53 protein-coding genes and 1 other RNA gene (1 of these 54 running past the window's edge) are annotated in these 57002 nt (G+C 60.3%); 30 read left to right on the forward strand and 24 right to left on the reverse strand.

What is annotated here, in order from left to right; translation table 11 throughout:
* Window positions 1–133: 133 nt before the first annotated feature.
* Both AKL25_RS00005 and AKL25_RS00010 read right to left on the reverse strand, forming a co-directional pair.
* Window positions 134–916, reverse strand: a complete 783-nt coding sequence (locus AKL25_RS00005) for a 3-hydroxybutyrate dehydrogenase (RefSeq protein ID WP_050475609.1) — start codon at window positions 914–916, stop codon at window positions 134–136.
* A gap of 9 nt (window positions 917–925) precedes the next feature.
* Window positions 926–1666, reverse strand: a complete 741-nt coding sequence (locus AKL25_RS00010) for an acetoacetate decarboxylase (protein ID WP_050475611.1) — start codon at window positions 1664–1666, stop codon at window positions 926–928.
* Between the two features lie 225 nt (window positions 1667–1891).
* Between AKL25_RS00010 and AKL25_RS00015 the strand changes: the two genes are divergently transcribed.
* From AKL25_RS00015 to AKL25_RS00040, 6 genes are all read left to right on the forward strand, one after another.
* Window positions 1892–2659, forward strand: coding sequence for a GNAT family N-acetyltransferase (locus AKL25_RS00015; RefSeq protein ID WP_050475612.1), 768 nt, complete (start codon window positions 1892–1894; stop codon window positions 2657–2659).
* The gene (locus AKL25_RS00020; protein ID WP_050475613.1) at window positions 2656–3516 is read left to right on the forward strand and encodes a UDP-2,3-diacylglucosamine diphosphatase; all 861 of its coding nucleotides are present in this window, start codon (window positions 2656–2658) and stop codon (window positions 3514–3516) included. Before AKL25_RS00015 ends, AKL25_RS00020 begins: the two co-directional genes overlap by 4 nt.
* The gene (locus AKL25_RS00025) at window positions 3498–4538 is read left to right on the forward strand and encodes a glycosyltransferase family 4 protein (protein ID WP_050475615.1); all 1041 of its coding nucleotides are present in this window, start codon (window positions 3498–3500) and stop codon (window positions 4536–4538) included. Before AKL25_RS00020 ends, AKL25_RS00025 begins: the two co-directional genes overlap by 19 nt.
* 351 nt (window positions 4539–4889) lie before the next feature.
* Complete coding sequence (locus AKL25_RS24720; RefSeq protein WP_083444513.1) at window positions 4890–7019, forward strand: methyl-accepting chemotaxis protein; 2130 nt, start codon at window positions 4890–4892, stop codon at window positions 7017–7019.
* Between the two features lie 497 nt (window positions 7020–7516).
* Complete coding sequence (locus AKL25_RS00035; protein WP_050475616.1) at window positions 7517–9244, forward strand: methyl-accepting chemotaxis protein; 1728 nt, start codon at window positions 7517–7519, stop codon at window positions 9242–9244.
* A gap of 199 nt (window positions 9245–9443) precedes the next feature.
* Complete coding sequence (locus tag AKL25_RS00040; RefSeq protein ID WP_050475617.1) at window positions 9444–11246, forward strand: methyl-accepting chemotaxis protein; 1803 nt, start codon at window positions 9444–9446, stop codon at window positions 11244–11246.
* A 115-nt stretch (window positions 11247–11361) separates the two neighbouring features.
* On the opposite strand, the gene AKL25_RS00045 is transcribed toward AKL25_RS00040, so the two are convergent.
* Both AKL25_RS00045 and ppk1 read right to left on the reverse strand, forming a co-directional pair.
* Window positions 11362–11820 (reverse strand): SixA phosphatase family protein, encoded by a 459-nt coding sequence (locus AKL25_RS00045; protein ID WP_050475618.1) that lies wholly within the window; start codon window positions 11818–11820, stop codon window positions 11362–11364.
* A gap of 47 nt (window positions 11821–11867) precedes the next feature.
* Window positions 11868–13979, reverse strand: a complete 2112-nt coding sequence (gene ppk1 / locus AKL25_RS00050) for a polyphosphate kinase 1 (RefSeq protein ID WP_050475619.1) — start codon at window positions 13977–13979, stop codon at window positions 11868–11870.
* A gap of 372 nt (window positions 13980–14351) precedes the next feature.
* Between ppk1 and pstS the strand changes: the two genes are divergently transcribed.
* From pstS to phoR, 7 genes are all read left to right on the forward strand, one after another.
* A complete protein-coding gene (pstS, locus tag AKL25_RS00055) occupies window positions 14352–15401 on the forward strand; it encodes a phosphate ABC transporter substrate-binding protein PstS (RefSeq protein ID WP_050475620.1) in 1050 nt (349 codons plus the stop codon).
* A 121-nt stretch (window positions 15402–15522) separates the two neighbouring features.
* Window positions 15523–16557: a phosphate ABC transporter permease subunit PstC gene (pstC, locus tag AKL25_RS00060; protein ID WP_167541837.1), complete on the forward strand. Its 1035-nt coding sequence runs from the start codon at window positions 15523–15525 to the stop codon at window positions 16555–16557.
* Window positions 16558–16637: 80 nt separating this feature from the next.
* On the forward strand, window positions 16638–17483 hold the full coding sequence (gene pstA, locus AKL25_RS00065) for a phosphate ABC transporter permease PstA (protein ID WP_157050442.1): 846 nt from the start codon (window positions 16638–16640) through the stop codon (window positions 17481–17483).
* Window positions 17484–17534: 51 nt separating this feature from the next.
* Window positions 17535–18320, forward strand: coding sequence for a phosphate ABC transporter ATP-binding protein PstB (gene pstB / locus AKL25_RS00070; RefSeq protein WP_007881586.1), 786 nt, complete (start codon window positions 17535–17537; stop codon window positions 18318–18320).
* A gap of 194 nt (window positions 18321–18514) precedes the next feature.
* Window positions 18515–19225 (forward strand): phosphate signaling complex protein PhoU, encoded by a 711-nt coding sequence (phoU, locus tag AKL25_RS00075; protein WP_050475624.1) that lies wholly within the window; start codon window positions 18515–18517, stop codon window positions 19223–19225.
* Window positions 19226–19263: 38 nt separating this feature from the next.
* The gene (locus tag AKL25_RS00080) at window positions 19264–19941 is read left to right on the forward strand and encodes a response regulator (protein ID WP_050475625.1); all 678 of its coding nucleotides are present in this window, start codon (window positions 19264–19266) and stop codon (window positions 19939–19941) included.
* Window positions 19942–20069: 128 nt separating this feature from the next.
* Window positions 20070–21386, forward strand: a complete 1317-nt coding sequence (gene phoR, locus AKL25_RS00085) for a phosphate regulon sensor histidine kinase PhoR (protein ID WP_050476076.1) — start codon at window positions 20070–20072, stop codon at window positions 21384–21386.
* A gap of 210 nt (window positions 21387–21596) precedes the next feature.
* Here phoR and AKL25_RS00090 read toward each other — a convergent pair whose 3' ends face one another.
* Window positions 21597–22370 (reverse strand): type 1 glutamine amidotransferase, encoded by a 774-nt coding sequence (locus AKL25_RS00090; protein WP_050475626.1) that lies wholly within the window; start codon window positions 22368–22370, stop codon window positions 21597–21599.
* A gap of 388 nt (window positions 22371–22758) precedes the next feature.
* Between AKL25_RS00090 and AKL25_RS00095 the strand changes: the two genes are divergently transcribed.
* Window positions 22759–23724, forward strand: a complete 966-nt coding sequence (locus AKL25_RS00095) for a PEGA domain-containing protein (RefSeq protein ID WP_083444514.1) — start codon at window positions 22759–22761, stop codon at window positions 23722–23724.
* 138 nt (window positions 23725–23862) lie between these two features.
* Here the strand turns inward: AKL25_RS00095 and AKL25_RS24010 are convergent, their stop codons facing one another.
* Window positions 23863–24492 carry a hypothetical protein gene (locus AKL25_RS24010; RefSeq protein WP_157050392.1) on the reverse strand — a complete coding sequence of 210 codons (630 nt, stop codon included), beginning with the start codon at window positions 24490–24492 and terminating at the stop codon, window positions 23863–23865.
* A 48-nt stretch (window positions 24493–24540) separates the two neighbouring features.
* Here AKL25_RS24010 and AKL25_RS24015 point away from each other — a divergent pair, with 48 nt between their 5' ends.
* Window positions 24541–24924 carry a hypothetical protein gene (locus AKL25_RS24015; protein ID WP_157050393.1) on the forward strand — a complete coding sequence of 128 codons (384 nt, stop codon included), beginning with the start codon at window positions 24541–24543 and terminating at the stop codon, window positions 24922–24924.
* An 82-nt stretch (window positions 24925–25006) separates the two neighbouring features.
* On the forward strand, window positions 25007–26239 hold the full coding sequence (locus AKL25_RS00105; RefSeq protein ID WP_050475629.1) for a tetratricopeptide repeat protein: 1233 nt from the start codon (window positions 25007–25009) through the stop codon (window positions 26237–26239).
* A gap of 27 nt (window positions 26240–26266) precedes the next feature.
* On the opposite strand, the gene AKL25_RS00110 is transcribed toward AKL25_RS00105, so the two are convergent.
* The 9 genes from AKL25_RS00110 to AKL25_RS00145 all read right to left on the reverse strand — a co-directional run bounded on the left by AKL25_RS00110 (window position 26267) and on the right by AKL25_RS00145 (window position 36139).
* Window positions 26267–27157: an IclR family transcriptional regulator gene (locus tag AKL25_RS00110; protein ID WP_050475630.1), complete on the reverse strand. Its 891-nt coding sequence runs from the start codon at window positions 27155–27157 to the stop codon at window positions 26267–26269.
* 122 nt (window positions 27158–27279) lie between these two features.
* A complete protein-coding gene (locus tag AKL25_RS00115; protein WP_050475631.1) occupies window positions 27280–28854 on the reverse strand; it encodes an AMP-binding protein in 1575 nt (524 codons plus the stop codon).
* A 30-nt stretch (window positions 28855–28884) separates the two neighbouring features.
* On the reverse strand, window positions 28885–30654 hold the full coding sequence (locus tag AKL25_RS00120) for an ABC transporter permease subunit (RefSeq protein ID WP_050475632.1): 1770 nt from the start codon (window positions 30652–30654) through the stop codon (window positions 28885–28887).
* A gap of 17 nt (window positions 30655–30671) precedes the next feature.
* Window positions 30672–31763 (reverse strand): ABC transporter ATP-binding protein, encoded by a 1092-nt coding sequence (locus AKL25_RS00125; RefSeq protein ID WP_050475633.1) that lies wholly within the window; start codon window positions 31761–31763, stop codon window positions 30672–30674.
* 50 nt (window positions 31764–31813) lie between these two features.
* Window positions 31814–32881, reverse strand: coding sequence for an ABC transporter substrate-binding protein (locus AKL25_RS00130; protein WP_050475634.1), 1068 nt, complete (start codon window positions 32879–32881; stop codon window positions 31814–31816).
* A gap of 115 nt (window positions 32882–32996) precedes the next feature.
* A complete protein-coding gene (locus tag AKL25_RS00135; RefSeq protein ID WP_050475635.1) occupies window positions 32997–33770 on the reverse strand; it encodes an enoyl-CoA hydratase/isomerase family protein in 774 nt (257 codons plus the stop codon).
* A 454-nt stretch (window positions 33771–34224) separates the two neighbouring features.
* Window positions 34225–35112, reverse strand: a complete 888-nt coding sequence (locus tag AKL25_RS00140; RefSeq protein ID WP_050475636.1) for an NAD(P)-dependent oxidoreductase — start codon at window positions 35110–35112, stop codon at window positions 34225–34227.
* Between the two features lie 78 nt (window positions 35113–35190).
* Window positions 35191–35265: non-coding RNA, sX9 sRNA (locus AKL25_RS23615), on the reverse strand.
* Window positions 35266–35338: 73 nt separating this feature from the next.
* On the reverse strand, window positions 35339–36139 hold the full coding sequence (locus tag AKL25_RS00145; RefSeq protein WP_050475637.1) for a transporter substrate-binding domain-containing protein: 801 nt from the start codon (window positions 36137–36139) through the stop codon (window positions 35339–35341).
* Here AKL25_RS00145 and AKL25_RS24020 point away from each other — a divergent pair.
* The gene (locus tag AKL25_RS24020) at window positions 36123–36581 is read left to right on the forward strand and encodes a hypothetical protein (protein ID WP_205627188.1); all 459 of its coding nucleotides are present in this window, start codon (window positions 36123–36125) and stop codon (window positions 36579–36581) included. The two genes, AKL25_RS00145 and AKL25_RS24020, sit on opposite strands and share 17 nt — an antisense overlap.
* A gap of 6 nt (window positions 36582–36587) precedes the next feature.
* On the opposite strand, the gene AKL25_RS00150 is transcribed toward AKL25_RS24020, so the two are convergent.
* Entirely contained in the window at window positions 36588–37406 is an 819-nt protein-coding gene (locus AKL25_RS00150; protein ID WP_050475638.1) for an AraC family transcriptional regulator, read from the reverse strand.
* A gap of 120 nt (window positions 37407–37526) precedes the next feature.
* Between AKL25_RS00150 and AKL25_RS00155 the strand changes: the two genes are divergently transcribed.
* Complete coding sequence (locus tag AKL25_RS00155; protein WP_050475639.1) at window positions 37527–38771, forward strand: MFS transporter; 1245 nt, start codon at window positions 37527–37529, stop codon at window positions 38769–38771.
* A 60-nt stretch (window positions 38772–38831) separates the two neighbouring features.
* On the opposite strand, the gene AKL25_RS00160 is transcribed toward AKL25_RS00155, so the two are convergent.
* The 3 genes from AKL25_RS00160 to AKL25_RS00170 form a co-directional block, all read right to left on the reverse strand.
* Window positions 38832–39866: an alpha/beta hydrolase gene (locus AKL25_RS00160; protein ID WP_050475640.1), complete on the reverse strand. Its 1035-nt coding sequence runs from the start codon at window positions 39864–39866 to the stop codon at window positions 38832–38834.
* Window positions 39867–39928: 62 nt separating this feature from the next.
* Window positions 39929–40453, reverse strand: coding sequence for a thioredoxin family protein (locus AKL25_RS00165; protein WP_050475641.1), 525 nt, complete (start codon window positions 40451–40453; stop codon window positions 39929–39931).
* A gap of 19 nt (window positions 40454–40472) precedes the next feature.
* A complete protein-coding gene (locus AKL25_RS00170) occupies window positions 40473–41210 on the reverse strand; it encodes a cytochrome c biogenesis CcdA family protein (protein WP_050475642.1) in 738 nt (245 codons plus the stop codon).
* Window positions 41211–41413: 203 nt separating this feature from the next.
* Here AKL25_RS00170 and AKL25_RS00175 point away from each other — a divergent pair, with 203 nt between their 5' ends.
* From AKL25_RS00175 to AKL25_RS00185, 4 genes are read left to right on the forward strand one after another with little or no spacing between them, the layout of a single operon-like run.
* Complete coding sequence (locus AKL25_RS00175; protein ID WP_050475643.1) at window positions 41414–41785, forward strand: GFA family protein; 372 nt, start codon at window positions 41414–41416, stop codon at window positions 41783–41785.
* A complete protein-coding gene (locus AKL25_RS24025; protein WP_157050397.1) occupies window positions 41782–41925 on the forward strand; it encodes a hypothetical protein in 144 nt (47 codons plus the stop codon). Before AKL25_RS00175 ends, AKL25_RS24025 begins: the two co-directional genes overlap by 4 nt.
* 7 nt (window positions 41926–41932) lie before the next feature.
* Window positions 41933–42673 (forward strand): response regulator, encoded by a 741-nt coding sequence (locus tag AKL25_RS00180; RefSeq protein WP_050475644.1) that lies wholly within the window; start codon window positions 41933–41935, stop codon window positions 42671–42673.
* Window positions 42670–43989: an ATP-binding protein gene (locus tag AKL25_RS00185; RefSeq protein WP_050475645.1), complete on the forward strand. Its 1320-nt coding sequence runs from the start codon at window positions 42670–42672 to the stop codon at window positions 43987–43989. The genes AKL25_RS00180 and AKL25_RS00185 overlap by 4 nt, the downstream gene beginning before the upstream one ends.
* Before the next feature lie 95 nt (window positions 43990–44084).
* Here the strand turns inward: AKL25_RS00185 and AKL25_RS00190 are convergent, their stop codons facing one another.
* Window positions 44085–44504 (reverse strand): organic hydroperoxide resistance protein, encoded by a 420-nt coding sequence (locus tag AKL25_RS00190; RefSeq protein WP_050475646.1) that lies wholly within the window; start codon window positions 44502–44504, stop codon window positions 44085–44087.
* A gap of 206 nt (window positions 44505–44710) precedes the next feature.
* On the opposite strand from AKL25_RS00190, the gene AKL25_RS00195 reads away from it, so the two are divergent.
* Window positions 44711–45175: a MarR family winged helix-turn-helix transcriptional regulator gene (locus AKL25_RS00195; protein ID WP_050475647.1), complete on the forward strand. Its 465-nt coding sequence runs from the start codon at window positions 44711–44713 to the stop codon at window positions 45173–45175.
* A gap of 24 nt (window positions 45176–45199) precedes the next feature.
* Here the strand turns inward: AKL25_RS00195 and chrA are convergent, their stop codons facing one another.
* Window positions 45200–46567, reverse strand: coding sequence for a chromate efflux transporter (chrA, locus tag AKL25_RS00200; RefSeq protein ID WP_050475648.1), 1368 nt, complete (start codon window positions 46565–46567; stop codon window positions 45200–45202).
* A 73-nt stretch (window positions 46568–46640) separates the two neighbouring features.
* The gene (locus tag AKL25_RS00205) at window positions 46641–46913 is read right to left on the reverse strand and encodes a hypothetical protein (protein WP_240475614.1); all 273 of its coding nucleotides are present in this window, start codon (window positions 46911–46913) and stop codon (window positions 46641–46643) included.
* 324 nt (window positions 46914–47237) lie between these two features.
* Between AKL25_RS00205 and AKL25_RS00210 the strand changes: the two genes are divergently transcribed.
* On the forward strand, window positions 47238–48995 hold the full coding sequence (locus AKL25_RS00210) for a methyl-accepting chemotaxis protein (RefSeq protein WP_050475649.1): 1758 nt from the start codon (window positions 47238–47240) through the stop codon (window positions 48993–48995).
* A 12-nt stretch (window positions 48996–49007) separates the two neighbouring features.
* Here AKL25_RS00210 and AKL25_RS00215 read toward each other — a convergent pair whose 3' ends face one another.
* Window positions 49008–49877: a LysR family transcriptional regulator gene (locus tag AKL25_RS00215; RefSeq protein ID WP_050475650.1), complete on the reverse strand. Its 870-nt coding sequence runs from the start codon at window positions 49875–49877 to the stop codon at window positions 49008–49010.
* A gap of 61 nt (window positions 49878–49938) precedes the next feature.
* On the opposite strand from AKL25_RS00215, the gene AKL25_RS00220 reads away from it, so the two are divergent.
* The 3 genes from AKL25_RS00220 (at window position 49939) to AKL25_RS00230 (ending at window position 52669) form a co-directional block, all read left to right on the forward strand.
* The gene (locus AKL25_RS00220; protein WP_050475651.1) at window positions 49939–50421 is read left to right on the forward strand and encodes a multidrug/biocide efflux PACE transporter; all 483 of its coding nucleotides are present in this window, start codon (window positions 49939–49941) and stop codon (window positions 50419–50421) included.
* Between the two features lie 172 nt (window positions 50422–50593).
* Window positions 50594–51805: a DUF2252 domain-containing protein gene (locus AKL25_RS00225; RefSeq protein ID WP_050475652.1), complete on the forward strand. Its 1212-nt coding sequence runs from the start codon at window positions 50594–50596 to the stop codon at window positions 51803–51805.
* Between the two features lie 114 nt (window positions 51806–51919).
* The gene (locus tag AKL25_RS00230; RefSeq protein ID WP_050475653.1) at window positions 51920–52669 is read left to right on the forward strand and encodes an MgtC/SapB family protein; all 750 of its coding nucleotides are present in this window, start codon (window positions 51920–51922) and stop codon (window positions 52667–52669) included.
* 22 nt (window positions 52670–52691) lie between these two features.
* Here AKL25_RS00230 and AKL25_RS00235 read toward each other — a convergent pair whose 3' ends face one another.
* Window positions 52692–53567: a LysR family transcriptional regulator gene (locus AKL25_RS00235; protein WP_050475654.1), complete on the reverse strand. Its 876-nt coding sequence runs from the start codon at window positions 53565–53567 to the stop codon at window positions 52692–52694.
* Window positions 53568–53712: 145 nt separating this feature from the next.
* On the opposite strand from AKL25_RS00235, the gene AKL25_RS00240 reads away from it, so the two are divergent.
* The 3 genes from AKL25_RS00240 to AKL25_RS00250 all read left to right on the forward strand — a co-directional run.
* Window positions 53713–54222, forward strand: a complete 510-nt coding sequence (locus AKL25_RS00240) for a lipocalin-like domain-containing protein (protein ID WP_050475655.1) — start codon at window positions 53713–53715, stop codon at window positions 54220–54222.
* Between the two features lie 388 nt (window positions 54223–54610).
* Entirely contained in the window at window positions 54611–56965 is a 2355-nt protein-coding gene (bcsA, locus tag AKL25_RS00245; protein ID WP_050475656.1) for a UDP-forming cellulose synthase catalytic subunit, read from the forward strand.
* A protein-coding gene (locus AKL25_RS00250) for a cellulose biosynthesis cyclic di-GMP-binding regulatory protein BcsB (RefSeq protein ID WP_083444517.1) crosses the window boundary here: on the forward strand, window positions 56946–57002 show its start. It continues 2298 nt past the right edge of the window; the window shows 57 of its 2355 coding nt (coding positions 1–57); it begins with the start codon at window positions 56946–56948; its stop codon lies beyond the right edge, outside the window. The genes bcsA and AKL25_RS00250 overlap by 20 nt, the downstream gene beginning before the upstream one ends.

Consider the following 57002-nt stretch of genomic DNA (forward strand, 5'->3'; position numbering starts at 1 on the left):
CAGGGTCGTCCGAAGAAAGACCAGCATCGGTAACAACAAACGCCAAGTCGGAACAAAACAAACAAAGACCATAAAAAAAGCCGCCAAAACAGGCGGCTTTTTCATCATCCCAAGCAACAAGCGCTCGCAACGCTCACTGCATAAACCACCCATGGCTAACCACCACCGACTGCCCCGTAAGCGCATTCGTCGGAAACGCCGCCAAAAACACCGCCGTCTGCGCCACATCCGCAGTCGTGGTGAATTCGCCGTCAACCGTATCCTTCAGCATGACTTTCTTGATCACGTCGTCTTCGCTGATGTTCAGTTCCTTGGCCTGCTCAGGAATCTGCTTCTCCACCAGCGGCGTGCGAACAAAGCCCGGACAGATCACGTTCGAGCGGATCTTGTCCTTCGCGCCTTCCTTGGCGACCACCTTGGCCAGGCCGATCAGGCCGTGCTTGGCGGTGACGTAGGGCGCCTTCAGCGGCGAGGCTTCGTGCGAGTGCACCGAACCCATGTAGATGATGGAGCCGCCGTTGCCGGCCTTGATCATCGCACGCATTGCCGCGCGTGTGGTCAGGTAGGCGCCGTCGAGGTGGATCGCCAGCATCTTGCGCCAGTTGTCCAGCGTGCTGTCGACGATCGGGGCGATGATCTGGATGCCGGCGTTGCTGATCAGGACGTCGAGCTTGCCGTAGGCGGCGACGGCGTCGGCGATGCCCTTGTCGACTTGCGCTTCGTCGACCACGTTCATGGCGACGGCCATGGCGGTGCCGCCGCTCTTGGTGATCTCTTCTGCAGTTGCTTTGGCGGCGTCGAGAGCGAGGTCGGCGATGACGACCTTGGCGCCGGCCTTGGCGTATTCGATGGCGATTTCCTTGCCGATACCGCTGGCTGCACCTGTGATCAGGGCGACTTTATCTTTGAGTTGCATGACGTTCCTTTATTTAGCAAGATAATCATAAGCGACCGTGCCCAGGGGCAAGGTCAGGTCAGACAAAATGTGTACGGCAGATATCACTTCCAGCACGGGCAGGTCGGCGATGGGCGCCAGCGCGTGCGGATGCAGATCCAATGCCCCGGGGCCGGTCCAGGCGCCCTTGATGGTGATGTCGGACAGACTGTACTGTACCAGTTCGCAGATGCGCGGTGTACCGTCGACGTGGGGAATGATTTTCAGTAGGAAGCTGGGCGTCGACAGCGACTTCCTGACGGCTTCCGCGTCGAGCGCGCGATGCTTGAATCCCATGGTGCCGGTGGCAATGCGAAAGTCGCTGTAGTCGAGCGTGCCGACCAGAGTGTCGGTGTGCACGCGCAGTTCCGGATTGCCGAGTTTCTTGGGGAATCCCCACAGCTCGCGACCGCCCGCAATCGGGGGATGATCGTTGAGATACATGCTGTGCACATAGCCGCCGGCGACGCCGTTGAGCGTGACCGGGATCACCTGTCCCGATTCGCAGTAATGGCCGAAGCCGGTCGAGTCCGGCATGTTGATGAATTCGAACTTGACGATGGGCTCGACGAATTGCAGCGGGGCGGGAATGATTTTTCTGAGCGCTTCCGGATCGGTGCGATACGTAATGATCAGAAACTCGCGGTCGACGAAGCGGTACGGACCGGGTGGAAATGCCGGATTGTGAATCGGCATGGCGAAAGCATTGCGACGGATTTCATCTTCAGTCATATCTTCTTTCTTCCTTTTTGCAGGCCGGGGAAATCGGCCGTCCGGGTTCGACGGAGACGCGTGTTATAAAGTTCACATCGTTTTCTTGCAAAACCCTGACAACATCAGCGTTGATGCGGCTGCAGCGCCAGTGTTGCAGCTTAGCCATGCGATGGCCATGTGTCATTTCCCTGAAATAATCGACAGTTACGCTCTGCATCGTTGTCAACTGAAAAAGGACGATGCATGAGACTGCTCACCACTCCAGCAGATGCTAACCTGAGTTCTTCCAAACTGTCACTGAGCCTTGCCAGCACGCCTGAAGAAGTGCGTGAAGTCCAACGACTGCGCTACAAAGTCTTCATCGAATCGATGAACCTGTCTGCCCTGGCCAATGCCGAAGGCCTGGACAAGGATGAGTTCGACGACTACTGCGACCACCTGATCGTACGCGACAACAAGACCCTGAGCGTGGTCGGCACCTACCGCGTCATGAGCCCGCATGCTGCACGCCGCATGGGCAAATTCTACTCGGAACAGGAATTCGACCTGAGCCGCCTCGACAATATCCGCAACGCCATCTGCGAAGCCGGCCGCGCCTGCATCCATCCGGATTACCGCAGCGGCGCCGTCATCATGCTGCTGTGGGCCGGCATTGCCGACTTCATGCGCAAGGAACGTTGCGACTACCTGATGGGTTGCGCCAGCGTCAGCCTGGCCGACGGCGGCCACAACGCAGCGGCGCTGTACCATGCCTTCCGCGAAAACAACATGGCGCCGCAGGAATACAGCGTCACGCCGCATACGGCATTTCCGATCGAAGAACGCGAAGCCGGCCACCAGCCGCAAGTGCCGCCGCTGCTGCGCGGCTACCTGCGCAGCGGCGCATGGGTCTGCGGCGAACCGGCCTGGGATCCTGATTTCCACTCTGCCGATTTCTTCCTGCTGCTGCCGCTGGCCAAGCTCGACGGCCGGTATGCCAAACACTACCTGAAAGAAACGAGAGCCGCATGAAACCACGCGATCAGTTTCTGGATGACGACGGCGTCGAAGCCGCTCTGGGAATGAAACGCGATCCCCTCCGTTTCAGGACGATCTGGATCTCCGACGTGCATCTCGGCACGACGGGGTGCCAGGCGCAAAGACTGCTTGAGTTTCTGCGCGCGACCGAATCGGAGACGCTCTATCTGGTGGGCGACATCATCGACGGCTGGCAGTTGAAGCGTCGCTGGTATTGGGAACAAAGCCACAACAACGTCGTGCAGACGGTGCTCAAGAAAGCCAAGAAGGGCACCAACGTCATCTTCGTGCCGGGCAACCACGACGAAGTCATCCGTCAGTTCATCGACCTCGACTTCGGCGGCATCAAGATCCGCGACGAACTGATCCATACCACCGCCAACGGCAAGCGCATGCTGGTGATCCATGGCGACCGTTTCGACGGCGTCATCGCCTGCGCCAAGTGGCTGGCCTATGTCGGCGACAACCTGTACACCATGATCCTCAAGTTCAACCAGTGGTTCAACAGCTGGCGTGCGCGTGCAGGATTGCCTTACTGGTCCTTGTCGCAATACCTCAAGGGCAAGGTCAAGAACGCGGTCAATTACATCACCTCGTTCGAAGACGCACTGGCCGCCGAAGCCCACAAAAAGGGACTCGACGGCGTGATCTGCGGACATATCCACAAACCGGAAATCCGCGACATCAACGGTATCAAGTATTGCAACGACGGCGATTGGGTGGAAAGCCTTTCGGCCCTGGTCGAAGATCCTTCGGGCGAATTGCGCCTGGTGACCTGGGGCGAAATCATGCAGTTGAAGAAAAGCTCGAAATTAGCCGGAGTAGAAGATTTATGCGCATTGCCATCGTAAGCGACGCGGGCGAGCCCCAAGTCAATGGCGTAGTCAACACCCTGCGGGCGACGCGTAAGTGCCTGCAAAATAAAGGACACGAAGTACTGATGCTGGCGCCGCGCGATTTCCGCACGTTCGCCTGCCCGACTTACCCCGAAATACGGCTGGCCTACAAGCCGTATGCCAAGATTGCCGCCGCGCTGGATGCCTTCAAGCCCGATTGCATCCACATCTCGACTGAAGGCCCGATGGGCCTCGCGGCGCGCCGTTACTGCCTCAGGAACAAGCTGGATTTCACCACCGCTTATCACACGCGTTTTCCGGAATACCTGAGCGCGCGCAAGCTGCTGCCCAAGGCGCTGACCTATCGCCTGATGCGCTGGTTCCACGGACCGTCCAAGGCCATCATGGTGCCGACGCCGAAGATGAAGGAAGCGCTGGAAGAACACGGCTTCCGCAACGTGGCGCTGTGGGGCCGCGGTGTCGACACCGAACACTTCAAGCCGGCCGCGGAGGATCACGCCTGCATCGTGCGCCCGCTGTTCCTGTACGTCGGTCGTGTGGCGGTGGAAAAGAACATCGAAGCCTTCCTCAAGCTGGAATTGCCCGGTTCCAAATGGGTCATCGGCGACGGCCCGCAACGCGAAGAACTGGAACAGCGCTATCCGCATGTCCGCTTCCTCGGCGCCAAGGGCCATGACGAATTGCCAGCGTATTACAACTGCGCCGACGTGTTCGTCTTCCCGAGCCGCACCGATACCTTCGGCCTGGTGCTGGCCGAGGCCATGGCGTGCGGGGTGCCGGTTGCAGCCTATCCGGTCGAGGGGCCGATCGACGTGGTCTCCAACGGTTTTTCCGGCGCCTTGCACGACGATCTGGACGTGGCCTGCATGGATGCCTTGCATCTGTCGCGCGACGACGTGCGGGCCCATGCCATGACCTACTCGTGGGACGCCGCCACCCAGCAATTCCTGCAGCATCTGCATTACGCCCGCAGTGCCGCGCCGGCAGGTCTTGCGGATGTGGTGGATGCGGCCTGATATCGGGGTGCTCACGGTGTTGTAAGCCGGATCCTTATTTCTCCGGGGACAGTATTGCGAGTGCAATACTGTCCTTTTTTCTGTGTTGTTTTACCAACGGCGGGAAAACTTCCAATTCCCCCGTCAACACCGTTTTTCTCCTCCTGTTTCCCTCTTGCGTTTCCTTGTCAAACCGCACGCCCCTGTCCGTATGCATCGGTATGGTTCTTGCGTCTTTTTACCCTGAGCAAATTTATTTGCAATAACGCCGTTCCGGTATAAAACATGATGAGGGTTCGCCAATGCGCATGCGGTGCGCTGGCGCCTTGAGTTGCCGGCGCGGTGCCTTGGGGAAATGAAAAGGGGGAAGAAATGAGAAACCTGTTTGCCAGTCTCCAACTGTGGAAAAAATTCGCCCTGCTGGGCGTGATCGGCATCGTGTTGTTCGGGGTGCCGACGGCGCTCTACATCAGCAGCGCAGAAGGCATCATTGCGCACAAGCAATTGGAAATCAAAGGCGTCAATCCGGCGCGCGCATTGTTGCGCACCATGCAGCTCATGCAACAGCACCGCGGCATGTCCGCCGTGCTGATCGGCGGCAATGCCGGCGTCGCCCCTCAACGCCAGGCCAAGGCGCAGGAGGTGGATAAAGCCTGGCAGGTCTTGTTTGACGAACTCAGGAAAAACGGCGTGCGCGATCCGGCGATCGAAAAGGGATTGACGGCGGTGCAGACTGCCTGGAACGGATTGCGCGACGGCGTCGCCGGCGGGCAAGTGACGGGACCGCAGAGCTTCAATACGCACAGCGACCAGATCGCCAGGCTGTTCGAGATCAACGATCTGATACTGGACGATTTCAAACTCAGCCTGGATGCCGATCTGGACAGCTCCAAGCTGATCACGGGGGCGTTTGTCGCGTTCCCCTTGCTGACCGAAGAGCTTGGCAAGATGCGTGCGCGCGGCTCCGCAATGCTCGCCAAAAAGGCGGTTACGCCGGACGACAAGCTGGCGATCATCCGCCCCAGTCAACGCGGGCAGGAACGATTGAGGCAGGCCGACAAACTGTTCCAGCAAGCCTTCCTGATCAACGCCTCGCTCAGGGACAGCCTGGGCGGTACGGTGGACAATGCGCGCAAACTGGCGCTCGGCGCGATCGCGCTGGCGGATGAAAAAGTGCTGAAGCCGGAGGCATTGGAGTTTCCGCCGCAAGAGTATTTCGCCCGATTCACCGAAGCCATCGATGCGCAATTCAAAGTCGTCGATGTCGTGATCGGCAGCCTGGAAAGCACCCTCGGCCAGCAGACTGCGCAGATGCGCCGCAATGAAATCTGGGTGCTGGGCTGCATCAGTGCGCTGGCCTTGTTTGCCGCGTGGATCGGCACCATGCTGTCGCGCTCGATCACGGTGCCGATGTCGGAATCGGTGAGCATGGCGCAACGCGTCGCCTCCTGCGACCTGACGTCGCGCGCCGTCGTGGTCGGCAGCGACGAATCGGCGCAGCTGTTGCACGCGCTCAACGACATGACCGGCAGCCTGGTGCATATCGTCGGCGATGTGCGCACCAGCATCGACGTGATTCACGTGGCGTCGAAAGAAATCGCCATGGGCAATGCCGACTTGTCCAATCGCACCGAGTCGCAGGCGTCGAGCCTGGAACAAACCGCCAGCTCGATGGAAGAGCTGACTTCCACTGTACGGCAAAATGCCGACAACGCGCGCCAGGCCAACTCCCTGGTCACGACGGCATCGGAACTGGCGGTCAAGGGCGGCGAGGTCGTCGGCAATGTGGTGCACACCATGGGCTCCATTAAAGAGAGTTCCAGCAAGATCGTCGACATCATCAGCGTGATCGACGGTATCGCGTTCCAGACCAATATCCTCGCGCTCAATGCTGCAGTGGAAGCGGCGCGTGCGGGTGAGCAGGGCAGAGGTTTCGCAGTCGTCGCCAGCGAGGTGCGCAGCCTGGCGCAACGCTCGGCATCGGCCGCCAAGGAGATCAAGGAACTCATCAGCGATTCGGTCGGCAAGGTCGATGCCGGCGGCAAGCTGGTCGACGAAGCCGGCGCGACCATGGGCGAAATCGTGACCTCGGTCAAGCACGTGGCCGACATCATGAGCGAGATCACCGCCGCCAGTCAGGAGCAAAGCGTCGGCATCGAAGAAGTCAATCGCGCCATCACGCACATGGATGAAATCACGCAACAAAATGCGGCTTTGGTGGAGCAGGCCGCCGCCGCTGCCGAGAGCTTGCAGGAGCAGGCCGACATCCTTGCGCAGACGGTCAGCGTGTTCAAGATCACGCCGGCCGAGCGCCATGCAGCGACGCCGGGTATGCCTCTCCCACCGGTTCAAGCCGCCAGGCGCCTGAGCGTCGTCGGCAAACCGGCGACGCAGAAAAAGGCCGCTGCGCCGGCCTTGAAAGTCTTGTCCAAGCCTGCCGCGAAAACCACCGTCAAGCCGGCGGAAAGCGCGGGCAATGCGAATGACTGGGAAGAGTTCTGAGCGATCTCCGGTGTTGTTCGGCAACGGCATGCGCGAGGGAAGAATGATGTTGTTTCATCATCTTTCCTTGCGCTGTAATTGAGCGCCACACGGGCGTTTCGGAAGATTATGCGAAAACGGTATAGTTGCATGCGCACAAAGCATTAGCCTAGTGTTAGTCCCTTATCTAAGATTCGCCCACGGGTCATTATTGAATGAAATGGTCAGTGGGCATTTGCCGCGAGCGGAGGTACGATCGCGCAATGTATATCCTCTCCAGCCATCCCAAAGAAGAGACGTGAGCGCATCGGCTGCCGCGTCTTTTTTCATTTCTTCAATCGATTTTAATTGCCCTGCAACAAGAAAAATAAGTGCGGAACACGTACAATCAAACGTATTGCGCGCAGGCACGAATCCTGCTGAGAATCACGTAACAGGGCATCCGCCGACGATGTGGATGGTCTGACAAGTTGCACCTTCAGGGACGGCAGTTTTTTATCAGGGGAAGTTGAGTGGTTATGATCTCGAATATCAAAATTGGTGCGCGCCTTGCACTAGGATTCTGTCTCGTCTTGTTCTGTGCTGCGGCGATTTTGTTCAATGGTCTGTGGCGCATGAGCGAAATGGGCGCCAGCAGCGAGTACATCATCAACCAGAAGGTCGCCAGCATGACGGCGGCGATGAGCATGCGCGAATCGGGCAGTGCTCTGGCGCTCGCGTTGCGCAAGGTGGTCACGCCGACCGACGCTGCTGAAGGCCAGCAGGAAAATCAACGCCTGACCAAGATCCTGCAAGCCTATGCCGGTTTCGAAGGACAACTCACCAAGCTGACATCGACGGACAAGGGCAAGGCCTTGCTCGCATCTTCGACGGCCGAGCGCAAGGTGCTGTTTCCCATCGTCGAGAAGATTCGCGAGATGGTCGGCGGCGGCAACTACTTCGATGCGGCGCAATTGCTTAAGAGCGATTTCCTGCCGGCCTATGATAAATGGATGGCCAGCGTCGGCGCGCTGGCGAGCTATCAGCAGGACGACATGTCGACCGCTTACGTTGCCTTTCAGGCAAGTTACCACACCGGTCAGGTCAGCATGGTCATCATCGGTATCGTGACCCTGGCGCTGGGCGCTTTCTTCACCTGGTCGATTACCCGCGCCATCACTGCACCATTGCAACGCGCCGGCAGAATCACCGAGACCATCGCCAGCGGCGACCTCACCACAACAGTGGAAGAGAAGAGCCACGATGAAGCAGGCCAACTGGTGCATTCGCTCAATGCCATGCAGACCAAGCTGGCCTCGACTGTGAACGAGATCAAGCAAAGCGCTGCGATCATCGCGGTGGCGTCGCAAGAGATCGCCACCGGCAACGCCGACTTGTCCAACCGCACCGAATCGCAGGCCTCCAGCCTGGAAGAAACCGCCAGCTCGATGGAACAACTGACATCGACCGTGAAGCAGAATGCCGAGAACGCGCATCAGGCCAATCAACTGGTCATGTCGGCGTCCGACTATGCGGTCAAGGGCGGCAAGGTGGTCGGCGACGTGGTGGCAACCATGGGTTCGATCAAGGCCAGTTCCAGCAAGATCGTCGACATCATCGGCGTGATCGATGGTATCGCCTTCCAGACCAACATCCTGGCGCTGAACGCCGCTGTCGAAGCAGCACGCGCTGGTGAACAAGGCCGCGGCTTTGCCGTGGTGGCGTCCGAAGTGCGCAGCCTGGCGCAGCGTTCCGCTTCCGCCGCCAAGGAAATCAAGATCCTCATCGGCGACTCCGTCAGCAAGGTTGATGCCGGCGGCAAGCTGGTCGACGAAGCCGGCGTGACCATGAGCGAAATCGTGACCTCGGTCAAGCACGTGGCCGATATCATGGGCGAGATCACCGCCGCCAGCAAAGAGCAGAGCGCCGGCATCGCCGAAGTCAACAACGCCATTTCGCAGATTGACGAAATCACGCAGCAGAACGCCGCGCTGGTGGAGCAGGCTGCCGCTGCCGCCGAAAGCCTGCAGGAGCAAGCCGATCTGCTGGCGCGCGCGGTTGCAGTGTTCAAGGTCGATGGCGCGGTAATCGCTGCGCAGGGCGCCCCGGCAACGGTAGTGCCGTCGATGCTGAAGACGGTCAATCCTCCGCTGGAGTTGCAGGCCGAGCCTGCGGCCAGGCCGGTTGCGGCGCGCAAGAAGATTGCGCCTGTCGCGCCGAAGAAAATGACCGCATCGCAAGACGAAGGAAGCTGGGAAGAATTCTGATGCCCGTCCTCGCGTAACGGCGAGGTCACAATCCTCATTTAATCTGCGTTTGTCGTCACTGTCATGGCGACGCAGGCAAAGCCCGCAGGCCTCCCGGCCTGCGGGCTTTTTAACAAATTGCGCCGGTAATGTCCCATGGGCAATACCTCTGCACCGGATTCACCACATACAAGCCATAACTTTCTTCAAAGGTAGAAACATGTTCTTTTCCACTTTGCGTATGCGTCTGATCGCCCTGTGCGTATCGGTTGTCGTGCTGGCGATGCTTGCCATCATCGGCGCCAATTTCCTGACGAGCAAATCGCGCATGATGGACTCGCTCGACAGCCAGACGCGCCAGCTGTCGGACAGCCACGCCGCCACCATTGCAGAATGGGTGGCGTCGAAGAAATCGGTGGTGACGTCCATCAAGCTGGCGGTCGATGCGCCCGAGCCGCTGGCGTTCGTCAAGGCGGCGGAACAGGCCGGCGGCTTTGATCTGGCCTACATCGGTTATGCCGACAAGCACACTGTCTTCTCGCAGGAACGCACGCGTGCGCCGGATTATGATCCGACCAAGCGCTCCTGGTATACGCTGGCCTCGCAGGTGGCCGGTCCGGTGGTGACTTCGCCTTACACCAGCGCCAGCACCGGCCGGCTGCTGGTGACCTTTGCCGAAGCCATCGGCGCGACCGGGCAGACCACAGCCGTGGCGGCAGCGGACGTGTTGCTCGACACCGTGGTGCGCACCATCGTGGCGATCAAGCCGACGCCGGCGAGCTACGCCTTTCTGGTCGACAGCAAGGGCAAGATCATCGCCCATCCCGACACCAAGCTGACCCTCAAGCCGATCGCCGATCTGGACAAGGACCTGTCGGTGCAGACGCTGGCGGAAATCGAAAGCACGCGTCAGAGCAAGCAAATCCGCCTGAACGACCGCGACGGCATGCTCTATGTTTCCAAAGTTGCCGGCACCGACTGGCTGCTGGTGGTGGTGCTCGATCGCGCCGACGCCACCTCGCCGCTCAAGGCCATGCTGGGATCCTCGGCCGCGACCGCACTGGTGGTGACGGCGCTGGTCTGCCTGCTGCTGAGCGTGCTGATCGCCAAGGCCTTGCAGCGCCTGGCGCTGGTGCGCAATGCGCTGGGTGAAATCGCGGTCGGCGACGGCGACCTGACGCGGCGCCTGGATGCCAATGGCAAGGATGAACTGGCGCAGATCGGCCTGGCGTTCAATCAGTTCGTCGACAAGATCTCGGCGGTGCTGCTCGACATCCGCAAGGCCAGCGACACCATCAAGGACGCGTCGCGCGAGATCGCCGACGGCAACAGCGACTTGTCCGCGCGCACCGAAGCGCAAGCCGGCTCGCTGGAAGAAACCGCCTCCGCCATGGAAGAGCTGACTGCCGGCGTCAAGAACAATGCCGACAATGCGCACGAAGCCAATCTGCTGGTTGCCTCCGCCTCCGACATTGCGGTCCGCGGCGGCGACATGGTCGGCCAGGTGGTCGACACCATGGGTGCGATCAACGAGTCGTCGAAGAAGATTGTCGACATCATCAGCGTGATCGACGGCATCGCTTTCCAGACCAATATCCTCGCCCTGAATGCGGCTGTGGAAGCGGCGCGCGCCGGTGAGCAGGGCCGCGGCTTTGCCGTGGTGGCGTCGGAAGTGCGCAGCCTGGCGCAGCGTTCGGCCACGGCCGCCAAGGAGATCAAGGTGCTGATCGGCGACTCGGTGGTGCAAGTCGAGCAGGGCAGCCAACTGGTGGAGCAGGCCGGTGCGACGATTCGCGAAGTGGTCGACAGCGTCAAGCGCGTGAGCGAAGTCGTGGCGGAAATCAGCGCCGCCAGCCGCGAGCAAAGCCAGGGCATCAACCAGACTAACCAGGCAATCACGCAGATGGATGAAACCACGCAGCAGAACGCGGCGCTGGTGGAGCAAGCGGCAGCAGGTGCGCAATCCCTGCAGGAGCAGGCGATCCGCCTGGCCGGTGCGGTGAGTTCGTTCAGATTGAACTGATGTCGTACGGATCCCGGTGCCGCCATGGTATGGCGGCATCGGCACAGGAGTAAAAAAAACGCCGGGCTGCTGAGAACATCAGCAGCCCGGCGTCTTTTTATCGTTCTCTCGCAGCTTACTTGGCGATCAGATCCGGCGCCATCACTGCGCGCAGATAGTTGGTGGTGATGTCGCCACGCTCGCGTTGGGCAATCCACCAGACGTTGGCTTTGCGGATCGACCATTCTTGCGGCATGCCGCCGATGAGTTGCGCCGCGACCAGCCCCAGCGTCGGCTGATGGCCGATGACCAGCACCGGCTCGCGGCTGTCGGGCCAGTTGGCGGCGGCGAGCAGGTCTTCCGGCGATTTGTCCGGCGCCAGGTCGGCGTGGATCTTGAACTTGCGTCCCAGCGCTTCGGCCGTCTGCACGGTGCGGGTGGCCGGACTGACCAGGATGCGGCAGCTTTCCGGCAGGTTGCGATCGAGCCAGTCGGCCATCTTCCACGCCTGCTTGTGTCCCTTGCCGGTCAGGGCGCGACCTTCATCCGGCTCGCCCAACTCCGCTTCTGCATGACGCCATAAAATCAGTTCCATGGGGAATCGCCTCTGGTTGATTGGTGGATTCTGCTCAATTGGGACCGTCATTCCTCGACCAGCGGCGCGGCGATGCCGAGCGTATTCATCAGATAGGCCTGGGCGCTGAATGCGGCCTGGCGCGAGCTTGCCTTTTTGAGTACGTAAACGCCGTCGCAGTTCAAATGCCATGCATTGGTGTTGTCTTTCAGGTAAGGATCGAGTCCTTCGCTGATGATGCGCTTCTTGAGCGCCTTGTCCAGGATCGGGAAGGCGACTTCAATGCGGCGGAACAGATTGCGGTTCATCCAGTCGGCGCTCGACAGATAGACGTCGTGGGCCAGGTCGTTGCGGAAATAATAGATGCGCGAGTGTTCCAGATAGCGGCCGATCACCGAGCGCACGCGGATATTTTCCGACAGGCCTGCCACGCCGGGACGCAGCGCGCAGGCGCCGCGCACGATCAGGTCGATCTTCACGCCGTCGGCCGAAGCGGCATACAGCGCGCGGATCACCGACTCGTCCAGCAGCGCGTTCATCTTGGCGATGATGCGGGCCGGGCGGCCTTCGCGCGCGATCAGCGCCTCGTTGCGGATGGCGCGGATGATTTCCTTTTGCAGCGAGAACGGCGCCAGCCACAGATGGTTCAGGGTGCGCGGCTTGGTCAGCGTGGTCAGGTGGATGAAGACCTCGTTGACTTCGGCGGTCAGTTCGCGGTGCGAGGTCAGCAGGCCGAAATCGGTATAGAACTTGGTCGTCGTCGGGTGATAGTTGCCGGTGCCGAGGTGGGCATAGAAGTGCAGGGCGTCGTCTTCGCGGCGGATCACCAGTGCGATCTTGGCGTGGGTCTTGAGGCCGACCACGCCGTACACGACTTGCGCGCCGGCCTGCTCCAGCTTCACGGCCCAGTTGATGTTGGCTTCTTCGTCGAAGCGCGCCATCAGTTCGACGATGACGGTGACTTCCTTGCCGCGCTGGGCGGCATGGATCAGCGCTTCCATCAGGTCGGAGTTCATGCCGGTGCGGTAAATCGTTTGCTTGATCGCCACCACGTTCGGGTCGTGCGCTGCGGTGCGGATGAAATCCACCACCGGCTGGAACGACTGGAACGGATGATGCAGCAGCACGTCGCGCTTTTTCAGCACGGCGAAGATGTTTTCGTTCTGCAGGTTCGGCGGCAACGTCGGCGAAAACGGCGGGAAGCGCAGCGCCGGCACCGACGCCAGGTCGACCAGCTCGGACAGGCGCACCAGATTCACCGGACCCTTGACCGCATACAGGCGGTTGCGCTCGATGAAGAACTGATTCAGCAGGAACTGCGCCAGATGCTCCGGGCAGTTGCTGGCCACTTCCAGACGCACGCCGACGCCGAACTGGCGGCTTTGCAATTCGGTCTGCAAGGCCTGGCGCAGGTTCTTGACTTCTTCTTCATCCACCCACAGGTCGCTGTTGCGCGTGACACGGAACTGCGAATAGGCGACGATCTCGCGGCCTGTAAATAATTCCGCAATATGCGCGTGGATCACCGACGACAGCAGGCAGAACGACACGCCTTTCTGGTCCGACAGGCCGTCAGGCAGGCGGATCACGCGCGGCAGCACACGCGGCGCCTTGACGATGGCGATCGCCGTGCCGCGGCCGAAGGCGTCCTTGCCGGACAGCTCGATGATGAAGTTCAGACTCTTGTTCAGCACCTGCGGGAAAGGGTGGGCCGGATCGAGGCCGATCGGCGTCAGCAGCGGGCGCACGTTCTGTTCGAAATACTGCTTGACCCAGGCGCGCTGGGCGTCGTTGCGGTCTTCGTGACGCAGCAGGTGGATGCCTTTGTTGGCCAACTGCGGCAGGATTTCCTTGTTCAGCAATTCGTACTGACGCGCCACGATCTGGTGACATTCGATGCTGGTGCGTTCCAGCGCGGCGCTCAGTTCGGGCGGGTCGATGTGCTCGCCTTCGATGCGGTTGGCCAGCAGGCTGGCGATGCGGACTTCAAAGAATTCGTCGAGGTTGCTGCTGCAGATGCACAAATAGCGCAGGCGCTCGAGCAAGGGAATCTGCTTGTTTTCCGCCTGGGCCAGAACGCGGCGGTTGAACGCCAATTGTGACAGTTCGCGGTTGAGATAAATGGCGGTCGGATTGATTTCTGTGTGAGCGCTATCTTCCGGCTTTGTTTTTCTGGTCATGCGTTATTCCTGTATCCCTGGCAATTTTTTCGCAGTGTAGGGTGGCTGTATGACAAGTTAATGACAAACCGGCCGGGCCTTGTCATAAACGCGCGCACCCTTGATGCGACTGCATTTCCATGCGGAAATTAATCTTCCGCATTCGATTCTACTGCAGGGCTGTGCACTCCGGCGGACGTTGTCAAAAAGAAATCGAATCCTTTTCCTCCATGACAAGTGTGGGTCATAAACTCGTCACAATTGCTGGTTAAAGTTCACCCCGTCCCTGGAACTCATTCCATAAGTACGTCACCCGGCTGGTCTGGCAAGTAAGACGACGATTTATGAAATGGGTTCTTCGACAAACAATCTCGTCAAACATAGGAGCAAGACATGGGGTTTAATCACATTCTTAAATCTGTTGCGGTAGCAGTGTGCGGCACGGTCGCGTTTTCTGCAGCAGCACATGCAGCAGAAATCACCGGCGCTGGCGCATCGTTCCCGTATCCGATTTACGCCAAATGGGCAGAATCGTACAAGGCTGCTACCGGTAACAGCCTGAACTACCAATCCATCGGTTCCGGTGGCGGCATCAAGCAAATCAAGGCAAAGACTGTTGACTTCGGCGCCTCCGATGCTCCGCTGTCGCAAGCTGAGCTCGACGCTGACGGCTTGACACAATTCCCGGCAGTGGTCGGCGGCGTTGTGCCAGTCATCAACCTCGACGGTACTACTCCAGGCCAGGTCAAGCTGTCCGGTCAAGTGCTGGGCGACATCTACTCGGGCAAGATCACCAAGTGGAATGCTCCTGAAATCGCAGCGCTGAACGCAGGCGTCAAGCTGCCGGCAGAAGACATCACCGTGGTCTACCGTTCCGACGGTTCGGGCACATCGTTCGTGTTCACCAGCTACCTGTCGAAGGCTAACGCCGACTTCAAGTCCAAGATCGGCGCAGGCACAGCAGTCAAGTGGCCGGTCGGCGTGGGCGGCAAGGGTAACGAAGGCGTTGCAGCCAACGTGCAAAAGGTCAAGGGCGCAATCGGCTACGTCGAATACGCTTACGTCAAGAAGAACAAGCTGAACTACACCCAGCTGAAGAACAAGGACGGCACTTTCGTGTCGCCTGACGACGCGACATTCAAGGCAGCGACTGCTGCTGCCGACTGGGCCAAGACGCCAGGTTTCGCAGTTGACTTCACTGATGCAGCCGGCAAGAACAGCTGGCCTATCAGCAGCGCAACCTTCATCCTGCTGCACAAGGCGCAAGCTGCCGACGGCGCCAAGGGCAAGGAAGTCCTGAAGTTCTTCGACTGGGCCTACAAGAACGGCGGCGCTGCTGCTGCCGATCTGGACTACGTGCCACTGCCAGCATCGGTCACCAAGCTGGTTGAAGATTCCTGGAAAGCCAATGTCAAGGACAGCTCCGGCAAGGCAATCTGGTAATCAGTATTCAGTACTGCCCCGGGTACGCCCAAGCGGCGTACCAAATGTGCAATAACTGAAACAAGGCAGGGCTGCGGCAGACCATCCGGTCTTCGCAGCCCGCTACTAAATGGTGAAAACAATGAGCTCAAACATCTCTGCCACGACCATGTCGAACACCGATCTAGGTAAGCCTCCCGTAGATACGTCTGCGCAGCAAGCTCACGAAGAGCTGTTGGCAACGATGCGCAAGCAACGCATTCAAGATTTCCTCTTTCATAAAGTCACGCTGATCTTCGCATTGTCGGTATTGCTGATGCTCGGCGGGATTATTGTCTCCCTCTTTATCGGCGCCTGGCCGGCCTTCCACGAATTTGGCCCCGGCTTCATCACGCGCGTGGAGTGGGATCCGGTCAATGACCAATACGGCGCAGCGATCGCCATCGTCGGTACGCTGTCCACTTCGCTGATCGCGCTGCTGATCGCTTTCCCGGTCAGCTTCGGCATCGCACTGTTCCTCACTGAAATCTGCCCGAGCCGCCTGCGTCGTCCGCTCGGCACCGCAGTCGAACTGCTGGCCGGCGTGCCCAGCATCATCTACGGTATGTGGGGTTTGTTCGTGTTCGCGCCGCTGTTTGCGGAATACGGCCAGCCCCTCCTGAAAGCCACCATCGGCCAGCTGCCGGTGATCGGCGCCTTGTTCCAGGGCCCGACCATGGGTATCGGCATCATGACCGCCGGCCTGATTCTGTCGGTCATGATCATCCCGTTCATCGCGTCCGTGATGCGCGACGTGTTCGAAGTCGTGCCGGCCGTGTTGAAAGAATCCGCTTACGGCCTCGGCTGTACCCGTTGGGAAGTGGTGCGCAAGGTGGTGCTGCCTTACACCAAGACCGGCGTGGTCGGCGGCGTCATGCTCGGCCTCGGTCGCGCACTCGGTGAAACGATGGCGGTCACTTTCGTGATCGGCAACTCGCACCGTCTGTCGTGGTCGCTGTTCGCCGCCGGCAACAGTATCGCTTCCACACTCGCCAATGAAATCGCCGAAGCCTCGTCGAAGCTGCACGTTTCGTCGCTCTTCGCACTCGGTCTGATCCTGTTCGTGATCACCTTCATCGTGCTGTCCGCGGCGAAGATCATGTTGATGGGCATGACACGCAAGGAAGGTGCAAAATAATGAATCAACCTGTCAATCAAAATGCCGCGCCGGCCCAGGCAACACAAGCAGCACACGCCAAGCCGGAAATCAATTCGCCGATGAACCCGGTGTATCGCCGCCGCCTGCTGCAACATCGCATCGGCATGCTGTTCTCTTTCCTGGCGATGGCAGCCGGCCTGGTGGTTCTGGCCTGGATTCTGCTGACGCTGGTGATCAAGGGTTTCAGCGCGATCAACATCGGCATGCTCACGCAAAACACCCCATCGCCAGGCGGCGACGGCGGCGGCCTGCTCAACCCTATCATCGGCAGTCTGATGATGGTCGGCGTCGGTACCCTGATCAGCACGCCGATCGGCATCCTGGCCGGCATCTACCTGGCTGAGTACGGCGAAGAGAGCAAGCTGGCGCAGACCACGCGTTTCGTTACCGACATCATGCTGTCGGCGCCATCGATCGTCATCGGTCTGTTCGTCTACGCGATCTACGTCGCCAACGTCGGCCACTTCTCCGGCTGGGCCGGCACCTTCGCGATCTCGCTGATTGCGATCCCGGTGGTGGTGCGTACGACCGACAACATGTTGAAGCTGGTGCCGAGCAGCCTGCGCGAAGCGGCATTCTCGCTCGGCGCGCCGCGCTGGAAGGTCGCCATGCTGGTGCGTCTGCGCGCGGTCAAGGCCGGCGTCGTGACCGGCGTGCTGCTGGCGGTGGCGCGTATTTCCGGTGAAACGGCGCCGCTGCTGTTCACTGCGCTCAACAACCAGTTCTTCAGCACCAACATGAATCAGCCGATCGCCAACTTGCCGGTGGTGATCAATCAGTTCGCCATGAGTCCTTACGACAACTGGGTCGCACTTGCATGGGGCGGCGCCTTGCTGATTACCTTCAGCGTGCTTGCCCTGAACATCCTGTCCCGAACCATGTTTAGCCAGCGCGTTCCAGGCTAAGAAACAAGCGATCCCAGCGAATCCAGATAAGTGAATCGACAAGAGAACACTATGACTACTCAGACATCCGCAACTGCAGACAAGAAATCGACCATTGAAATTTCTCAGCTGAATTTCTACTACGGCGGTTTTCACGGCCTGAAGAACATCAACATGAACATCTTCGAAGGCAAGGTCACCGCCTTCATCGGCCCGTCGGGCTGCGGCAAATCGACGCTGCTGCGCACCTTCAATCGCATGTATGACCTGTATCCGGGCCAGCGCGCCGAAGGCAAGATCATGTACGCCGGCAAGAACATCCTCGAGCCGGGCCAGGACTTGAACATGCTGCGCGCCAAGGTCGGCATGGTGTTCCAGAAGCCGACACCGTTTCCGATGTCGGTCTACGACAATATCGCCTTCGGTATCCGTCTGTATGAAAACCTGCCCAAGGGCGAAATGGACGAGCGCGTCGAATGGGCGCTCAACAAGGCGGCATTGTGGGGCGAAGTCAAGGACAAGCTGAACAAGAGCGGCCTGTCCCTCTCGGGCGGTCAGCAACAACGCCTGTGCATCGCCCGCGGCGTCGCGGTCAAGCCGGAAGTGCTGCTGCTGGACGAGCCGACATCGGCGCTGGATCCGATCTCGACCGCCAAGGTGGAAGAGCTGATCGGCGAGCTGAAGAACGACTACACCATCGCCATCGTCACGCACAACATGCAACAAGCGGCGCGCTGCTCGGATTACACCGCCTATATGTACCTGGGCGAATTGATGGAATTCGGCGAGACCGACCAGATTTTCATGAATCCGGCGCGCAAGGAAACCCAAGACTACATTACCGGTCGTTTCGGCTAATTGAATCATTGTCTCGGCTACTGCGCGACGCGATTTTGCGTCTGCGATGCTCACCGTACCTCCGTACGGCTGCGCTTCTCGACGCAAACTCACGCCGCTCGCTACGCCGATACAACGATTCAAGGGCAGTTGATGAGTTCTCCTGCCACGGCTTTTGAAGTCATTTAATTTACAAAATTTTTTAAGGACGTGACATGACAGGCGATCACTCTTCCAAGCAATACGATGCTGATCTGGAAACCATCCGTTCCAACGTGCTGGCCATGGGCGGCATGGTGGAGCGTCAGTTCCAGGATGCGATTTCGGCTTTCCGCAACGGTAATCTGGAATTGGCGGCACGCGTGATGAAGGATGACGAGAGCGTCAATCGCCTCGAAGTCGAACTCGACGACGCCTGCAGCCACCTGATCGTGCGTCGCCAGCCGACCGCCAACGACCTGCGCACCGTGATGGCAACCATCAAGATCATCACCGATCTGGAACGCGTCGGCGACGAAGCGACCAAGATTGCGCGCAATGCGATCCATCTGCACAAGCGCGGCGTCGGTCCGATCAATCATTACGAAACCGTGCGCGTCATCGCCGAAGAAGCATCGGAAATGCTGCGCAGCGCGCTGGATTCTTTCGCCCGTCTGGATACCGAGCAAGCGACTGCGCTGATTGCGCAGGACGCCAGCATCGACCATGGCTTCCGTTCGATCACACGCAGCCTGGCGACGTTCATGATGGAAGATCCGCGCACGATCTCGGCGTCGATCGACACGCTGTGGGTGGCCAAGGCCATCGAGCGTATCGGCGACCACGCCAAGAACATCGGCGAATACGTGATCTACGTCGTCGGCGGCAAGGATATCCGCCACACCGATTTCGGTTCGGCCCAGATCGCCGCAACGGACGAAGACTGAGCCGGCGTTTCCTTGACAAATCCAGATAGCGCGACTCCATGACTACCATCCTGATCGTTGAAGACGAACCGTCGATTGCCGAACTGATTGCCTTCACGCTCAAAGAGGCAGGCTGGTCCAGCTTCGTGGTGTCGAACACGGCGGCGGCGTGGGAGTTCGTCCAGCGTCGTGCACCGCAACTGGTGCTGCTGGACTGGATGTTGCCGGATCGCAGCGGGCTGCATCTGCTGTCGCGCATACGCGGCGACCGCCAGTTGCAGCAGCTGTCGGTGATCATGCTGACCGCCAAGAGCATGGAAGAAGACAAGATCGCCGGCCTCGACAACGGCGCCGACGATTACATCACCAAGCCATTCTCGCCACGCGAGCTGACCGCGCGCATCAAGGCGCTGCTGCGCCGCAAGAGCCCGGAATTCGCGCAGGAAGAAATGGTTGTCGGTCCGGTCACGCTGGATCCGGCCAGCTGTTCTGTCGCCTTGAATGGCGACAAGATCGACATCGGCCATGCCGAGTACAAGTTGTTGAAGTTCTTCATGGCGCATCCCGACCGGGTGTTTTCGCGCAGCCAGCTGCTCGACCGCGTCTGGGGCGACCACGTCGTCATCGAAGAACGTACCGTCGACGTGCACGTGCTGCGCCTGCGCAAAGCCTTGCGCGACGCGGAGCATCTGATCAAGACCGTGCGCAGCGTCGGCTACATGCTGTCTGCAAAATAACAAAAAAGATACACGCAGGCAGGCGCGACCCCTCTGGAGACATTGGGAACCCCGAAAGACCTCTATACTGGATGCTCAATTGTCGTCGCGACAATCGGGTCAACCTGATTCTGAATAATGAGTTTTACATGAGTCCACAGCTGCTGTTTTGGGTTCCGGCTGCCTTGCGCTTTCTGATTTGCCTGGCCGGCGTCGGTATTGTCTGGTTTTTCTTCGGCGCCACCGCCGGGCTGATCATCGCCCTGATCGGCATGGGGGCGTTGGCGTTTACCCAGCTGCACTATCTGTTCCGCCTCGGCAGCTGGCTCGACAATCCGCATCAATCCAAGCTGCCGGACGGCTGGGGCGCCTGGACCGACATCTTCGCCCGCCTGTACCGCATGCGCCGCGACGACGAAAAGAATCAGATCGAACTGGCGGAATGGCTGGCGCGTTTCCGTCAGGCCATGAGCCTGCTGCCGGACGGCGTGGTCATCATGGACGACGTGCTGTTCCTCGAATGGTGCAACCCGGCGGCGCAGGCCCATCTGGGCCTGAAGCTGGAGCGCGACAAGGGCATGCGCGTCACCAACCTGATCCGCAATCCGGCTTTCATCGACTACATCATCCTCGGCCGCTACGAGCAGCCGCTGATCCTGAGCGTGCAGGAGCGCAAGCTGATCGTGCAGATCATCCCGTTCGAAAACCGTCGCCAGATCCTGGTCACGCACGACGCCACGGAATCCGAACGCATCGACATGATGCGCCGCGACTTCATCGCCAACGCCTCGCACGAACTGCGCACGCCGCTGACGGTGATCAACGGCTTCCTCGAAATCGCACTGGCGCAACCCAACCTCGATCCGGATGTCCGCACCTCGCATCTCAAGCTCATGACCGAGCAGGGGCAGCGCATGCAAAACCTGATCGGCGACATGCTCACGCTGACGCGGCTGGAATCGGTCGACTACCCATTGCGTTCCGAGCGCGTGCATGTGCGTCCGCTGCTGGAAGGCATCCTGGAGGAAGCCAAGGCGCTCTCGTCAGGCAAGCACAAGATCACGCTGGAAGCCGACGGCCCGGATCTGCAAGGCAATGTCGACGAACTGCGCAGCGCCTTCAGCAATCTGGTGTCCAACGCGGTCCGCTACACCCCGCAAGACGGCGCCATCAAATTGGTCTGGGAGCGCAAGCCCGGCGGCGTGCAATTCATCGTCAAGGACAACGGCATCGGCATCAGCCAGGAACATATTTCGCGTCTGACCGAACGTTTCTACCGCGTCGACAAGAGCCGTTCCCGCGAAACCCAGGGCACCGGCCTCGGCCTAGCCATCGTCCGCCACGTCCTGCTGCGCCACCGCGCCACGCTGGGGGTGGAATCGGTGCCGGACAAGGGCAGCACCTTCACGGTCTGCTTCCCGGCGAATCTGATCATTGAAGAGTTTGTGCCGGTGGAGAGTAATTGAGTTTGTCGGCGGCAGAATTGCTGTTTATTTGGCTAAACCCATTGAAGGCCGGAACTCAGTGTCGTGACAACCGCCGATACGACGCTGGGTCCTGACTTTCGTCAGGACGACGGGCTTACATGCCTGGCGACAAGCAAGAATGTTTCGCGCTGACGGAGCAGCATGCCATCCATGATGAATCTTGCAGTTGGAAAATGTCATCATCAGCGCTCATCTGCATAAACTTGCGTTCCGCACTATTGTCGTTCGCGCATATGAGGCGACGGAGCTCAGCGCAACCAAGGCAGGTCTGTCCAACTGGCTGGTCCAGGCCCGATAAGTTCGATCTGCAATCATGCGCAATGCCGCGATGCGATCATGCAATTCTTTCAGAATTTGCGTCTCGCTTTGAACGGCCGGTCCCTGTGCCAGAAGAAGTTCGGCTCGCCCGGCGGCACACCAGTTCCTGATGCTTTCCTCGGTGACTTCCAGATGACCTTGGAATGCCCAGTGGCGACCGCGGCTGAATCCCTTGTTCAGGCAATGGCTGCCGTACATCGTGCGGATCGCGCCCGCGGGAATTTCAAACGTGTCGTAATGCCAGTTGAAGATCGTCGCTTGTGCGGGCAGCGCCATCAGCTGTTGCGCAGGAGGAGTGACCCATATCTGGCTCCAGCCGATATTCGGACAACTGTTGCGGCTGACTTTCGCTCCCATGGCGCGTGCAAGCATCTGCGCGCCGAAACAATGCCCGAGCACCGGAATGTCGCGCCGTATGGCATCTTCCAGTAATTTCCGCTCATCCTCGATCCACGGCGAGGTTTCATTCGCACAGTGATCGCTGCCCAACACGACAATGCCGCCGAACTTGCTTGCATCGACGGGAGCTTTCCCATCCGATGCAGGAGAAATGATCCGGTAGGGGATGTCGTTTTCATCCAGATGATCGCGCAGTACTCCCGGCCCTTGCGTTGATTCGTGTTGAAGAATGGCGACGGGTCTCATAGAGTCAGGGCCTGCATCGGCAAGCCTGTAGTGATGGAGACCTCAATGTAGAAGCTTCGGCATAAAAACCGGATTCCATTTGATGCGATTTACGTAAAAAACGCGTAAAAAATATCCCTATCTGTCATCAGACAGGTGACCGTCTGTTGATTTTCTCGCAGAATTCACCCGCTCATAAGCTGACGCTCGCAGCTCCAGGTAGCGTTGCGTTAAGCTTCGACGCTATGTCCCAACCATGTTAACGGCGTCCGGTTGAAGATCGGCGCCACCCGTCGCCGGCTCGTCGAATCGGCGTCGTGCGGGCGGCGGCACAGTTTCTGTAGCCATTGCGACGGTAACTTGTTACAGTCTTTCGTACAAAAAAATAAATCTTCATCGGGGGAAGTCCATGAAACATCTCGCTGCCTTATGCAGTGCACCTGTCGTCTTGCTGATTTCGTCGATCGCCTGTGCGGCCGCACCCAGCGCGATGTTGCGCGTTGTCTGCGAAGACGGCGACAAGGGCGCGGAGGTCATGGTCGACGGTAAATTCAAGGGTGAATGCCCGGTCGACATCATGCTCACCGAAGGATCGCATAAGTTGCGCGTGAGCAAGCCTGCAGGTGCAACGCAGGAGCAATTGTTCGAACAGGACGTTCGTCTTGGCGGCGGCACCAGCAAACGCATCGATGTCGTGCTGTCCGCGCCGCAGATGAATGCCGCCGCGCGACGTGCTGCGGATGCCGCAGTCAAGGAACGTCAGCGGAAGGCCGAAGCGGCGCTGGTGAAACTGATTCAGTCAGCGCCTGCGGATCCCAAGGCGGCAAAGGATCTTGCCAGGTTTTATTTTCGCGACGCCAGATCCTGTTACCTGTTCATGCCTATCCCCAGCGATTCCGTCTCCTGGACCGGACCGTGCCGCGACGGCATCGCCTCAGGCAGCGGTGAACTCAAGTTCGAGACCAACGGCGTGGTCACCATGCGCTATGTAGGCATGCTGGCTGCAGGCTGGGCGGATGGACAGGGCACGGCTTATTTCAAAGATGGCGAGCAATACGCGGGCGATTTTGCCGAGGGTTTCCGGCATGGACATGGCAAGCAATTGCTTGCTAACGGCACTTTCGAGGGCGAGTTCGTCAAAGGTCTGCGCAACGGCAGAGGCGTCTACGTCTGGAACACCGGCGACCGTTACGACGGCAACTGGGTCGACGGCAAGCGCGAAGGCAAGGGCGATGTGCTGACCAAAGATGGTTATCGCTACATCGGTGACTTCGCCAATAACATGCGGCATGGCAACGGTGTGGTGATTGCTCCTGACGGTACACGTGTGGAAGGCCGGTTTGAAAACGACGAAAGGGTCGGCGCGCCTCGATGAGCGAACGGCGTAGCCGGAAATTCCAGGGCGCGTGGTAGCGGGCTACAGCATGAGAATAAAAAGGGGAAAGTTTTGAATGCAAAGAAAACGGCCGTGGGGACGGTCCGCATCGTTCATGTTCTGTGCGTGCTGATGCTGTCATGCGCCGGCCTGGCGATGACATCTGCGCAGGCTGGGCCACAAGACCTGCTGCGCATGAGCGAACAACTGGATCGCGTCGACAAAGGTGATTTTGACGAAGCGTTGTCCAAGGCATCGCAGTGCACGCGCGTGCGCGATTACACTTGCGCCGAGGCGCAGCTGAAAAACGCCAGGAAATTTTCTACCGATGCGAAATCGAAAAGCGCCCTGAAGCGAGCGGAAGAGGATTTGCTCGCCGAACGTGCCCGCGAAAAAGAAGAACAACGTCTGGCTGCACAGCGTCAGCGTGAACAGGAAAAACGGGAGACCGAGCTGCGCCAGGCCGAACAGCGTGCGCGCGATGCCGAACGGCAAGCGCAGGCAGAGGCTGAGGAGCGAGAGAATCTCAATAACCGCATCGCCGCCGCCGGCAACGCGTATTCGCAAACTATTCGTGCACAGGCCAATTCCAGAGCGGCGGAACAGGCGCGCAATCAGCAGTTCGCGCAGCAGCAGGCCGAGGCTGCCCGCAACGCGGCGAACGAACAGCGGCGGCAGGCGCAGGATCGCGCGCAACTTGATGCGCAACGTCTGCAACAGCAACGCCAGGCCGACGCACAGCGCATCCAACTGGCGCAAGCCCAGCAAGACAGCCAGCGTGCGCAAGCCGCTGCAGCGGCGGCAAAGAGCGCGCCTGTGAGCCAGCCGGCTCGCGACGTCGCACCTGCTGCCGCAACCGTGGCGCCAGCCAGGAAATCCAATTCGATCAATACCGGGCGTGAGGCGATGCGCTGTGTCTCCGTCAGTCGCGAGAAAGAAGACCTGGGTTTCACCAACACCTGCAACATACAGATCTTCGTCGTCTGGTGCGGCGATCTGAAATACAGCAAGAAGCAATGCGGAGACGGTCCTGCGGGCAACAGCTTTTACACGCACTCGGTCAACGTCGGTCCGGGCGACAAACAATACGCGCGCGGCATCGGCGATTATCACTACGCAGCCTGCGAAGGCGGTATCGCCTTCGGCAAGGATGAAATTCAGGATCGTCCTGACGGCACGTTTACCTGCGTTCCGAAGTGAATTGCCATGAGCGCAACCACAGGCTTCGACGTGAATCTGCTGAAGTCACAACATGATCTGTATACCGTTAAGAGAAAAAAAGATGAAGAAAATGCCTGATCGCCGCGATTTTTCGGTTGCCTTGTTGATCGCATTGTTGCCTGTCTGCGGTATGGCCAGCGGCGCTGAGACCTCGGCTTCCACGAAGGTTAAAGGAAACGGCGCATCGAAGCAGGCGCCGGTGGACATGGCCGTGATGCGAGTCATGTGCGAAGGGAAAACTGCAGATGCGCAGGTGAGCGTGAACGGCGTGCTGAAGGGCGAGTGTCCGCTGGACATGGAGGTCAAGGCCGGCCCGATCCAGATCAGAGCAACGAAAAAACGCGATGAATACTACGATCAGGTATTCGAGCAAAGTTTCACGCTGGGTTCCGGTGTCGCCAAACGTGTTGAAGTTGTTTCCAACAAGCGGGCTCAGTTCCGGCCGGAGGCTATTGCGCGCATCGACAAGCTGGTTGACGCCAGCGAGAGCGCGATCGAAGCGAAGCGGCGCAATGAGATCCCGTCTCTGGAAACGGCAGCTGCGGCGGGGGATGGGGCGGCCATGGCGCGTCTCGGCCTGTTCTACAAGTACGGACTTGCCGGGGCGTCCGACGTCAAGAAGTCAGTTGACTGGTACAGGAAAGGCGCCGAGGCCGGCAATGCCGACGCCATGTATGAATACGCCCGGCTCCTGGAACGGGGCAATCTCGTTCCCAAAAACATGGGGCAGGCGATTGAGTTGTATCAAAAAAGCGCAGCATCGGGACAGCCGGAAGCGCTGCAGAGAATGGGACGATTCCTTGAAAAAGACGGCGACGGATTTCAGAAAAATCCCCGGCTGGCGGCAACGTACTACATGAAATCGGCGGAGGCCGGCAGCAAGCTGTCTTCGCTTTTGTATTGGGGAGTGCTGCCTGAGGCCGAGAAGGATGCCGGTCTGGCGACCGAGGAAAAGCTGAGTGCGACGGCGACCGCGATCCAGCTTCGCAAAGCAGAAGCCGGCGAGGATTTCGAGGCGCTGACCGATGCCGCGGCAACCTATACCTTCGGCACCTACGGCAATGCCGTCAATCACGAGCGCGCCCTGACCTATTATCGGATGGGCGTGCGGCAAAAGAAGAAGCTGGCCGCGGCCGGAGACGCCGATGCTAATTATCAGCTCGGTTACTGGTATCAGGAAGGCGGTTTGGGTTTGCTGGTGGACAAGAAAGAAGCTGCGCGTTATTACAAACAGGCGCAACAACTCGGTTATCCGGAGGCAGCAGAGGCGTTGAGAAAATTGCAGGCGCAGTAGGCAGGACCGGCGCGCGCAATCAATCGTCTATCTTCCCTGAATCGAAATCACCCGCGCCGCCGACATCACCAGGTCGGCATGGCGGCGTTCATCCGCATCGCCCGACCAGCGCGCCGTGGTGATCGCCAGGTTGACGGCACCGACGGCGCGTCCAATGCGCGAGTCGGTAATCACGGCGGCGGTGGAGATGTCGCCGAAGAAATATTCTTCCCGGATGTGCGCATAACCCTGCTCGCGGAACTTCGCCAGGCGCTGCTTGATCTTGTCGCGGTCGGCGATGGTGAAGGGCGTGTACATCTTGAGGTCGGTATGGTCGAGGATGTCGTCGACCTCGGCTTCGCTCAGGGTCGACATGATGGCCAGTCCCGATGCCGTGCAATAGGCGGGCAGGCGGGTGCCGGTGACGACGTTGGGATTGAGCACGTTGCGGCTGACGATACGCTGGACGAACACCACGTCGGGGCCGTCGAGGATGGTCAGGTTGGTGGTTTCCTCGGTTTCCTGGCTGAGCTGCTGCAGGTAGGGCGTCGCGCGGCGCACCAGTTCGCTGGAGGTCAGGTAGTGATAGGCGAAGTTGAGAACCTTGGGCGCCAGCTCGTACTTGCGGACTTCTTCGTCCTTGGTGAGATAGCCCAGCGTCATCAGCGTGTAGGTGAAGCGCTGCGCGGTGCTCAGGTCGAAGCCGGTCAGCGCGGCGATCTGCGACAGCGACAACTGGCGCTGCTGGCCGTCGAAGGCCATCAGCACGCGCATGGATTTCTCGACGGAGTTGACGTACAGCGGCGAGTCGACGCCGGTGTTGTCCGGTCGGGCAGGTTCGGCTGCGGTCGTTGTCGCTTCCGTCTTGACGGCCTTGGCTGTCTTGGAGGTGGTCGATGGCGCTTTTGCGCCTGCGCTGTCAGTGGTTTTTCTCATCATGGGTGGTTTTTGATCTGCCTGTTCTGGCTGTGCGGCGTATGCGATTGTAAACCTTCCTGGCGCTTATTCCCGCATATCGCCCGGGATGGGCGATCCGGGCGATATGCAGAGCTCGTCTCCCCTCAGCTTCCGGTTTTGAGTGCGCGCCCGCCGGTGCGCTGCCGGTCCCACGCCGCGCCGATGTCGCGCTGGAGCAGATGCTTCTTGATGCGTTCGCTGAGCGTGGTTTCAAAACTGTCCGCCTGCAGGTAATAGCGCGGCGCCTGGTAACTGGCGAGTTTCGATTTCGCCCATTCCGCCAGTTCTGCGAAGCTGCTGCTCTGGCCTTCCTTGAACTGGACGTAGAGCAGGATTTCCTGTTCGCCGACTTCGCTTTCCACGCCGACTGCCGCGGCGGCGGCAATGGCGGGATGCATCACGAACACGCGCTCGATTTCCCAGGCGGAGACATTCTCGCCGCGTACGCGCATGCTGTCGGTCTTGCGGCCGACGAAGTAGAGGTCGCCGTCGGCATCCCTGCGCGCCAGGTCGCCGGTGTGGAGCTTGCCGTTTTGCAGCGCTTCCGCCGTCGCTTTCGGATTGTCGAGATAGCCGGGCAGGAAGCAGCCGTCGATGTCGCTCGACACCACGATCTGGCCGATCTCGCCGGTCGGCACGGCCGCGCCGCTGTCGTCCAGCAGTTCCACCTTCAGCCAGGGCAGGGCGCGGCCGATGGAGCCGCGCTTTCCGGTGGCGTTGACGGTGGCGAAGCTGGAGCCTTCGGTCATGCCGTAGCATTCGCGCAGCGTCAGTTGCAGGCGCTCCAGGATGCCGTCCCATGCCTTGGCTGAAACGCCTGCGCCCCAGGCCACGCGGATGCTGTGCCGGGCCGGCTGCACCTGCGGCGGCAGTTGCGCGAGGATGTCGAGGATGCCGCCCAGATAATGAAGATGCGTCGCCTGCGCGGTCTCGATCTGCTGCCAGAACTTGCTGGACGAGAAGCGTTCGACGATATGCAGTTCGGTCTGTTCTAGGAAGGGCACCAGCAGCATCTGCGCGCCGCCGATATGGCACAGCGGTTCCCACACGAACATGCGGTTGCCTGCCTTGACGTCGGAGACGATGCGCGTGGCTTCGCTGGCGATGCGCATCATGCGATGGGTGAACACCACGCCCTTGGGCGCGCCGGTGGTGCCGGAGGTGTAGATCAGGCAGAGCGGATGATCGGTGGCGACGGCGGCAGCCTGAGGCAGTCCTTGCACCGGGGATGTTTGCGTCGCCTCAATGAGGTCGTCCAGCCAGGCCAGCTTGCCGTCGAGATCGGCGAGTTCGCCCAGCGGTTCGGCAAACGTGCGCTGCGCGATGAACAGGTCGGGCCTGCAGTGCCCCAGCAGATAGCTGATGCCTGGCGCCTTCAGCCGCGTATTGACCGGCACCCACACCACGCCGGTCAGCATCAGCGCATAGATCAGCGCCATGTGGTCGAGGCCGTTTTCCAGCATCAGCGCAACGCGGTCGCCCTGTTTGACGTCGCGGCCGGCGAGCCAGCCTTGCATGGACGCCACGCGCGCGGCCATGTCGCTGAACGAGGTTTTGACGCCGTTGAATTCGAGTAGCGTGCGCTCGCCGTTGCCGAGCAAGCCTTCATGCAGCAGCGGCACGACATCGAGCGCATCGTGTGCGGATCGGACGGGAAAGTAGTTGGTATAGCTGTGCATAGTCATCTGAAGTAAAAAATTGGCGCCCGATCAGCGGCGGCGGAAAGTTTTGTAGAGCGAAGGCGCCAGCACCAGCAGCGCGATCACGATTACCATCACCAGCGATACCGCGGCCAGCGTCGGATTGACTTGCAGGATCATGTCGTCCCACATCTGCTTGGGCAGGGTGTTTTTCATGCCGCCGCTGACGAAGATGGCGATGGTCAGTTCGTCGAAGGAAATAATGAAGGCCATCTGCAAGGCCGCTGCGACGCTGCCGATCATCATCGGCAACTGGATGGTGCGCAGCCGTGCGAAGGCCGACGCGCCGAGGATCTTGGCCGCATCGTCGAGCCGCCAGTCGAAGCGCTTGAGCGCCGCCGCCATGGTCACCACCACATACGGGATCGCCAGCACGGTGTGGCCGATGGTCAGGCCGAGATCGGTGCCGACCAGTCCCATCCGCGAGAACAGATAGAACAAGCCGACCGCCACCACGATGCGCGGCACGATCAGCGGCGCCAGCAGGAAGGCGAACACCGGTTTGGTCCAGCGTCCAGGCAGGCGCGTCAGCGCCAATGCCGCGCCGACGCCCAGCGCGGTCGAGGCCAGCGCCGTCATGATCGCCACGCCGAACGAACGCAGGAAAGACGACTGCCATACCGGCGAGAACAGGAAGGCTTCAAACCAGCGCAGGCTGAAACCCTGCGGCGGAAACGACAGGAAGGGCGAATTGGTGAAGGCGATCGGAAACACCACGATGATCGGCAGCGACAGCAGCGCCACCGTCAGCACGCTGTACAGTTTCAACCCCTTCACCCGCGTCAGTACAGGCCCGCCCGCGCCATAGCCGGCGCCGCACACTCTGCCGATGGCGATCAGCGCGGTGGTCACGAAGGTGGAACTGTTACGTTTTGGCGCCGAACGGGTTTCGCCGCTGAGCGAGGACAGGCCGACCAGTTTGTCGTAGAGCATGAAGACCGCCACGGCGAAGATCAGCAAGACGGTCGACAGGGCGGCGGCATACGGCAGGTTGAACAGATCGTTGATCGCCGAGATGACCAGTTGCGCCACCATGGTTTCCTTCGGCGTGCCCAGCAGCGCCGGCAGGATGAAGAATCCCAGGCTGGTGATGAACACCAGCAGGCCCGCCGCCGCAATGCCCGGCCCAGCCATCGGCAGGAAGATCGAGAAGAAGGCGATGGAGCGATTGGCGCCCAGGGTTTCCGCCGCCTGCAGCAACTGCGCGTTGACGCCGCGCATGATCGGCAACATGTTGATCACCGCCAGCGGCAGCATCGCATGCACCATGCCGATCATCACGCCCAGCATGGACGGCGCCAGCGCCGACGGATCCTCGACCAGGCCGAGGCTGACCGCCAGCGTCAGCAGGATGCCGGTCTTGGACAGCACCAGGATCCAGGCAAAGGTTTTCACCAGATAGCTGGTCCAGAACGGCACCATGATCCAGATCATCCAGCGTTCGCGAAACTTGTCGCTCAGCTGGCTCAGGAAATACGCGATGGGAAAGCCCAGCGCCACCGACAGCAGCGCTGTCAGACCGGAGATCAGGAAGGTATTGCCCAGCACCTTGGCGAACACCAGATCGTTGGTCATGCGGCGGAACTGGTCCAGCGTGACGTGGCCGTCGGCGTTGACCATGCCGGTCTGCAGGATCTCGACTACCGGCACGCAGAAGAAGGCGATCAGGAACACGAAGCAAGGTATGGCGGGAAGCCAGGCGCGCAAAGACTTGCCGAACGTCGACGTGCGACGGACCGCAAGGGCGGGGACGGAAATCCGGAGAGAGGAAGTCGACATGGCGTGTCTCCGGTTGCTCAGCAGGTCACCACGGCGGTATGCGCCGGGTTCCACGTGACGCCGACGGTGTCGCCGGGCATCGGGGCGTCGCGGCGTCCGCAGCGCAACAGGAAGGGCTGGCTTTCGCCGATGTCGACCAGCACGCGGAAGTCCGATCCGGCGAAGACCACTTCGCGTACCGTTCCTTTGACGTAGGCATCGTCGGCGGACGCCAGGCGCGCTTCCTCCGGACGGATCACCAGCGAGATGTCGTCGCTCCCGCCGGTCTTGCCGACGGGCAGCAGCGAGTGCACCGGCACATGCGCGGGGACATGAATCGGCACGCTGAAGCGCGCATTGCAGAGGCGGATATTGTCGTCGCCGGCATGTTTTTCCACGCGGCCCGACAACAGATTGGAGTAGCCGATGAACTGTGCCGAGAAGGCCGTCGCCGGACGGTCGTACAAGTCCTGCGGGGTGCCGATCTGCTCGATCTTCGACTGGTTCATCAGGCAGATGCGGTCGGACAGGTTGAGCGCTTCTTCCTGATCGTGGGTGACGTAGATGAAGGTTGCGCCGAGATCCTTGTGCAGGCTGCGGATCTCGGACTGCATGTGTTCGCGCAGCTTCTTGTCCAGCGCACCCAGCGGTTCGTCCAGCAAGATCACCGAGGGTTTGTAGACGAAGCAGCGCGCCAGGGCGATGCGCTGTTGCTGGCCGCCGGACAGCTCGCGCGGCAAGCGATGCGCATAGCTTCCCATCTGCACCATCTCCAGCGCATCCTTCACCGCCGCCGCCATGGCCGCCTTGTCCATCTTGCGCATGCGCAGCGGGTAGGCGATGTTTTCCCACACCGACAAATGCGGGAACAGGGCGTAGCTCTGGAACACCATGCCGATGCCGCGCTCGCCGGCGGCGGCATGGGTTGCATCCTTGCCGTTGATGAGCAACTGGCCGCCGCTGGGCTCGACCAGCCCGGCCAGGATTTGCAGCAGCGTGGTCTTGCCGGAACCGGACGGCCCCAGCAAGGTGAGGAACTCCCCGTCCCGCACTTCAAGATCGGTCGGGGAGAGCGCGGTGACGCTGTCGTAGTGCTTGCTGATCGCTATGGTTTGCAGTCTGGCAGTCATGATGTCTTCGCGATTGAGAGTAACTTAAGAGGACAATGCAAACGCGCAACTCAGGACAGCAGCCAGGCGTTGAAGCGGTCCGACACGGCGTTGCGGTTCTTGTGCCACCACGGGCCGCTGGGCGGACGCATCAGCGCGATGTTGGCGGGCGCGGTCGGCAGGATTGCGGCGCGTGCCGCCGGGATGTCCTTGTAGGCTTCCAGCGCCGTCGGGCCGTAGGCCAGCGTGTCGGTGAAGCCGCTCTGGCGCTTGGCGTCGGCGCAGAACTTGACGAAGTCCTTGGCGATGGCCGCCCTGGGATTGCCCTTCGGTACGCCCCAGCCTTCCACCGAATAGAGACCCTGGTTCCAGTTGATGGCAACCGGCGCGCCGCCTTCGATGGCGGTCTGCGCGCGCGCGTTCCAGGTCGAGATCATGTCGACTTCGCCCGACTGGATCAGCTGCATCGCCTGCGCGCCGCTGGTCCACCAGACCGAGATGTGTTTCTTGATGCGGTCCAGGCTCTTGAAGGCGCGGTCCAGGTCGAGCGGATAGAGTTTGTCCGCCGGTACGCCGTCGGCCATGAGCGCCTGCTCCAGCGTGTCGATGGCGTTGCGGCGCAGCGAGCGGCGGCCCGGGAATTTTTCCACGTTCCAGAAATCGGCCCAGGTCTTCGGCGGATTCTTGCCCAGCTTGTCGGTGCGGTAAGCGAGGATGGTGGCGTACACGTCGACGCCGACGAAGGTGGACGTGATCGACCCCGGCAGCATGTTCTTGAAGTCGGTCGGCGCGATGCCCAGCGGTTCCAGCATGCCGGTTTCTTCCAGGATAGGCACGTCTTGCTGCAGCGTCAGCGTGGTCACGTCCCACACGAAATTCTTGGTCTGCACCATGGCGGTCAGCTGCGCCAGCGGTTGCGCTTCGCGCGCGACGTTGACGATCTTGACGCCGGTGGCTTTTTCAAACGGGTCGTAGAACGCCTTGCGATAGGCCGCAGTGTAAGGACCGCCCGGATCGGCGACCACCAGTTGCTTGGTTTGTGCGAACACCGCGGGCGCGGCGCCGACGCCGGCCGCTGCCGCCAGCCCGCCTGCCATCTTCAATACGGTGCGGCGTTGTTGATTGATTTGCTTAGTCATACTTACTCCCTTGAATAGTGAATTAGAGAACCATCAGACCTGCCATTGCTGAAACTGAAACCCGACATGCAAACACTGTGAAACCGGCGCCGCCGCAGGATCCGGCGACGCGCCGTCAGCCGGCGATGGTGCGACCGCGCTTCTTGAAGAACTCTTCCATCATGCGAGCCGGTTCGCCGGTGGCGTAGGCTTCGGACTGAATGCGGCGGCCGGCGGCGATGGCGTCGACGAAACCGGCTTCGGTCATTTCGTAGAAGCGTTGCTTGTCCAGGCGCATGGCGACCGGCGGCTTGTTGGCGAGATCGCGCGCGATCGCCAGCGATTTGCTCATGACTTCCGCCTGCGGGACGAGGTGGTGGAGCAGGCCGAGGCGGTGCGTTTCTTCCGCTTCCATCAGGCGGCCGGTCAGGGTCAGTTCAATGGTGCGCGACAGGCCCAGCATCTGGGTCATGATCCACGGGCCGGTCACGCTCGGGATGCCCGAATTGATTTCCGGCTGGCCCATGCGCGAACCTGCGTGGCCGACGCGGATGTCTCCCAGCAAGGCCACCTGGAACGCCGAGCCGGCGGCGGTGCCGTTGAGCGCCATGACCAGCGGCTTTTTCAAGGCGCGCAGCGTGCGGTAATAGTTTTCCCATTCCGTCATCCACTCGTCGGCGCGTGTTTCATCGAAGCCGTGCGCTTCTTCCAGATCCTGGCCGGCACAGAAAGCACGGTCGCCGGCGCCGGTCATGATGATGGCGCCGATCGCCGCTTCCTGATCGAAGCGCTTGAGCGCAGCGATGATCTCGTTGCGCATTTCCGTATTCCAGGCGTTGAGCTTTTCAGGGCGATTGAGCGTGATGATTGCAACGTTTCCATCGATTGCCAGTTTGATAAACTTTTCCATAATTATTCCTATGTAATAACTAATGTTTTATAACGCTAGTAAGTGTTGCAGCAATAAATATGCCTGTCTATATGCAATGCAAAATGGCTGGTTAAGCTCTGTGGTGGTGCATTGAGGGATGCGATTACATTGCGTTGCACTACAAAAGTTCGGCAGGATGGAAGGGCTTGGTGCGGGGAGAAGACGACTGTAGCGGTGTCATCGGAGGGGAAATGGGAGGGGAAGTCGGGGAAATGTCGTCGCACATCGATCGTGAGGCGTGCGGAAAAGAGAAGAGCCCCGAGAGGGGCTCTATATAGTCCGGTGAAAGATCTTGCTACCTTTGCTGTCGGTCCGGCAAATGCTGGGCCTCAGTGCCGTGATCACGGCCGATACGACGCTGGGTCCTGACTTTCGTCAGGACGACGGCCCTGGTTATTAACAGAGGTGCGCACTCAATGAACGCACCGGCCGCCTACTTCTTCGCTGCCAGCCTGTCCTTGTGCGCTTTCACCATCGCGCCCAGCATCTGGTCGCCGAAGCCTTCTGTCACGCTTTGCTGCAAGGTTGCAGCGACATGCGTGCCGATCATGGCCGGATTGGCGAATTGCGCCGTCATGTTGTTGTAATAGCCGAGATCCTTGCCGGCGTTGGCGATGCTGAACTTCATGCCGTCGGAGCGGCCTTCGAGGATGCCGCCGGCGATCATCTGGAAGATGCCGCTGTTGGCGCCGCCTTTGCTGATCACTTCAAAGAACTTGCGCTGGTCGACGCCGACCGCGTCGCACATGGCCAGCGCTTCGGTAGCCAGCGTGGCGATGCCGATGGCGATGAAGTTGTTGAGCAGCTTCAGTTTTTGCGCGCTGGTGGTGTCGCCGATGTGGAAGATGTTTTCGCAGAAGGCTTCCAGCACCGGCTTCACTTTTTCAAACGTCGCGGCGTCCGCGCCGACCATGGTGTTGAGGCGGCCCTGCATGGCTTCCACCGGCGTGCGCGCCAGCGGCGCGTCGACGAACTTGACGCCCTTGGTCGCCAGTTGTTCGGCAATGCGGGCGCTCGACATCGGTTCGCTGGTGGAGCAGTCGATGATGATCTGGCCGCTGCGGCAATTTTCCAGAATGCCGCCGGCGCGGAACATCAGGTCTTCCACCTGCGGCGAACCGGTGACGCACAGGATGATGGCGTCGCTGCTTGCGACCAGGTCTTGCAGGCCGCCGGCTTCGCGCGCGCCTTCCGCGACCAGTTCTTCCACCGGCTTGCGATTGCGGTTGCCCATCACGGTGACGTTGAAACCCTTGATGACGAGGTTGTGCGCCATGCCCTGGCCCATCATGCCGACGCCTATGAATCCGATATTTTTCATGACTGGTGAATTGCTTTCTCTGAAGTGGAAAAGCCGGCGCATTTTAAATCGCGCCTTGGCGGGGTTGCTATCGAAACCTGCTTACGATCTGTAGCGAGAGGCCATCAGCCGGTGGCGGGCGGAGCGGAGGAACCGGAATGTACTTGAGTACATGAGGATTCCGAGCACCGCCCAGCACTTGCCAATTCGCGGATCATGGCCTCGCAGTAAGATCGTGAGCAGGTTTTTACTTGGGCATGTATTGCGAAAGATCAGGAAGCGGCGCGCCGGCTGCTGCTTCATACGATTTGGCCAGATTGCCGTTCTTCATGTTGACGACCACCCAGTTGTTGATCCAGGCCAGCAGCGTAGTGTCTTCCTTGCGCACGCCGATGCCGTGCGGCACGACCTTGACCGAGAATTTGGTTTCGATGTTGCGGCCCGGGTTCTTGCGCGCCGTTGTCGTCACCAGTTCCTTGGCGGTGCCGATGGCGTCGACCTGACCCGACAGCAGTGCGGCGGCATTGGTGGAGTCGTCGTCGTAGCGCACCAGCGTCGTGCCCTTGGGGACGATGGGCGTCAGCAGGGTGTCCTGCAGGTTGCCGCGCACCACGCCGACGCGTTTGCCGGCCAGGTCGGCGAGGCTCTTGATCTGCATCGAGTGCTCGGCGCCGACCACCGATTCCGACGCGCTGTAGGGCACGCTGAAGTTGATTACCTTGGCGCGCTCCGGCGTGATGCTGAAGGAGGCGATCACGATGTCGGCCTTGTTGGTCAGCAGGAAAGGCACGCGATTGGGACCGGTGACCTGGATGATTTCCATCTCGACGCCGAGGTCCTTTGCCAGCATCTTGGCGGCGCTGACGTCGGAACCGTAGGGTTGCAGCTTGTCGTCGGTCATGCCGAAGGGCGGCGAACCGAGGTCGATGGCGATGACGATCTTCTTGCGCTGGCGGATGTCGCTGAGCGTATCGGCGCTGACCGACTGGGCGAGGCAGACCAGGCCGAGGAAGGCGGCGGCCAGATATTTGATGTTGGTAAGTTTCATGCAATCTCCTGGATATAAGAATTGTTGTGGTTTCACTGCTGGCGTTGCGATTACTGTACGTATTGCACTTGCTGCGTTTGCTGTGGCTGCGGAAAACGATTCTGTGTTTCGGACGACGATTGCGAAAAACCGGGGAGGGAAGAAACGGCAGGCGCGCGTTCTCACTGCCATGGCTGCAGGCGTAGTTGCGCCGCCGGCAATGGCATGTTCTTGTCGCGTGAAAAATCCTGGTGTTGTCTCCGCCAATAGCGTGGCATGGCCCGCCGGCTTTTATGATTTGATTCTGTTGCGGCCCTGTTCTGCATGGAGCCCTCATGTGGGAAAGGACAGTACGCCCGGCCTCCGGCACTGTCCAATGAAAGTAATTCATCGCGTGATAACCGGCGGTGATGCCGCGATTTTTCTGATACATCGCCTGCATCGTCTGCGTGCCGGCGATTGAGACGGTCTATGTCCTCGGCTTCAAGGCAGGTCGCAATGCCGGCCGGCCATGCGCGGCATATTGGCTCGGCGTCTTGCCCAGCACTTTGCGAAACATGCTGGTGAAGGCGCTGGCGCTCTTGTAGCCGAGCTTTTCTGCGATACGTTCCACCGCGTCTCCCTGCGCCAGCCGCAGCAGCGCCTCGGTGATGTGCACTTGCTGCACCCAATGACGGAACTGCAAGCCGGTCTCTTTGGGAAACAGGCGGATCACGGTGCGCGCGCTGGCGCCGCCGAGCTCGGCCCATTGTTCCAGCGAATTCAGGCTGCCGGGATTGCCGAGGATGGCTTCGCAGATCGCTATCAGCCGGCGATCCGTCGGCCAGGGAATAGCGACGGGGATCGAGGTCGCGCCATGAATCTCGGACAGGATCAGTTGCGCCAGATGGCCGCCGCGCGCCTGGATGTCGTAGTCGGCGCTTTCCTTGAGCAGCGCGAGGATCAGCTCGCGCAAGAGCGGGCTGACTTCCAGCAGGCGGCAGGCGTCGCCGATCTGCTGCGATTGCTCCCGCCGGATGTAGAGCGTGCGCAGATGCACTTCACTGAGCATGCGGATTTCGTGTTCCAGTTCCGACGGCACCCACAGCGCGCGTTGCGGCGGAATGACCCACAAGCCGTGCGGCGTGCGCACCTGCATCACGCCCTCGGCCGCGTACAGCAATTGCCCGCGCGGATGCGAATGCGGCGCCAGCAGCTGGCCGTTGTCGAAGTCGCGGCTGAAGGCGACGACGGCTTGCGGCAGTTGTTGGAGTTTGGCGGCCTTGGCGCTGGAATGGACGATTTTCATGATGCGGGCGTGTTGTCACTTAATCGATGGAAAATGGCATTACGGTTTTTAAATGCCAATATACCATTGACGTGTTCCTTGCAGGTTTCCTCTCCATTTCGCGTTCATTCATTTTTATCCATGACAATCAACAGCTCATCTACGCTCGGTGCTGCGCTGGCCGATAAAGCTCCCGCGCCATCGGCCGCATCCGGCAACAACGGCTCCACGCCCCTGGTCTTGCGCATCGTCCTCGCAGTCGGCTTCGCGCACATGATCAACGACCTGATCCAGGCTTTGCTGCCGTCGATCTATCCGATGCTCAAGCAAAACTACGGCCTGACTTTTACGCAGGTCGGACTGATCACTCTCACGTTCCAGGTAACGGCGTCGCTGATACAGCCGTGGATAGGCATGTACACCGACAAGCATCCCAAGCCTTTGCTGCTTCCTTGCGGCGCGGTGTTCACGCTGATCGGCGTGGTGCTGCTGTCGATGGCCGGCAGCTTCGGCTGGTTTTTGTTCGCGGCGGCGCTGATCGGTATCGGTTCTTCAACCTTTCACCCGGAAGCGTCGCGCATTGCGCGCATGGCGTCCGGCGGCCGCTTCGGCCTGGCGCAGTCGACGTTTCAAGTCGGCGGCAACGCGGGCTCTGCGCTGGGTCCCTTGCTGGCGGCGGCGATCGTGGTGCCGTTCGGCCAGCCTAACATCGCGTGGTTCTGCATCATCGCCGTGGTGGCCATCGTCACGCTGTCGCGCGTGAGCAATTGGTATCGCCATCATCTGGCCGCCGGCGCGAAGAAGGGCAAGACGGTCGCGCATCACGACCTGGCTCCCGCAGCGGTGAAAAAGGCGCTGGTCGTGCTGGCCTTGCTGGTGTTTTCCAAGTACTTCTACATGGCGAGCTTCACCAGTTATTTCACTTTCTACCTGATCGACAAGTTTCATCTGGCGGTCGGCGATTCGCAGATCCTGCTGTTCCTGTTTCTCGGGGCGGTGGCGTTGGGTACCTTCTTCGGCGGTCCCATCGGCGACAAGATCGGACGCAAGCGCGTGATCTGGTTCTCCATCCTCGGCGCGGCGCCGTTTGCGCTGGCGCTGCCGCATGCCAACTTGTTCTGGACCGGTGTGCTGTGCGTGTGCGTCGGCTTTATCCTGGCGTCGGCGTTCTCGGCCATCGTGGTGTATGCGCAGGAGCTGGTGCCGGGCAAGGTGGGACTGGTGGCGGGTGTGTTCTTCGGATTGATGTTCGGCTTCGGCGGCATCGGCGCCGCGCTGCTGGGACATCTGGCGGACTTGTATGGCATCGCTGCGGTGTATGCCGTCTGTGCCTGGCTGCCGCTGGCCGGCGTGCTGACGGTGTTCCTGCCGAATCTGAAGCATTGATCCCGACATAAGGGCTGACGACAATATCCGCTGCGGCGGATATTGTCGTTGATGCCGGAATTACAGTTTGGTCACTGCCAGCACCGCGTCGGCGAATGCCTGCGGCGCTTCCTGCGGCAGGTTGTGGCCGATGCCGCCGCTGAGGTTGCGGTGTTCATATTTCCCCGAGAACTTGTTGCGATACAAGGCCGGCGGCAGGAAGGGCGCGCCGTTGGCGTCGCCTTCCATGGTGATGGTCGGGATGCCGATCACGGGGAGGTCGGCGAGGCGGCGTTCCAGTGCGTCGTACTTGCGTTCGCCGTCAGCCAGGCCGAGACGCCAGCGGTAGTTGTGGACGACGATGGCGACGTAGTCCGGGTTGTCGAAGGACGCGGCGCTGCGATTGAAGGTGGCGGCGTCGAACTGCCATTTCGGCGAGGCGGTCTTCCAGATCAGTTCGGCGAACTCGCGGCGGTATTGCGTGTAGCCCGTCACGCCGCGCTCGGTGGTGAAGTAGAACTGATACCACCAGTCGAACTCCGCCTTGGGCGGCAGCGGCTTCTTGGCCGCGGCCAGGTTGGTCATCAGATAGCCGCTCACCGATACCAGCGCCTTGCAACGCTCGGGCCACAAGGCCGCCATGATGCACGCGGTGCGCGCACCCCAGTCGAAACCGGCGATGACCGCCGAAGGAATCCGCAAGGCATCCATCAGCGCGATGATGTCCTGCGCCACTGCCGATTGCTGGGCGTTGCGTAGCGCGTCCGCAGACAGGAAGCGCGTGCTGCCGTGGCCGCGCAGATGCGGGATGATCACGCGATGGCCGGCGGCCGCCAGCAAGGGCGCAACGTCGACGAAGCTGTGAATGTCGTAGGGCCAGCCGTGCAGCAGGATGACCGGTTGGCCATTGGCCGGGCCGACTTCCGCGTAGCCGATGTTGAGCACGCCGGCGTCGATTTGCCTGATGCCGGTAAAGCCTGCTGCGCTTGCCGACGAGGCGCCGGCGATCACGCTTTGTGCATGGGCAAGTGTGCTGAAGCTCAGCTGCGCGGTGGCGACGGTGGCTGCGGCGGCGCCGAAGAAACGGCGGCGGCGTTGGTTGATCTGATCGGACATGTTTTTCTCCTTGGATGTGATGGCAGTGAGCCGGGTTTGTTTTGTTGCGTGACGGAATGGCGTTACTGTGGCTGCGCCAACAAATTCTTGATGGCCGCTTCGGTCTGCGCGTACTGGCCTTCGCCGAAGTGCGTGTAGACCACTTGTCCCTTTTTGTCGATCAGGTAGAAGGCCGGCCAGTACTGGTTGTTGTAGGAAGTCCAGGTGGCGTAGTGGTTGTCCTGCGCCACCGGGTAGCTCAGGCCGAAGCGCTTGATAGCGGTCTTGACGTTGTCGGTGTTGCGCTCGAAGGGATACTCGGGCGTGTGCACGCCGACCACCACCAGGCCCTGGTCCTTGTACTTCTGGTACCAGGATTTGACGTAGGGCAGGGTGTTGATGCAGTTGATGCAGGTGTAGGTCCAGAAGTCGACCAGCACCACCTTGCCACGCAGTTGCTGCATGGTCAGCGGTTCGCTGTTGAGCCACTTGTCGATGCCGCTGAATTCCGGCGCGGCGACGCTTTTGCTGAGTGCGCCGGCGGAGGCGGTGGAGGTTGCAGCGGCCAGCACGGTCAGGGCGGCGAAAGTCTTGAGTCGGGAAAGCATGATGGATTCCTTTCAGAGGTCAGATGGAAGAAGAAAACAGGGAAGACAGTGCGGCGGTAATAAGCACGTCGTATTGCAGATAGATGGCCAGCGCGGTCAGCACCACCAGCACGCCGAACAGCTGCTGCAGGCGTTGCGTGTGACGCGACACCACACGCACATGGCGGGTGATGTATTGGCCGCCGTAGAGGATGGCGAGCATGGGGAGCGCTGCGCCGATGGCGTACATCAGCAGCAGCAAGGCCGACCAGCCGAGGTCCTGGGCCTTGACCACCAGCACCAGGATCGAGGCCAGCACCGGCCCTGCGCATGGCGTCCAGACCGCGCCCAGCGACATGCCCAGTACAAAGCCGCCGGTGTTGCCGGCATGCACTTTGGGTTTGCTTGGCGCCGCGTGCATGCGTTGCAGCGGGGCTTGCAACTGCGCCACCAGCCATTCATAAGGACGCGGCCACAGGCGCAGCAGGCCGGACAGCGCCAGCAGGGCGATGGCGGTATTGCGCAAGACCTCCTGCGCCACGTGGACGGTGCTGGAGACGGCGCCCAGCAGCATGGCGAAGGCGGAAAAGCTCAGGATGAAGCCGGCGATGATGAACAGCGGGCGGGTGCGGTCGGGTACTGTTTCTCCGGCGCCGGCGGTGCCGGAAGCGCTGACCGAGCTGCCGAGCAGAATCGGCAACACGGGCAACACGCAAGGCGAGGCGATGGTCAGCAGGCCGGCCAGCAGGGCGAATGGCGTTTCGAGGAAGCTGTGCATGGTAGCGATTTCCAATGTTGGTTGCGATGACCGTATTGGAACGCCTGGACGTATCTGGCTTGTGTCCGCAAAGCCGCCCGGGTGCAATGTTTTGTGTATGTGTACGAGCCAGATACATTGAGACACAAATCGTTTGCGGACTTGTTTTCGCATTGATTTATAAATGCAGTCATTGCCAACCACCTGACATCGGGGAGAAGAAAATGACCACAGAAACTTTCCAAGGATCCTGCCATTGCGGCGCCGTCCATTTTGAAGTCCGCACCGCGCTGACGCCGGCCGGACGTTGCAATTGCAGTTTGTGCCGCCGCAAGGGCGCGCTGATGACGCCGTTGTTTCCGGCGGAAGAACTCAAGATCCTGAGCGGCGAAGATGCACTCACGCTGTATCAGTTCAACACACGTACCGCGAAGCACTATTTCTGCAAGCACTGCGGCATCTATCCTTTTCATCAGACCCGCAAGGATCCGCTGCTCTGGCGCGTCAATATCGGTTGCCTGGAAGGCGTCGATCCGTACGCGCTGGAAGCAGGCGTGGCCGACGGCGCCAGCCTGTCCGTGCTGGAGGACGCATGAGGCAGCTGAGGCGAGTGCTGGCGATCTTCGCTTTCGTGGCGGGCGGTTTCGCGACCGAGATGGCCAGGCCGGTGTATTGCTCGCTGCTGAACGTGGCAAGTACGGAACCGACGCGCCGCCGCAAACGAGCTAAGGTATGATCGCCGCATGGAAAACCAAGACCACATCCTGATCGTCGACGACGACCGCGGCATCCGTGAATTGCTGGCTGCCTATCTTGAAAAGAACGGCATGCGCGTATCGCTGGCGGCCAACGGGCGCCAGATGCGCGCCGTGCTGGAGCAGGGCGCGCCGGACCTGATCGTGCTCGATCTGATGCTGCCCGGCGAAGACGGCCTGGTGCTGTGCCGCGAATTGCGCGTCGGCAAATTCAAGGCCGTGCCGGTGCTGATGCTCACCGCGCGCAGCGAAGAAACCGACCGTATCGTCGGCCTGGAAATGGGCGCCGACGACTATCTCACCAAACCGTTCGCCGTGCGCGAGCTGATGGCGCGCATCCGCTCGGTGCTGCGGCGCGCGCGTATGCTGCCGCCCAACATGCAGGTGAGCGAAGCGGTGCAGTTGCTCGGCTTCGGCGACTGGCGTCTCGACACCACGGCGCGCCACCTGCTCGATCAGGACGGCACCATGGTGGCGCTGAGCGGCGCCGAATACCGCCTGTTGCGCGTGTTCCTCGATCATCCCCAGCGCGTGCTCACGCGCGACCAGCTGCTCAACCTGACGCAGGGACGGGCGGCGGATCCCTTCGACCGTTCCATCGATCTGCTGGTCAGCCGCCTGCGCCAGCGCTTGCAGGACGGCGCGCGCGAACCGCGCTATATCAAGACGCTGCGCAACGAGGGCTATGTATTTTCAGCGGCCGTCACCTTGATGGAAGGCGAACAATGAAATTGCCCTTCCTGCACTGGCCGCGCACGCTGTTCGCCCGGCTGGCGCTGATCCTCTGCGTCGGGCTGGTGCTGGCGCAGACCTTGTCGTTCTGGCTCACGCTGACCGAGCGCGATCAGGCCACCACCAATGTCATGATGGGGTATATCGAGCGCGAAGCGGCCAGCTCGGTGGCGCTGCTCGACCACCTGCCTCCCGCTGAACGCCCGCAATGGCTGCCGCGCCTGGCGCGCCGCAGCTATGAATTCATTCTCGGCCCCGGCATCACCGGCACGCCTCCCGATGCGCGCCTGTCGAAGATGGTGGCGAAATCGATCGCCGACGGCATCGGCACCGACTATGCACTGACCGTCAACGCCGTGCCCGGCGACAAGGAGCGCATGCAGGTGCATCTGAAGCTGACCGACGGCACCCCGCTGACCATCGACATGCGGCCGATGTCGGGCGTGCCGCTGTCGCCGTGGCTGCCGCTGGTGCTGGCGTTGCAACTAATCGTGCTGGCCGCCTGCTGCTGGCTGGCGGTGCGGCTGGCGACGCGTCCGCTGCACGCGCTGGCGACCGCGGCCGACGCGCTCGGCCCCGATCTCAAGGCGGCGCGCTTGCCGGAAGACGGCCCCTCGGAAGTGGCGCGCGCATCCAAAGCCTTCAACGCCATGCAGGACCGTATCGCCACTTACATGACCGAACGCATGCAAATCCTCGCCTCGATTTCGCACGACCTGCAGACGCCGATCACGCGCATGCGTTTGCGCGTCGACGTGATGGACGAGGACCCGCAGCACGCCAGACTGCAACAGGATTTGCAGGAGATGGAAAACCTCGTCAAGGAAGGCGTGGCCTATGCGCGCACCTTGCACGGCGCCGCCGAGGCGCCCATCCGCATCGACCCGGATGCCTTGCTCGACAGCATGGTGTTGGACTATGTCGATGGCGGCAGCGAGGTGTCCCTGGAGGGAAGCGTCGGCGCGACGCTGGTGACGCGTCCGCAGGCCTTGCGGCGCATCCTCGGCAACCTGGTCGACAATGCATTGAAGTACGGCGGCAGCGCACGTATCGGGGTGGCTGCAATCGCGCCCGATGGTCCGGTGACGATCTCGGTGCGCGACGGCGGGCCGGGGATTCCGCCCGAGTTGCTGGAGGCGGTATTCCAGCCTTTCTACCGGGTGGAAGAATCGCGCAACCGGCAGACCGGCGGCACCGGATTGGGGCTGGCCATTGCGCGGCAACTGGCGTTGGCGATGGACGCCTCGCTGTCCTTGCACAACCTGCCGCAAGGCGGGCTGGAGGCGCGGCTGACGTTGCCCAGGAGGCGCTGAACGTTTTGCGCCGGTTGTGTATTGCATAGGAAAGGCCTGCCGTTATCGATGAGATAAGGGCAGGCCTTTTTCATTCCAGCACAGGCAGATCAGTTTCAGACCAGATTGATTTCCACGCCGATGTTGCCGCGTGTGGCCTTGGAGTAGGGGCAGGTTGCATGGGCGGCATCGACCAGCGCCTGAGCGACCTCACGCTCCACGCCCGGCAGACTGACATTGAGCCGCGCCTGCAGGAAGTAGGCGCCGTCGGTGGTGCCCAGATCGACTTCCGCATCCACGGCGAGGTCGGACGGCAGCGCGACTTTCATCTTGCCCGCAGCCAGGCCCATGGCGCCGATGAAGCAGGCCGACCAGCCGGCGGCGAACAATTGTTCCGGATTGGTGCCGGCGCCTGTGCTGCCGGGAGATGACAGTTGAATGTCGAGACGGCCGTCCGAGCTGCGCGCAAAGCCGTCGCGGCCGCCCGAAGAGGTATGGGTTTTGCCTGTGTACAGTACTTTTTCCAGTTGGGTCATGATGAAATGCTCTCTGAGTAATAGGGGTGCCGGGACATTTTTCACGTACGGCAAGGGTTTTAAGTAATTTAAATCGCATTCGATTTAATCGAATGCGTTGAATTATATCGACAAATTTAAAGATGTCAACGCATTCGATTAAATCGTGTCCGATATATAATGGAGAGCGTAAAACACGCCTTTGTGTTCCGAGGAGCTATAGCGCCATGCCAAAAACCACCGATACCGCCGATCAAGCCAACCCGAAGCTTTCGGAATTCCTGTGCTTCGCCATCTACTCGGCCAATCTCGCCTTCGGCAAGGCGTACAAACCTATCCTGGAAGAACTGGGCCTGACCTACACCCAGTACATCGCCATCATCGCCTTGTGGGAGCAGGACAACCAGACCGTCGGCAGCCTCGGTGAAAAACTGTTTCTGGAATCGAACACGCTCACGCCCATCCTCAAGAAACTGGAGGCGATGGGATATCTGGTCCGCCAGCGCGATCCCGGCGACGAACGTCAGGTGCTGATCAGCCTGACCGATGCCGGCCGGCGTTTGCGCGAAAAGGGAATGGGTATGGATCTGGTGGACGCCTGCGGTCTGACGTCGGCGGAGTTTTCGCGCGTCCAGGAATCGGTCGCCGCGTTGCGCGACAACCTGATCAAATCCACGCAGGCCAGGAACTGAGCTGCGTGGATTCGTGTTTCAAGCTTACTGCGGCCAAGACAATACCCTGACCAGCAAACCGACAATTGCGCACGCGATGATGACGTGAATCACATTGCGTTTGAAGCGGAGCAAGGCCACCACCGCGGCCAATGCAATGAGCGCTGCGATCCAGTCAAAACCTTGCATCCAACCTTTCGGCCACAACACATGCAAGCCGAAAAACGTCGCCAGATTCAGGATGACGCCTACGACTGCGGCTGTAATGGCCGTGAGCGGCGCGGTGAAATTGATATCTTGATGGGTCGACTCCACGAGCGGTCCGCCGGCAAGAATAAACAGAAAAGACGGCAGGAAGGTAAACCAGGTCACCAATGCTGCTGCAATCGCGCCGGCCAGAAACAGATGATCCGGCCCCAATATGGCTTTCGCATAGCCGCCGACGAAACCGACGAAGGCCACTACCATGATGAGCGGCCCGGGCGTCGTTTCCCCTAACGCCAGTCCGTCTATCATCTGGGTCGGCGTCAGCCAGGAAAAATGAGCGACCGCGCCCTGGTAGACATACGGCAAGACGGCATAGGCGCCGCCGAAGGTCATGAGCGCCGCCTTGGTGAAGAACCATGCCATTTGCGTATAGGTGTGATCCCAGCCATACCATGCGGTGAGCGCCCCCATCGGAATGATCCACAACAGCGCGCCTGTGAGGATGATCTTCAGCAATCCGGTCCAGCGAAATAAAGCATGCGAAGGCGTTGGCGTATCGTCGTCAATCAGCGCTTTTCCGAACGACTGCTTTGCCGCAGCATGTCCGCCGCCGACGGCGAATTTTGATGGCGCCACTTTTCCGCCTGCATAGCCGATCAGCGCCGCCAGCGCGACAATCGCGGGAAACGGCACATTGAGCGCGAAAATGGCGACGAATGAAGCCGCCGCAATTGACCAGAGCACGCCGTTTTTGAGCGCCCGCGAACCGATCCGATACGCTGCCTGCAAGACGATCGCAGTCACAGCGGGTTTGATGCCGTAGAACAGGCCTTCGACTACCGGCAGATTGCCGAATGCGATGTACAGCCATGACAAGACGATCAGGATCAGCAGCGAGGGCAGCACAAACAGCACACCGGCGACAACGCCTCCCGCCGTCCTGTGCATGAGCCAGCCGATATAGGTCGCCAGTTGTTGCGCTTCGGGGCCCGGCAATAGCATGCAATAGTTCAATGCATGCAAGAATCTCCGCTCCGATATCCAGCGGCGGTTTTCAACCAGCTCCTGATGCATGATAGCGATTTGCCCGGCGGGACCGCCGAAGCTGATGAACCCCAATTTCAGCCAGAACAGAAAAGCTTCTTTAAAGCTTGCTGATGGCGGAGCTTCCGCTTCGACGTTCGGGGCAGCGTCGGTCTTGCTCATTGACAGAATCCTCGATGGCGCTTGATAAAAAGCCAATTTTGCCTGCAAACCGACGCGCCGCGTGAGGTATTTGCTACTCGACGATTTCCGCCTTGCCGTCCGGATAAGGATGCAGGCAATACACCTTGCCCGATTTTCCCTTCATGTGTTTTTGCGGCCAGATGCCGCCGATGCGATAGAGCACCCGGTTGGAAAAAATGATCGGGCCTTCCAAGACTTTCGCTTGCTTGAATCCGCTCTGGCTCAGGCATGCCGCACGCGTCTCGGCTTTCAATTTCGCCCATTCATCCGCACTGGATGCATGGACGCTTGCGGCCGGCATCAACGACATTGTGACAACCGCCATCTTCAAGGTGGAAATTCCGGTCAGTTGTAATGTGCGTTTCCAACTTTGCTGCATATTGTTTCCTTTTTCATTTGCCCGATCGACAACATTGTCTGATCGTCAAAGCGTTGTGCGGTTCGGGCCGAAAAAAATCATCGTTCATCAAGGCGACATTTTCGAATGTTATCAATAGCGGTTAGCCTTTAAAACGAGAAATAGGTAGTAATACTTATATCTCTGAAACGGCCTTATTACCGACAATACGGGCGGTTTCGGGGCAGCAGCAATATGTTTTTATTTGCCGGAAGGGGTGCTTCCCGGATCGACATTCAAATAAGGATAACAATGAATTTTTTCGCCAACATGAATATCGGCAAACGCCTGAATCTCGGCTTTGCCATCATCCTTTTTTCCGCCATCGGCGTCATCGCCGTGAGCATCTGGCGCCTGCATACCGTCGCCGAAACCACGCAGGCCATGATGGAAAAACCGCTGGCGAAAGAACGCCTGGTCTCCGACTGGTATCGCACCATTCATACCAGCGTGCGGCGCACGACTGCGATTGCCAAGAGTTCCGATCCCAGCCTCGGCGCTTTCTTCGCAGAGGATGCAGCGACCTCCACCAAATTGTCCAACGAGCAGCAGAAGGCGCTGGAAGCGCTGCTCACCAGCGATCGGGAAAAAGAACTGTTCGCGCAATTGAGCGCGGTGCGCAAGCGCTACGTCGCGGCGCGCGACGCCATCACCAAAGCCAAGACCGATGGTCAGGTTGAAGAGGCTAATCGCATCCTCGAAAAAGTCTTCCCGGTGGAAGCCAAAGGCTATCTCGATTCGCTGCAACAGCTGCTCGATTTGCAGCGCTCCAGCATCGACCAGATCGCCGCCAGCATTCATGAACTCTACATGACGAGCCGCAATCTCCTGATCGCGTTCGGCGTGCTGCTGTTTGTCGCCGGCTGGATGTTTGCCTGGCGTCTGGCGCTCAGTATCACACGTCCGCTCAACCAGGCCGTCGGCATCGCCGAGACCGTGGCGGCAGGCGATCTCACCTCGCGTATCGACACCAGCCGCAAGGATGAAACCGGCAAGCTGCTGCTGGCGCTGAAAACCATGAACGACAATCTGCAGCGCATCGTCGGCCAGGTGCGCAGCGGCACCGACACCATCGCTACGGCATCGAGCGAAATCGCGACCGGCAATCTAGACCTGTCGTCGCGCACTGAACAGCAAGCCGGCTCGCTGGAAGAAACTGCCTCGGCGATGGAAGAACTCACTTCGACCGTCAAGCAGAACGCCGACAACGCACGCCAGGCCAACCAGCTGGCGGTCTCGGCGTCCGACGTGGCGGTCCAGGGCGGCAGCGTGGTCGCTCAGGTAATCGATACCATGGGCGCCATCAACGAGTCGTCGAAGAAGATTGTCGACATCATCAGCGTGATCGACGGCATCGCTTTCCAGACCAATATCCTGGCGTTGAATGCTGCGGTGGAAGCTGCGCGCGCCGGCGAACAGGGCCGCGGCTTTGCGGTGGTCGCGTCGGAAGTGCGCAGCCTGGCGCAACGATCCGCCAGCGCCGCCAAGGAGATCAAGGAACTCATCGACAACTCGGTGCAGAAGGTCGACTCCGGCAGCAAGCTGGTTGAGCAGGCAGGCGCGACGATGACCGAAGTGGTCGCCAGCGTGCGCCGCGTGACCGACATCGTCGGCGAGATCAGTTCCGCCAGCCAGGAGCAGAGCGACGGCATCGAGCAAGTCAATCGCGCCATCGCACAGATGGACGAATCGACGCAGCAGAACGCGGCGCTGGTGGAGCAGGCCGCGGCCGCTGCGCAATCCTTGCAGGATCAGGCGCATACCCTGACCGAGGTGGTCAGCATTTTCAAGCTCGATGGCGCGGGCGGCGGTGCTTCGCTGCGCCATGCGGCAAGCCCGATGGCCGCGTCGGCAACGGCTGCTGCTCCTGCGATGAAGAGTCAACCGGTTGCAATGAGCGCAGCGCGCAAGCCTGCAGCGAAGCTGCCGGCGACGCCCGCCGTCGTCACGCAATCCAGACAGCCCAAGCTGCCGGCAGCATCCTCGGACGACGATTGGGAACAGTTCTAAGCCGAGGCGTATTCACAACGCCGGCGGCGACAGGAAGGTGTTGCACAGCCAGCTGCCGGCTTGTCCCAGTCCGCGATCGCGCGACCAGATCAGATGCACCTGGATATTTTTGGGCCAGCCGTTGACCTGCAGTTCCTTGAGGTCGGCGGCGCCGAAACGTTTGACTATCCAGCGCGGCAGCTCGGCCCAGCCGAATCCCAGTTCGGTCATTTCCAGCAAGATCAGATAGCTCGACGACGACCAGTGGAACCCCGAGCGCGGCGGTTTGACTTCGTCGCGATAGGTGTTCAGGCGCAGTTCGCGCACCTCGCGCAGCATGTCGCCGGTGACTTGTGCGGCGCGCGCCAGCGGGTGTCTGGTGCTGACGTAGAGGCCGATTTCGGACTGATCGGCAATGGTCTCGAAACCGATGTCGGGGGGATAGGAAGTCTGCGCCGCCACCAGCGCCATCTGCACGCGGCCGGACTGCACCAGGTCGACCGCATCTTCGTCTTCCGCGATCAGGCATTCCAGGCGCAGGTCGGGATAGCGTTGCTCCAGCTGCGACAAACTCTTTTCAAAGACGTCGGATTGATAGGTGTCGGACAGCGCAAAACTCAGCTGCGCTTCCAGGCCGCCGGCCAGGCGTTGCGCGGCGCGGCTCAGGCGATCGTTGGCGTCGAGCATCTGCTGTGCATGGGCCAGCAGGGCGTGCCCGTGTTCGGTCAGCGTCGGTTTGCGTGTGCTGCGGTCAAACAGCGTGACGCCGAGATCGATTTCCAGGTTGGCGATGGCCTCGCTGACGGTGGACTGCTGCTTGTCGAGCTTGCGCGCCGCCGCCGAAAAGGAGCCGAGGTTGGCGGATTCGATGAACATCAGCAGGGCGTCGACGGAATGGAGCATGGATGCAGACCTCTTTATATCGGTTTTTCCGATGGTTAATGATTTTATCCTATCAGATTAAATGGGGATAATCTCCTTCATCAATTGGAAGGAGAGCACCGTGACTCTGGAAAAAACCTTGTATGAACGCTTTTTGCACGCCGTCCTGTTCGAAGTGGTGGCGCTGTTGCTGTGCGCGCCGGTGATGTCCTGGCTGCTGGGCGTGTCGTTTGCCCACGCAGGTTTGCTGACGCTGATGATTTCGCTGGTGGCGATGGCGTGGAACGTGATCTTCAACAGCATCTTCGATCGCCTGGAGCGCCGCTGGAAGACCAAGGCGGCGCAGCCGCGCGGCTTTCCGGTCCGCATCGCGCACGCCGTGATCTTCGAAGCCGGTCTGATCCTCGCCGTGGTGCCGATGGCGGCATGGTGGCTGGGGATCGGTCTGATGGAAGCGTTCGTGCTGGATATCGGGCTGGTGTTGTTTTTTCTTCCTTACACCCTGGTGTTCAACTGGTGCTACGACAAGGTGCGCGCCGGCATGCTCAAGAATGCCGCTTGCTGATTGCACTTGTTAATGTGATTTACAGCCCGCACTCCTGATCCGGGGGGATTGCGGGCCTTCTTCCCTCATCCACGCCGGCGCATCGGCGATTGCAGAGAGCGATCGACTAGCGTAGATTCCTCGGCACACCCGGCTGCACAACGGTGCAGCTCATGCCGACAGGAACAAGCACATGAAAATCATCAATCGCGTACGCAAGGCAAATGCCGGGCGCGATCCGGAACGGCTGGCCATGAAATATGCGGCGCTGCGCAGCGATCCTTTCGTCTTCCTGCGCGGAACCTGCCATCTTTTCTACGACCGCCTGCCCAAGAGCGGTATGTTCGCTTCATCGCCGCCGGTCTGGTGCTGCGGCGATCTGCATCTGGAAAATTTCGGCAGCTACAAAGGTGATAACCGGCTGGCCTATTTCGACGTCAACGATTTTGACGAAGCGGCCATGGCGCCGGCGACATGGGAATTGTCGCGCTTCATCGTCAGTATTCTGGTGGGGGCGCCTGCGCTGGGTTTGCCGTACGCCGACGCCGCAATGCTGGCCGAACATTTCATCGACGCCTACATTGCGGCTCTCGCGCTGGGCAAGGCGCGCTGGGTTGAACGCGAGACCAGTTCCGGCATGGTCGGCGCATTGCTGGAGCAGGTGAGACTGCGCTCGCGCATCGAGTTTCTCGACAAGCGCACGCAGCAAAAAGGCCGCCGGCGCCGCCTTCGCATCGACGGCAAAAAACTGCTGCCGGTATCCGACGCGCAGCGCCACAAGATCCATACCTTCCTCGACACCTTCGCATGCACCCAGACGCAGCCAGCGTTTTACCAGATCCTCGACGTGGCGCGCCGGGTGGCCGGCACCGGCAGCCTGGGCGTGGAGCGTTACGCCATTCTGGTCGAGGGCAAAGGCTCGCCCGATCAAAACTATCTGCTGGATCTGAAGCAGGCTTTGCCGTCTTCGATTGCCGGCCATCTCGGACATCTTCAGCCGCACTGGCGCACTGAGGCAGAACGTGTGGTCGCTCTGCAGCGGCGCATGCAGGCGGTGTCGATCGCGTTCTTGCACGCCGTTGAAATCGGCGGGCAGTCCTATGTGCTGCGCGCCTTGCAGCCGATTGAGGATCGCGTGCCGCTGGCCGGCCAGAAGCACCATATCGATCATCTGATCGGCGTGATCAAGGTCATGGGCCAATGCGTCGCCTGGTCGCAATTGCGCAGCGGAGGCCGCGACGGTTCGGCCATTGCGGATGAACTCATCGCGTTTGCAGCACGCGGGAAATGGCGCAGCAAACTGCTGCCGGCCTGCGCCGAACTGGCAGCCGAGGTGCAACAGGATTGGCGGACGTATTGCGAGGCTTACGACGACGGCGTGTTCCGGCCGGATCAGCCGGATTGACTCATGCAAGCTTGAATCCGGCAAGCTCGATTCATGCGAGATCGATACCTGTGATATACACGGAGATTATTCCGATTGCCTGAGCACTCTTCCATTCACATCCTCTGACAAGCCATGACTTCATTCGATCATCTTTTTTCCCTGTACTGGTCCGGTCCGGCGCTTGATGCCAGCCTGCGGCTGGTGGGTGATCTGCTGGGGGCGCTGCTGCTGGGCGCACTGGTCGGGTATGAGCGCTTCTATCACGGGCACGCGGCGGGCATGCGTACCTATGGCGTCGTTTGCATGGCGTCTGCGGCGCTGGTCGCCATCGTCGGCCATCCCGATGTCTGGTTCGGCGGCCATGCCGGCCTGGCGACGGCAGTGCCCGATCCTACGCGCGTCATACAGGGCATCGTTACCGGCATCGGCTTTCTCGGCGCCGGCGTGATCGTGCACGAGCAATACTCGACCCATGGACTGACCACCGCGGCTTCCATCTGGGCGTCGTCGGCGATCGGCATCCTGGTTGGCCTTCAGCTCTATCCGGCGGCGATCGGCCTCGCCTTGTTGTCGAGCGCGTGCATGGCGCTGGGCGGCAAGATCGAGAATCGCCTGCCTTCGCAGGAAGGCATCGCGGTCATGCTGGAGTTCGACAAGGATGCGGTGCCGGACGCCGCCATGCTGGAACCGCTGGCCCGGGAGCAGGGATGCCGTATCGGCCGGCGTTCGTTCTCGGTGGTCAGGCGCGAGCAAAAGATCGAATGGCATTTCATCGCGGTCATCGTCAATCGCGCCGTCGAAGAACCGATTGTCGGTTTTTCCGAAAAACTCCAGTCTATGCCCGGCGTCACCGGGTTTCAGCTGACGCATGCGCGCGGCTAGGTCCAGGCAGGGGATCGCCTTTTCACGACTGCTTCGGCTCGTTCTCGACTAGCGCAAAGAGCGCAATGATGGCATCGGCGACAGCACGGACGCGTGCAGTACGCCGGACATCTTCATGCAAGACTATCCACAGTTTTCGTTTGACCGGGCAAGCCGGCGAGGCAATGCGGACCAGGCCGGAGGTGCGGCGCTCAAAATAATCCGGCAGGACGGCCACGCCTTCACCGGCATTGGCCGCTTCGAACAGCACGCTGAGGTCGTTGCTGCGCAGCCGGTATCGCCGGTCTCCTTTGATGTCGTCGAGCCATTTTTGCTGCGGCGTATCCAGCAATCCGTCGTTGTAGCCCAGGAATTCCCATGCGTCCGGCGACCGGTTCTTCAGATAACGGCGATGGGCGTACAAGCCGTAATTGATGGCCGCGACTGTTCGAATCGCCAGACCCGGCGAGCTTGGCCGCTGGAATCTCAGGGCGATGTCGGCTTCCCGGCGCGTCAGGTCGACCAGGCGGGATTGCGCCAGCAGTTCGATCTCTATCTCCGGCAGGTGCCTGAGGGCTTTTTGCAGATGCGGCGCCAGCAGATACGTTGTGATCGCCGGCGGGGCCGATACGCGAACCACGCCTTGCAGGGCAACCGAGCCGGTCGTCGCGCGCATTAACGCGTGCATGTCCGCTTCCAGCTGGCGCGCATGGGGAACCATGCTTTCGCCGTCTGAAGTCAGCGCCCAGCCTTTCGGAAAACGATCGAAAAGCCGGACATTCAAGGCGCTTTCCAGCGTGTCGATGCGACGGGCGACGGTGGTGTGTTCCACGCCCAGTGCCCGCGCCGCGCCCGTGAGCGTAGCGGCGTCAACCAGCGCAAGAAAAAAACGGAAGTGGTCCCAGTCAGGCGATTTCATCGTGCAATTATGCACTGATGATGTGCGACAGTCTCCAATTTCGCTCCGACAGGAAGATCGGTATCGTTGGCCGTCCTGCATGGCCGTCTCTCAAGACCAAGCTCATGCAGGGATGAAACCAACTTATCTTTCCGAGGAGTGCGAAGTGAAAACGAATATCAAACTCATGCTGGCCAGCGTCGCCGTCAGCCTGTATCCGCTCGGCGCCGTTGCCGGACAACTGATGGCGGCAGAGTTCGAGGGTGTCTGGTCCATGGCGTCCGCCTATGAAATCAAGGCCGACGGCACGCGCACCACCAACTATGGCGAGCATCCCGAGGGTTTGCTGATGATCGACAAAAGCGGTCGCTATTCGCTGCAGATATTTCGGCCGGGTCGTCCGAAGTTTGCCACCGGCGACAAGACGCGCGGCACGCCGGAGGAATATCGCGAAGCGGTGCTGGGCTCCAGCACGCATACGGGCTGGATTGCCATCGACGCCGCCAGGCAACAACTGACGTTCAAGATTGAGGCGGCTTCCTATCCGAATTGGGAAGGCGCACAGCAAGTGCGGGACTATGTCTTCAAAGACGGTCTGCTTACTTATAGCGTGCCGGCCAGCGCTTCCGGCAACGGCACGGTCGCCTATTCAGTCTGGCGGCGCCTGCCGCGTTAGCTGCGATCCGGGCGGTTTTTTGCTGCCCGGCAGCGGCTATCAAGCAGCAGATGATGCGGCGTTGGTTCCGTGCAGCAATCTAAGTCCTTGATTGTGTTGAAAAAAAGATACGCGAAATCATTTTGTTATTCTTTTAACAAGTTATCTCGATATAATTGCACTATTGATAACAAAATGTTTTAGATAAAAACAAACAATGCTTTATTTCAGTCTAGAAATAATTCATCCTAGTGCTCGGGGCAGGTAAGGGGAATAAGGGGGGAAACCTTCATTCGCCGTCAAACGCAGGGAGTCGAAAACTCCCCGGAATTTGCCCGGTACGCTGCCGCTTTGTCATGGATGGCGTGTTTCCAGATGTTCGGATTGTTTGTCACATCACTCGTCAACGATGCCTGAGAACAAGATCGGAAACCTGAATGCTTTGAAGCGGCTCGGCGTATTCGCCGCCTGGGCCGTTGTGGTCGCCATCGTACTGGCGCTGGTTTCCGTGCGCGTCGACCTCTATGCGCAGTGCATTCTTGCCGGCGGCATCATCGTGCTGATGCAGGGCTTGCGCAAGTTCGGCTACGTCACGCGCTTCCGCGTGTTCTTCCTCATGTTGTCGGCGTTCCTGCTGCTGCGCTATATCTGGTGGCGCACCTTCTACACGTTGGGCTACAACGGACTGCCCGATTTCATCTTCATGGTGCTGCTGTACGCGGCGGAAATTTACGGCGTCGTGATCGCGCTGCTGAGCTATTTCGTCAACGTGCATCCGCTGGACCGCGAGACGCTGCCGCTCGACATGAGCCCGGACAAGCTGCCGCACGTCGACGTGTTGATCCCGACCTATAACGAACCCACCGACCTGCTCGAAGTCACGCTGCGAGCGGCGCTCGACATGCGCTATCCCGGATCGCATCTCAAGGTGTATCTGCTCGATGACGGCGGCACGCTGCAAAAACGCACGCAGGCTTCGCCCGAAAAAGCCGCCGAAGCGCGGCACCGCCATGAAGAGTTGCAGGCGCTGGCGGCGCGCCACGGCGGCATCTACCTGACGCGCGAAAAGAACCAGCACGCCAAGGCCGGCAACGTCAACGAAGCGTTGGCGCATTGCCATGGCGACCTGGTGCTGATTCTTGACGCCGACCACGTGCCGACGGTGGACTTTCTCGAAAAGACGGTCGGCTTCTTCCAGCAGGACGAGAAGCTGTATCTGGTGCAGACGCCGCACTTTTTCATCAACCCTGATCCGGTGGAAAAGAATCTCAACATGTTCGGCCGCATGCCGCCCGAAAACGAGATGTTCTACGCCGTCATCCAGCGCGGCCTGGATTTCTGGGACGGCGCCTACTTCTGCGGGTCGGCGGCAGTGCTGCGGCGCTCGCATCTGGATGAAGTCGGCGGCATCGGCGGCGTGTCGATCACCGAGGACGCCGAGACCGCCATGAAGCTGCATGCCTGCGGCTACCGCAGCGCCTATCTCAACGAGCCGCTGATTTCGGGCTTGCAGCCGGAGACCTTCTCCAGCTTCATCGTGCAGCGGCTGCGCTGGGCGCAGGGCATGGTGCAGCTGTTCCTGCTCAAGAACGTGTTCCGCCTCAAGGGCCTGAGCATTCCACAAAAGCTGTGCTATTTCTCGAATACCTTTTACTGGTTCTTCAGCTATGCGCGCGTGATGCTGCTGCTGGCGCCGATGGCTTACCTGGTGTTCGGGCTACGCTTCTACAACGCCAATATTTCGGAGTTCTTCGCCTACGGCCTGCCGGCCATGCTGGGGGCGATTCTGACTTCCGATTACCTGTTCGGGCGCTATCGCTGGACCCTGATCTCCGAGCTGTACGAGATGCTGCAATCCCTGTTTTCGCTGCAGGCGATCTTGCTGGTAATCCGCAGTCCGCGTGCGCCGAGTTTCAACGTGACGCCCAAGGGCGAACACATGGAAGAAGACACCATCTCGCAACTGGCGGGACCGTTCTATGTGGTGTACACGCTGGTGGTGGCGACGCTGATCATCGGCATCTGGAAATTCTTTCACGCCGACGAGCATCGCGACGTCATCCTGTCGGCCATCGGCTGGGACGTGCTCAACCTGATCATTCTCAATGCCTGCATCGGCGTGCTGTACGAGCGCCGCCAGCGCCGCGCGACGCCGCGCGTGCCGACCGACATGGTGGGAGAGGTGGGCTTGAATGCGGACGGCGCTATGCCGGCGATCACTGAAGCCGTCGCGCCGGAAGACCATTCCCTGATAGAGGAAAAACTGAGCGACCGCGTGCCGTGCCGGGTGATCGATATTTCCTCCGGCGGTGCGCAGCTGTCCTTCGACGCCGGACTAGCGCCGCGCATCCACAAGGAACTGAATTGCCTGCACGTCTTCAACCGTGCGCTCAATCACGACAGCGCGGTGCCGATTGCGGTGCGCAATACCTTTCCTTCAGCAGACAGGAAATCGATTGTGGTGGGTGTGCAATTCATCGATCGCAGCGTCGCCGGTCTGTCGGAAACGGTGGCCCTGTCGTCAGGCGACAGCCGCCGCTGGGCCGACTATCGCGCGCATCGCAACCGCAGTCGCGGCATCGCCAGGAGCGTGCTGCTGATCATCCAGCTCGGTACAGTGCATGCCGGCGGCCAATACGCTTTGTTTTTCAAGGGACTGGGCTCTTACGTGAAGCGCCGCCTGGTCGATCCTGTTGTGTCTTCTCGTTTCGTCGCATCTTTTCCCTACAAGATTAAAAAAATCTATGCCTACATCATCTCGTGAACTCGCTTTCCCCGGCAGCCGGATGAAGCTCGCCGCC

It is taken from the genome of Herbaspirillum rhizosphaerae, from assembly GCF_001189965.1.
GTDB classification, from domain to species: domain Bacteria; phylum Pseudomonadota; class Gammaproteobacteria; order Burkholderiales; family Burkholderiaceae_D; genus Herbaspirillum; species Herbaspirillum rhizosphaerae.

Coding starts and splice junctions, on each gene's coding strand:
- AKL25_RS00005 (WP_050475609.1), bottom strand. CDS start 916: ATGCAACTCAAAGATAAAGTCGCCCTGATCACAGGTGCAGCCAGCGGT.
- AKL25_RS00010 (WP_050475611.1), bottom strand. CDS start 1,666: ATGACTGAAGATGAAATCCGTCGCAATGCTTTCGCCATGCCGATTCAC.
- AKL25_RS00015 (WP_050475612.1), top strand. CDS start 1,892: ATGAGACTGCTCACCACTCCAGCAGATGCTAACCTGAGTTCTTCCAAA.
- AKL25_RS00020 (WP_050475613.1), top strand. CDS start 2,656: ATGAAACCACGCGATCAGTTTCTGGATGACGACGGCGTCGAAGCCGCT.
- AKL25_RS00025 (WP_050475615.1), top strand. CDS start 3,498: ATGCGCATTGCCATCGTAAGCGACGCGGGCGAGCCCCAAGTCAATGGC.
- AKL25_RS24720 (WP_083444513.1), top strand. CDS start 4,890: ATGAGAAACCTGTTTGCCAGTCTCCAACTGTGGAAAAAATTCGCCCTG.
- AKL25_RS00035 (WP_050475616.1), top strand. CDS start 7,517: ATGATCTCGAATATCAAAATTGGTGCGCGCCTTGCACTAGGATTCTGT.
- AKL25_RS00040 (WP_050475617.1), top strand. CDS start 9,444: ATGTTCTTTTCCACTTTGCGTATGCGTCTGATCGCCCTGTGCGTATCG.
- AKL25_RS00045 (WP_050475618.1), bottom strand. CDS start 11,820: ATGGAACTGATTTTATGGCGTCATGCAGAAGCGGAGTTGGGCGAGCCG.
- ppk1 (WP_050475619.1), bottom strand. CDS start 13,979: ATGACCAGAAAAACAAAGCCGGAAGATAGCGCTCACACAGAAATCAAT.
- pstS (WP_050475620.1), top strand. CDS start 14,352: ATGGGGTTTAATCACATTCTTAAATCTGTTGCGGTAGCAGTGTGCGGC.
- pstC (WP_167541837.1), top strand. CDS start 15,523: ATGAGCTCAAACATCTCTGCCACGACCATGTCGAACACCGATCTAGGT.
- pstA (WP_157050442.1), top strand. CDS start 16,638: ATGAACCCGGTGTATCGCCGCCGCCTGCTGCAACATCGCATCGGCATG.
- pstB (WP_007881586.1), top strand. CDS start 17,535: ATGACTACTCAGACATCCGCAACTGCAGACAAGAAATCGACCATTGAA.
- phoU (WP_050475624.1), top strand. CDS start 18,515: ATGACAGGCGATCACTCTTCCAAGCAATACGATGCTGATCTGGAAACC.
- AKL25_RS00080 (WP_050475625.1), top strand. CDS start 19,264: ATGACTACCATCCTGATCGTTGAAGACGAACCGTCGATTGCCGAACTG.
- phoR (WP_050476076.1), top strand. CDS start 20,070: ATGAGTCCACAGCTGCTGTTTTGGGTTCCGGCTGCCTTGCGCTTTCTG.
- AKL25_RS00090 (WP_050475626.1), bottom strand. CDS start 22,370: ATGAGACCCGTCGCCATTCTTCAACACGAATCAACGCAAGGGCCGGGA.
- AKL25_RS00095 (WP_083444514.1), top strand. CDS start 22,759: ATGAAACATCTCGCTGCCTTATGCAGTGCACCTGTCGTCTTGCTGATT.
- AKL25_RS00105 (WP_050475629.1), top strand. CDS start 25,007: ATGAAGAAAATGCCTGATCGCCGCGATTTTTCGGTTGCCTTGTTGATC.
- AKL25_RS00110 (WP_050475630.1), bottom strand. CDS start 27,157: ATGATGAGAAAAACCACTGACAGCGCAGGCGCAAAAGCGCCATCGACC.
- AKL25_RS00115 (WP_050475631.1), bottom strand. CDS start 28,854: ATGCACAGCTATACCAACTACTTTCCCGTCCGATCCGCACACGATGCG.
- AKL25_RS00120 (WP_050475632.1), bottom strand. CDS start 30,654: ATGTCGACTTCCTCTCTCCGGATTTCCGTCCCCGCCCTTGCGGTCCGT.
- AKL25_RS00125 (WP_050475633.1), bottom strand. CDS start 31,763: ATGACTGCCAGACTGCAAACCATAGCGATCAGCAAGCACTACGACAGC.
- AKL25_RS00130 (WP_050475634.1), bottom strand. CDS start 32,881: ATGACTAAGCAAATCAATCAACAACGCCGCACCGTATTGAAGATGGCA.
- AKL25_RS00135 (WP_050475635.1), bottom strand. CDS start 33,770: ATGGAAAAGTTTATCAAACTGGCAATCGATGGAAACGTTGCAATCATC.
- AKL25_RS00140 (WP_050475636.1), bottom strand. CDS start 35,112: ATGAAAAATATCGGATTCATAGGCGTCGGCATGATGGGCCAGGGCATG.
- AKL25_RS24020 (WP_205627188.1), top strand. CDS start 36,123: ATGTTGGTAAGTTTCATGCAATCTCCTGGATATAAGAATTGTTGTGGT.
- AKL25_RS00145 (WP_050475637.1), bottom strand. CDS start 36,139: ATGAAACTTACCAACATCAAATATCTGGCCGCCGCCTTCCTCGGCCTG.
- AKL25_RS00150 (WP_050475638.1), bottom strand. CDS start 37,406: ATGAAAATCGTCCATTCCAGCGCCAAGGCCGCCAAACTCCAACAACTG.
- AKL25_RS00155 (WP_050475639.1), top strand. CDS start 37,527: ATGACAATCAACAGCTCATCTACGCTCGGTGCTGCGCTGGCCGATAAA.
- AKL25_RS00160 (WP_050475640.1), bottom strand. CDS start 39,866: ATGTCCGATCAGATCAACCAACGCCGCCGCCGTTTCTTCGGCGCCGCC.
- AKL25_RS00165 (WP_050475641.1), bottom strand. CDS start 40,453: ATGCTTTCCCGACTCAAGACTTTCGCCGCCCTGACCGTGCTGGCCGCT.
- AKL25_RS00170 (WP_050475642.1), bottom strand. CDS start 41,210: ATGCACAGCTTCCTCGAAACGCCATTCGCCCTGCTGGCCGGCCTGCTG.
- AKL25_RS00175 (WP_050475643.1), top strand. CDS start 41,414: ATGACCACAGAAACTTTCCAAGGATCCTGCCATTGCGGCGCCGTCCAT.
- AKL25_RS24025 (WP_157050397.1), top strand. CDS start 41,782: ATGAGGCAGCTGAGGCGAGTGCTGGCGATCTTCGCTTTCGTGGCGGGC.
- AKL25_RS00180 (WP_050475644.1), top strand. CDS start 41,933: ATGGAAAACCAAGACCACATCCTGATCGTCGACGACGACCGCGGCATC.
- AKL25_RS00185 (WP_050475645.1), top strand. CDS start 42,670: ATGAAATTGCCCTTCCTGCACTGGCCGCGCACGCTGTTCGCCCGGCTG.
- AKL25_RS00190 (WP_050475646.1), bottom strand. CDS start 44,504: ATGACCCAACTGGAAAAAGTACTGTACACAGGCAAAACCCATACCTCT.
- AKL25_RS00195 (WP_050475647.1), top strand. CDS start 44,711: ATGCCAAAAACCACCGATACCGCCGATCAAGCCAACCCGAAGCTTTCG.
- chrA (WP_050475648.1), bottom strand. CDS start 46,567: ATGAGCAAGACCGACGCTGCCCCGAACGTCGAAGCGGAAGCTCCGCCA.
- AKL25_RS00205 (WP_240475614.1), bottom strand. CDS start 46,913: ATGGCGGTTGTCACAATGTCGTTGATGCCGGCCGCAAGCGTCCATGCA.
- AKL25_RS00210 (WP_050475649.1), top strand. CDS start 47,238: ATGAATTTTTTCGCCAACATGAATATCGGCAAACGCCTGAATCTCGGC.
- AKL25_RS00215 (WP_050475650.1), bottom strand. CDS start 49,877: ATGCTCCATTCCGTCGACGCCCTGCTGATGTTCATCGAATCCGCCAAC.
- AKL25_RS00220 (WP_050475651.1), top strand. CDS start 49,939: ATGGGGATAATCTCCTTCATCAATTGGAAGGAGAGCACCGTGACTCTG.
- AKL25_RS00225 (WP_050475652.1), top strand. CDS start 50,594: ATGAAAATCATCAATCGCGTACGCAAGGCAAATGCCGGGCGCGATCCG.
- AKL25_RS00230 (WP_050475653.1), top strand. CDS start 51,920: ATGACTTCATTCGATCATCTTTTTTCCCTGTACTGGTCCGGTCCGGCG.
- AKL25_RS00235 (WP_050475654.1), bottom strand. CDS start 53,567: ATGAAATCGCCTGACTGGGACCACTTCCGTTTTTTTCTTGCGCTGGTT.
- bcsA (WP_050475656.1), top strand. CDS start 54,611: ATGCCTGAGAACAAGATCGGAAACCTGAATGCTTTGAAGCGGCTCGGC.